Raw genomic sequence first — 57,671 nt, forward strand, 5'->3', positions numbered from 1 at the left:
CAGCGGGCGTCGCCGATACATTCCGACGCAATAAGAATGCGCTCCGCATTCATCCCTGTGAGTATATACTTAAATCCCTTGCCTTCTTCACCAATAAGGCTGCTGGCGGGAATACGCATATTATCGAAGAAGACTTCTGTCGTTGCATGATTGATCATTGTTCGAATGGGGCGAATGGTCATTCCCTTCCCCACGACTTCCCGCATATCGACAATAAAGACAGAGAGACCTTCTGATTTTTTGCGCACCTTGTCCTTGGCTGTCGTCCTCGCCAGCAGAATCATTAAATCAGAATGCTCCGCTCGGGATGTCCAAACCTTCTGTCCGTTAACAACATAATCGTCGCCATCCCGAACAGCAATCGTTGAAATGCTGGTCGTGTCCGTCCCAGCCGTTGGTTCGGTAACGCCAAATGCCTGAAGACGAAGCTCACCGCTAGCTATTCCCGGTAAATATTGGTGCCGTTGTTCCTCGCTGCCATGCCTGAGAAGAGTTCCCATGGTATACATTTGCGCGTGGCATGCCGCACCATTGCACCCATTGGCATGAATTTCCTCCAGAATCATCGAAGCTATTGCCAGCGATAGGCCTGCTCCGCCGTATTGTTCTGGAATCAAGGAAGAAAGAAGGCCCGCTTCTGTAAGCGCATTTACAAATTCCGACGGATAAGCCCTATCCCTATCTTTCTGCTGCCAATAGGAACCGGGATACTGCTGACAGAGCTGCTGAACAGTTTGCCGTATTTGAGCAGTAACCTCTTCATCCATAACCTTTATCCTTTTCTCAACTAGAAGCCATGCAGAGTGGCGAAATTTTCAAACTCTTCGCGCTCAGAAGTCAGTTTATTTATAATCGCTGTTTCATCGCTATATCCAAGCGCCATACCACAGAACAGCATTTCATGATCCGCAAGACCAAGATGTTCTTGCAACGTTTCAGGCCAGCGGGCCCAGGCTTCTTGCGCACAGGTATGTAATCCGTATTCGCGGGCAAGCAGCATGATATTTTGCATGAACATTCCCAAGTCTGCATACTGGCCTATCTCCATCTGGCGATGCATAACAAAAAATATTCCAACCGGGGCATCAAAAAACCGAAAATTTCGAGACAGTTGCTTGAGTTTTCCCGGCAAATCATCCCGCGGAACGCCTATTAGCTCGTAAAGCATCTGCCCGACAATCCGTCGCCTCGTTTTATATGGATCCACCAATTCAGGTGGATATACGTTATATTCGGGATCTTCTTCTATCCCCTTTTTTAGCTTCCCAGCAATGTCATCTACGAGTGCCTTCAAGGGGTCATCGACCAGAACATGAACGTTCCACGGTTGAAGATTGCCGCCCGAAGGGGCTCGTTTGGCAATCTCCAAAATTTCGCGGATTATCTTTTCGGGAACAGGTGTCGGCAAAAATTGACGTATTGTCACACGTGTCTCAATTGCTTTTGAAACTCTCACCTCATTCTCCTGTTACCCGGAATGTGTTAAATCGCTTCAGGCTATTACAGCGCGGCCATTATTCAAAACAACCAAGTCACGTTCTTTAACCCGGCATCGGAATGATGTAATATTGTCGTCATGCCACATTTCCGTAACGATTGTCTCTCCAGGATATACTGGCGCAGAAAATCTCAATTTCAAGGATTTAAGTTTAGCCGGGTCATATCCACAAGCCTGCTTTACTAAAGCATGACCTGCAACACCAAGGGACGCCAATCCGTGCAGAATTGGGGCTTCAAATCCTGCAGATTTTGCGACCCGTGGATCCGCATGCAGTGGATTAAAATCGCCGCTTAATCGATAGATAAGAGCGGCCTGATCCAACGTTGGAAGCTCAACGATACTATCCGGCGCTCGATCAGGCAGCGTATGAGGTTTGGGCGCTTCAACCGCCGGTCCGCCAAAACCGCCATCTCCACGGCAAAAAGTCGTAGAAGACAGCGTCGCCAATAAATCACCACTTGCCTTTTCCCGGACTTCCCGGGTCGAGAACATTAACGCCCCACGACCTTCTCCCTTGTCGATGATCTCGGTGATCTTTGTTGTCCCGATAACCGTTCCCTTGGCCGGAAGCGTCTTGTGGATCTCGATACCTTGTTCCCCATGCAAAACCTTGACCCAATCAACCCCGAATTCTGGCTCCTTGAGAAAAAAGCCTGGATAGGCAAGGACGACAGACATAGTAGGCAAAGCCAGCATGTCCTCTTCATACGTGAAGCGCAGCTGATCCATATCCAACGGATCCATGGAGACGCCGACGCCTAATGCATAAAGTATGCTGTCTTTTGTCGTATAAGTCTGCTCGATATCATCGAACTTCCAATTTATAAGCTTATCATAATCGATCGCCATAATTTCCTCCTTACACCGGATCCCAGCAGAACACATCGCCAGACCGCTCAAGAGGTACTAGAGAGGATTTTATAGCCGGCCCAAACCGCGATGCGACCGTCTCAGGTGTCCAGCCTTCAGACGCCTGCAAGTTTCGTATCGGACGGGGCTGGCTCATCAGACACATCTCATTGTTCCGGACAACAAAAATCTGGCCCGTAATATCCGCTGCCGCATCTGCCAAAAGATAAACGGCAAGCGGTGCAATTTTTTCCGGGGTCATTTGCTGAATTTTTGCAACGCGTTCACGCTCCGCGTCAGTTCCTTGTGGAATAGTGCCAATCAAGCGAGACCATGCAAAGGGTGAAATACAGTTCGAGCGTACGCCAAAACGAGACATATCCAAAGCAATGGATCGGGACAAACCGGCAATACCGAGTTTTGCAGCCGCATAGTTGGCCTGTCCAAAATTGCCAATCAAGCCGGACGTAGATGTCATATGAACGAATGAGCCAGTTTGTTGTTCCCTAAAATAAGGCGCAGCAGCCCGGCTAACGTTAAAAGTGCCTTTTAGATGGACCGCAATAACCGCATCAAATTCAGCTTCCGACATTTTATGAAAAATAACATCCCGAAGAATTCCTGCATTATTTACAATACAGTCAATACTTCCGAAGTTAGAACGTGCGTCTTCAATCATCTGACCGGCATCATCAGCATTAGCCACATTTCCGAAATTGGCAATCGCCTCTCCGCCCGCATCTGCAATAGTCTTAACAACTTCCATCGCAGGAATTTGATCGGCGCCATCGCCTTGCTCCGTTCCGCCGAGATCATTGACAACGACTTTCGCACCATGCTCAGCAGCCATAATCGCTATTCCACGGCCAATCCCACGACCTGCGCCGGTGACAACAACAACTTTACCTTGAAGCATTTTTTCTTCTGACATCTCAGTCCCTTTATTCTTGTTTTTTATAAATCCACGAGACACTAACATTCATGAATGAATGTTTCAATCGGCAAATCAGTGAGCCAGAAGTTTTCATGGCCTTATGTAGAATTATAAACAATGGCTTGCCGTCGTCGACAAAAATATTGGCGTCCGGTCAAAAGTTTAGTCACCGAAAAGGCAGACTACTTTTTCCCAGCTTTGGAAAGCGACTGTATAGAAGACGAGGCTACCACTTTTCTTTCGTTTGCGTAGGCTTCGTGATTCCGCTCAATGTCTTTCGAATTATAGTAGTAGTTTACTAGTAATCCTGCCGACTGAAACAGCCCGTTGGCGGATTTGTCTCCCATCCAATTAAGTTGTTCCAGTCGCGCACCGTTGCCAAGGTGAAAGCGAGCCACGGGATCAAGCGGCCGTTCCCGGCTTTTCTCGTTAACCAAATAATGCGCACACAATTTTTCCAAAGGTTCTTTTAACTGATCCGTGACGGATGAGCTTTTGAACCACTCTTTTTCCTTAAGCAAAGATTTAGCGGCTCCAATTTCTTTAAAAGGAATACCCCCAACTTTGCCCTTTACAGAATTGAGCCATTTCATAAACCCTGGAATTGGAGATAATGTCGCAAAATGCTTAAGGTTCGGCAGTTCCGTTGAGAGTTCAGCCACAACTTGTTTAATCAAGAAATTACCAAAACTTATACCTTTTAAACCATCCTGACAGTTACTAATGGAATAAAAAATAGCGGTATCTGCTTTACGCGGATCTCCCCTCTCCGCTTCCTGTTGCAATAAAGGTTGCACCGCATCGGCCAATCCTTTCACCAGGGCAACTTCAACAAAGATCAGCGGTTCATCGGGCAAGGCCGGATGAAAAAATGCAAAGCATCTCCTGTCACTGTCCAGACGCCGACGCAAATCTTCCCACCCATCAATTTCATGTACGGCTTCATACTCAATCAATTTTTCAAGAATAACTGCTGGTGTGCGCCAATCGATCCGTTCCAGAGACAGAAAACCGCGATTGAACCACGAGCTAAGGAGATGACGCAAGTCATTGTCGACGGACTTTAACTGTGGATATTCTTTTAGTTGGCTCACCAGAAATTTGCGCATCCCAACAATAGCGGCTGTTCCTCCAGGCGCAAAATTCACCCGGCGCATAAGTTCCTGTCGCGGCGCCTCGATGGCGGCACTCAAATATTGATAATTCTGCGGACTTTGGTCCATCTGATAGGCGGACACCGCTTTATCAATACGGGCCTGATCCGGTGACATTTCATTATCCAAAAACAATAAAAAGTCGAGTTGATCCTTTTCCGACAACCCTGCCCAAACCTCAACAACTTCTCTCGCAAGCGCCATCCCAGACGCCTCGCCTTTCTGCGTCAATAAATCCCGACAAAGACCCTCAATACTGTGATTTCGGGTTTTACCTGTTCCCAAATCCAGCAGGTCCCGCCCCGTGTCAGCAATCGAATTAAATATCTGTGAAACAAATGTCGGACTCATCGTCTATATTATCCCATTATTTTAGTTGGCAACCAAGTCGCAATTTCTGGAAATACGCATAAAATAACAATACCAAGAACCATGCACAGCATAAAAGGAAGTGCGCCTTTTAAAATTGTTGGCAGTGAAATTTCCGGGGCGATCCCATTAATCACATACAGATTTAATCCCACTGGCGGCGTTATCAAACCAATTTCCATATTTATAGTCAAAATAACAGCAAACCAATAGGGATCAAATCCCGCACTTATAATAATGGGGAGCAAAATGGGCGCTGTCATGACAATCACGGCAACCGGCGGTAAAAAGAAACCTGCAATTAATAAAAAGACATTGATCATACCCATCAACACCCATTTATTGACGTCCAAGGCTGCAATATACTCGGCAACGGACTGAGTAACGAACAAGCTTGATAAGGTATAAGCAAACAGCGCTGATGATCCGATGATCATCAAGATCATAACGCTTTCACGGGTTGAACTACTGAGTATAGCCCATATCTTTTTTGGTTGAAAGATTTTGTAGATTACCGCGACCAATATGAGACAGAATAAGGCGCCGACCCCCGCGGCTTCTGATGGTGTAGCGACACCGCCATAGAGGACAAATAAAATACCGACGACAATGGCTAAAAACGGGGCAACACGCGGAAGGATTTCGAATTTCTGACGCCAGGAAAAACTCCCTATTTTCTCGCGAAAATCGTACCCACTACGCCAAGCGTAGAAAATAGCCCAGGCCATAAATAAAACCGTCAGTAATAACCCAGGCAGTACACCTGCCAGGAAAAGCCGGCCGATCGAGGTTTCTGTAGCAATACCATAGACAATCATCGTGACTGAGGGTGGTATTAATATTCCCAATGTCCCACCCGCGGCGATAGCTCCGGTTGCCAGACTATCGGGATATCCCCGCTTTTGCATCTCCGGAATACCCATTTTGCCGATAGCAGCGCAAGTAGCTGGTGAAGATCCACTCAGCGCTGCAAAAACAGAACAAGCTCCGATGTTGGAAATAATTAACCCGCCGGGTACACGGGTCAACCACCGGTCAAGAGCTTCGAAGAGATCTTTACCCGCTGGAGACGACGCAACGGCGGCGCCCATAACAATGAACATGGGAATGGAGACAAGCGAGAATTCACCAATTCCTGCAAAAAAGGTTTCCGCAATAACAGTAAGACTATCCACTCCCTCAAAAAACGTTAGAAAAGCGATGGAAACAAGGCCCAGTCCGAAGGCAACAGGCATCCCGGTTGCCAAGAGAAGTATAACGACAACTGCAGCAAGCAGGCCGACAAGGAGCGGATCCATTTTATTCCCCCTCCATCAGATTATCAGGCTTTGCAAAAGGTTCTTGAAGATTAAAAGCAATAGCAAGAATCTCTGCAATGTATTGAATGCACAACAACATTAAACCCACAAACATGGGTAAATAGGGGATCCATAACGGTAATTCCCATATAGTATCTGTCCGCCACCCGTTCTCGTATGCTTCGAAGAAAAAATCATAAGATTGCCAGGTCAAAACGGCACAAAAAGTAAGCGCCAATGCAGCAGCAACGAGCGCAAGTACTTTTCGTCCTGTCCGCGGCAAATAATGTGGCAACAAATCTACATTTACATGCCCTTTGACCAATAAGACATAAGGACTGCCCAGAAAAGTCGCGGCCACGATCGCATAGGTGACATATTCCGTCTGCCAGGCCGTTGACGCGTTGAGAAAATAACGCAAGACGACCATTTGACAGACGACTAGAATGGCAGAGGTGACGAGCAACGCCGCCAATACACCAAACAGCCTTGAAAGAAATTGAATGAATTGGATAAAGCTAGACATATCTGTTCCCTGTCGAGGGTAAAACGAAAAACTCCCGGCATTGCCCCCTCGACAATACCGGGAGTTTTCGGCAATCGATTTAGTCGACAGCCAAGGCTTTCTTGATCAAAACATCGCCGCCCGGAACTTTTTCCGAGAACGATTTATAAGATGTTTCATTGGCAATATCACGCCACGCTTTCGCCTGTTCTGGCGTCATGGTCACGACTTCGACGCCCGCATCTGTATATGCTTTTACAAGCTTGTCATCGAGCCCTTTGGCTGCGCCAAAGAAAAACTCTTCCGCAACTTTACCTGCGGCCATCAAAGCGTCTTGCTGCTCTTTCGTTAGTTTGTCGTAACTTTTCTTGGACATCAAAAGTGGTTCATACATAAACCACAGGGCATTGTCTCCAGGTGCTGTTAGGCATTTTGCTTGCTCATAAATTCGATAGGAAACGAAACTGCCTGAGCTTGTATTAGCTGCATCCAGAACTCCTGTCTGCATCGCATTATAGATTTCAGAACTGGGCATGGAAGCAATGGAGGCACCGGCACCAACGAGCATTTGCTCAAAAGCTTTACCGGCTGCTCTCGTTACCTGCCCTTTCATTGTCTCAGGGCCTGTAATGCATGTTGTTTTGGAAGCGAAACCTCCAGCCAACCAGGCGTCCGCAAGCACGACAATCCCTGCATCATTGATGATTTTCTTAATATCATCCATGAAGGGTGAGCTATTTAGGCGCATGGCATGGTCGTGGTTCTTCACAAGACCAGGCATCAGTGTTGCGTCAAATTCCGGATGACGGCCGGCCGCATAGGCCAATGGAAAGGCAGAAATATCAAGTTGCCCCTTAACCATCGCACCCCATTGTTCTTTGGGCTTGTATAGACTCTTTCCGGGATAAACCTTCACGTCGATACCGACGTCAGCATTACCAACTTCTCGGGCAATTATTTGCACCATTTCATCGCGCACATCGCCTTTACCACCTGGCCATTGATGCGAGGCCTTAAGGGTTTCTGCCTGCGCGGAAAAGCCTGTTAGGGCGGCCATTCCGACGCCCATTGCCACTGCCAGCGGCACGCTCTTTAATAATAATTTTTTTGTTTTCATTTTGATGTTCCTCCCAGAACCGGAAACGCTTTGAAACTTTTCAACGCGATAGAATAAATTGCCGCCTGCCTTCTTTATCGGAGATCGACTAAGAAGAATTGTATGTGACAAATTACTTCTTGTATACAAAAATTAATTCCCTGCACACATAATTGATGATAGACTAATCGGAAATCAGAAATGGATGTATTATGTCAACTTCGAGAGCAAGTGAACTTTTACCTGTATTAGAGCAAGAAATAGTGACGGGCACCCTGTCGCCAGGAACAAGGTTGGACGAAACCCTTCTTGCCGAGCGATTTGGCGTATCACGAACACCAGTCCGTGAAGCTTTAAATCGTTTGTCAGCAACGGGATTGATTGAGATCAGACCAAGACGCGGGGCAATCGTCGCTGAAATTTCCGTTCAGGACCTCATGAACATGTTTGAAGTCATGGCAGAGCTCGAAGCCACGTGTGCTAAATTGGCGGCGAGACGTATTACGCCGGACGAGAAAAAAGCTCTGTTAGAAGCTCATGAAGAATGTGATTCACTTGCTGGTGGCGATCAACATGATATGTATTATGAGCGCAACACTCACATGCATAACTTGATCTATCAGGCGAGCCATAATAATTTCTTAGAAAAACAAACAAAAGAACTTCGTCAACGGTTATCCCCTCACCGCCGGTTACAGGTTCGAATTCCTGGACGAATGGTCTCATCTTCGAATGAACATGGCGCACTGGTAACTGCCATTCTGGACGGGAATTCAAAGCTTGCAGAAAAACTAACCCGCGACCATGTTGCCATACAAGGGGAGCGATTTACCGATTTCCTTGCTACGCTTCCAGCCCACTATCTTCGTAATTCCGCCTAGCGATTAAAAGTACCGATAACACATTATGACAAATAAAAATCTTTACACGCTTTTCGAAGATCATTTTCCATCTGACAAATCAGCGATAGCTTTCGAAGGACCAGATGTTCAAACTTTTAGTTTTGAACAAATCGTTATTCGGTCTGCACAGATGGCTAATTTTATGACGGATCTCGGCGCAAAGCCCGGCGACCGGGTGGCGGTCCAAGTTGGAAAGTCTGTGGAAGCTGTAATACTTTATCTCGCCTGCTTACGTGCCGGATTAGTGTATCTGCCACTGAATACAGCCTACAAGGCTGCGGAAATCGAATATTTTGTTGGCGACGCATCGCCTGCCCTCGTCATTTGCGACCCCTCCTCTTTATCTGAAATCTCCAAAATTTCTACAAAAGCAGGTGTATTGGAAGTCCTGACCCTCAATGCAGAAGGTAGAGGTAATCTGACCGAAGGCGCCGCAAATTGCTCCTTTGACTTTACTACTGTAAGCCGTGCCTCAGATGATCTGGCAGCAATCCTGTACACGTCTGGGACGACCGGCCGATCCAAGGGTGCCATGCTTACACATGACAATCTGGCTTCTAATGCCCTGTCCTTGCACAAAACCTGGCGTTTTGACGAAGACGATGTGCTGCTGCACGCGCTTCCCATATTTCACGTTCATGGGTTATTCGTCGCTCTGCATTGCGCACTTTTGAATGGTAGTAAAATAATCTTTTTGACGAAATTTGATGCTTTGACTGTTACTGAATATCTCCCAAGCTCAACGGTGTTTATGGGAGTTCCGACATTTTATGTTCGCCTTCTATCTGAGCTGGGATTGACAAGCGAAATCTGTCGTAATATGCGCTTGTTCACGGCGGGCTCCGCTCCTTTGCTTGAAGAAACCTTTAGTGCTTTTTCAGAAAAAACAGGCCACGTTATTCTTGAGCGCTATGGCATGACGGAAGCAGGAATGATTACCACGAACCCTTACGATGGCGAACGCAAAGCGGGCACAGTTGGATTCCCGTTGGATAACGACGTGCGCATAACGGATGATGACGGCAAAATTGTCCCCGATGGTGAAATTGGCATACTAGAAATCAAAGGCCCTAATGTTTTCAAAGGGTATTGGCAGATGCCGGATAAAACGGCAGCTGAATTCAGAAGTGACGGCTTTTTTATAACTGGAGATATGACGCGCAAAGGCGATGATGGGTACTATCGAATTGTCGGGCGCTCAAAAGACCTCATTATTTCGGGGGGATATAATGTTTATCCAAAAGAAATCGAAAGCTTCATCGATGAAATGCCGACTGTTGAAGAAAGCGCTGTAGTTGGGCGACCCCATGTTGATTTTGGAGAGGCTGTGGTTGCATTTGTTGTGCCGACTGCCAGTACATCTGGCTTGCAGGCCTCAGACGTCACAGCTTTCATTAAGGAGAAATTGGCAAATTTTAAAGTGCCAAAACAAGTTTATATTGTCGATACGCTACCGCGCAATACAATGGGAAAAGTACAGAAAAACGCTCTACGCGAACTCGCATTGAAAGACGCCTAAACTGGAATTTATCAGGCTTCCTGTCGTTTCAAATATGCATTGACTTTGGCACGGTTCCCGCAAGTGGACATGGAGCACCAACGTCGCCGCCCATTTCGGGACAAATTTACAAAATATAAACCGCAATCGTCATTTGCGCATATTTTCGTCTTATCCGGATGATCAGAAGCCAAGAAATCAGCTATGTCACGAACGATTGGAAAAAGAAGTTTTTCTGGTCCCTCTTCCGCGATAACCGTTTTTAGCTCCAGGCCATCTTCTGACGGCACAACTTTATGAAAGCTCTTAAAGACTACCAAATGGCTGTTGATTTCTTCGAAAAATCCAGGATCCGCCGGCCACCCTTGAGCCATTTGCGTCAATACGGATTTAAACATTGTCCGCAGCTTCGTCAAACTATCCACAACGGCCTGACACCGATCAGGATTTTGAAACAAAAACATATGCAAATCAGAGGCTTCATCTTCGTGAAGATGGCCGTGGGATTTCAAAAAGGTTAGAAGATCTTCAAACGTACTAAGGCCGTCAGCTTCTTGGCCAACACGCTCATGGCTATTGGCAAAATCAATTGCCAGGCGACCGCCCAATGTATAATACCCTTCTGTATTCACAACTCCTGCTTTCACAAGAGCACCTATCTTCGCCACACGTCTACTCCGATTATTCCGTACAAAAAAAATCGTTAATTCAACGATTAACTGAACTCTACACCATTAAATATGGTTATACTAGTTTAAATGCCAAAAAATTAACCATATTTTTGATATTCCCAATTATCTAAAAATTAAAGATAATCTTCTAAATACTTGTTTTACATACTATATATTGATTAATAGCTCTGAACCATATCTCGCTCGAGAACAAAGAACACCATTTTATCTTCGCAACGCTTTCTAAAAGAATGACATACTCGTGAAATCCGGCGAAATTATGGTAAGATCAAAAAGTACTTACCACGCTTCTGCAACAAGAGCGGACAAACAATTGTTTTTTAACAATGTTTCTTCCAATTTCGCCCTGCCACCTACTTTGCGTAATTTATCTTTCAGTGCATGATGTGACCGAGCTGAATATTTGACGGCTTGTTGATTAAATGCACCCTTTGGCAACTCGACGGTGAATTCTGAAGCCTCTTCAAACACTGCTTTGGAATTAGCGACACTCCATGGCAAGTATAAGTTCCCGATTTCTGCCTTTATCAGTGGTTCCAATGTGGGAGCAAGATGTTCCCACTCTTCCCACTCCCCCATATTTTTTGGATCCAGCATTCGTTCAATCCAGGAAACAATTTCGGGAAATTTCTTGATAATGAGGGACTTCGTTGTCGGCTGCAACATGCAGCTATACAACTGCCCCCAAATTCCAAAATCGGCAAAACTAGGTCGCCCCCCAAATATATAGGGTCTGCGCTTCAAATGGAGTTCAAGCAGCATCAGAAGTGTATCGAGGGAACTCTCAATGATTTCCTTTGTACCTTCATGGGAACCGACAAACCGTAACCGAGGGACCATCCTCGCGCGGATTTGCACTGCCAGTTGTTCCCTTGCATTAGCATCACCATTGGGTAACGCAGATTGCGCCAAGCCATCCGCCACGGCAATTTGATCAACATCATTCCACCAACGATAATGAAACATGGGTTTATTAACCCATTCGTCTCCATAATCTTCAAGAAGAAAGGATAAGAAAGACAATTCAGTATCATCTGGCCGAATGCTATTTTCAGGGAAACGCGTTTCCATCAACTCCATTATAGGCGTAGAATCTTGTAGAACTTCATTTTTTGGTCCAGCCACAAGAGGGATAAGCGGCAGTTTGGCTAGCGCTCTAAATTCCGCAAAATTTTCATGGGTTCTTGGGCGCCATTCATGCGGAATGTTCTTATATCTAAAATAGGATCTGACTTTAACTGAAAACGGTGAGTATTCAGAACCATAGAGTATGTAGCTTTTTTCGGACATTGTTCCCCACCACTATTTTAAGCTTCTCAAATTATTGCAATTTGCCGACCCTATACAACACTAGTGAATGTTCTCAAAAAACTCAAAAAAGTTCTTTGGGACTCAGTATTCTGTTATAAACAATGCATAAAAAACAAAAGGAAAAGAAGCTTAATTATGAATATTTCCAATTATTTCTCTCCGACCTATGCCGTTGCCCGCCAAAAATTTTTAGACGCCTGTAATGCTCTCGAAATTCCTGTTGAAAACCATTTGAACGATGAGGCGAAAGGGGCGGAAGGTGAAGAGTTATATATGGATGTTGCCAGAATTGGCCCTATTAATGCCAGTAAAGTTCTAATTATCTCATCAGGAACACATGGCGGAGAAGGGTTTTGTGGATCCGGTGTTCAAGTCGGGATGTTGCAAAACGACATGTTTACCAAATTGCCTCAGGATACAGCCGTTTTGCTTATCCATGCGATCAATCCCTATGGATTTTCGCATGTGCGTCGCGTGAACGAGAATAACATCGATCTTAATCGCAACTTCCTCGATTATTCGAAAGGTCTTCCCGAGAACCCGGCCTATGCTGACGTGCATCCCCTGATAATCCCGGATGATTGGGATGGTCCCGCGCGAGCAGCCGCGGATACAAAAATTGAAGACTACATCGCAGATAAAGGGCTTTCGACTTATCAAGCCGCTGTAAGTGGCGGACAGCATATTCACGAAGACGGAATCTTTTTTGGCGGCTTTGGACCTTCCTGGACGAACAAAACGTTGCGCAATGTAGTTTCCAAACACGCCGGCAGCAGCAAGCATCTGGCGCTGTTGGATTTTCATACAGGTTTGGGCCCCTATGGTCATGGAGAACCCATATATGTGGGTAATCCTGAAGGTTTATCCCGTGCTATGGAATGGTATGGGGACGACGTTACGTCGCCGGAAGCGGGCACTTCATCGTCCGCGGTTGTACGCGGTACGATCGATAACGGCGTCACTCAAATGGCACCTAACGCTTCGCATACATGCGTCGCTATTGAATACGGTACTCTTCCGGTGATAGAGGTGTTAAATGCACTACGTGCAGACAATTGGCTCTATGTTAAAGGCGATAAGGATAGTGAACAGGGAAAAGCCATCAAAAAACAAGTTCGCGATGCTTTTTACTGCGATGCGGATGACTGGAAGGAAATGATTTGGACCAGAGGTATTTCTATGATCCAAATGGCCTTAGTTGGACTAAATAAAGCCTGACGCGTATTAATTTTTAGGCCTAGATTATACGACTAATGTCGTAAAAGTCGCCTAAAATCTGCCAGTAGCTATAGGTGTTTCGTGTATATAAGTTATGCTCAATTTAGATCTGCCTCATACATCTTCAAGCTCAAGCCCCTTGTGAGACAATTTATCCAACCTAGGCATAAGGTCGAGTAATTCACGCGTATAAGCAGCCTGCGGATTTTCAAAAAGAGTTTCCGTCGCCGAGATTTCCACGAGTTTTCCCATCTTCATGACGCCAACCCGATCGCACATCTGGCGGATAACAGGCAAGTCATGGCTAATAAACAACATCGTCAAACCCAGCTCTTCCTGCAAGTCCTTGAGAAGATTTAAAATCTGCGCCTGAATAGAAACGTCCAGTGCTGAAGTAGGTTCGTCACATATCAAAAACCGGGGCCGCGTTGCCAAAGCCCTTGCAATAGAAATACGCTGCCTCTGCCCACCAGAAAACTCATGAGGAAACCGGACAGCGGCCTGCGCTCCCAATCCTACATGATCCAGCAAATCCATTACAATTTTCTCAACTTCCTGATTGCTGGACGCCAATTTATGAAATCTGATTGGTTCGGCAACAATATCAAGAACGCGCATCCGACCATTCAACGAAGAAAATGGATCCTGAAAAATCATCTGCATTTGTCTACGGAAATAGTCCAACTTGTCCGCTGTTTTGATTTTAGTCAGATCTGTACCGGCAAAATTAACTTCGCCTGCCGCTGGATTGTAAAGGCTACATACCATACGTGCGACTGTTGATTTTCCGCTACCGCTCTCGCCAACCAAGCCAAAAACTTCACCTTGTTCGATATCGAAGGACACGTCATCGACGGCATTAAACATGATGCGATTGCGCTTCAACAATGCTGGTTTAGTTACGAATGTCATAACCAAGTTTTTCAAGCTTAAAAGTGGACCATCTACATCGTCGAAATCTCTTACTTTCCCAAGCCAATGTGTGGAGAGATCAAGATCTTTAGTTCGCTCGCCCTCTTCCTCAATGTAATTTACCATTGGAAATCTTTTGAGGCGAATATCCGGGCGCGGAACAGCGCTAATCAAACTTCTTGTGTACGGGTGATCAGGATCACCCAGAATTTTCGCAGTTGTTCCTTCTTCCACCAATTTACCGTGATACATTACAGCCACACGATCTGTAATATCCGCAATAACGCCCATGTCATGGGTGATAATCAGCATACCAACTTGCTTGTCTTTACAAAGCCGGCGCATCAATTCCAGTATTTGAGCCTGGATAGATACATCAAGTGCTGTAGTAGGTTCGTCCGCTATAATAACTTCCGGTTCAGCGCATAAAGCGAGTGCGATAACAACGCGCTGCCGCATACCGCCCGAAAACTGATGCGGATAGTTTTTAATACGCATTTCCGGGTCAGGAATACCAACTTGCCGTAGTAAATCTACTGCTCGTTCCTGAGATTTTGCTTCGCCAAGCTTCAAATGCAATTCAATGGTTTCCACAAGCTGTTGCTCAACCGTTTGTAACGGGTCAAGCGACGTCAATGGGTCCTGAAAAATCATTCCGATGCGACGTCCGCGAATTTTTCGCTTATCTTCTGCGGATAACGTGTCGATTTGCTCTGTTTTCAATAGCACATGACCTTTGGTCATTTCGCCCGGCGGCTCTAACAAGCCAATAACGGCATTCCCTATTGTTGACTTGCCTGCGCCAGATTCACCAACCACTCCCAACACTTCGCCGGGTTGGACGGTCAAAGTAACATTATCCACCGCAACAACCGTACCATGACGGCTGGGAAATTCGATCCGGAGGTTATTGATATTAAGTAGATCCATAGTCGCCTCCTATCGTAATTTTGGATTAAGAGCGTCACGTAACCAGTCGCCCAAAAGATTAACAGCAAGCACCAAAATCACCAGGGCTGCGCCCGGAAAAATAGTGATCCACCAATCACCCGAAAACAGATATTCGTTACCAATTCGGATGAGAGTTCCCAAAGACGGCGTTGTTGGTGGCACACCAACACCCAAGAACGATAAAGTCGCCTCAGTGATAATAGCGAGAGCTAAATGGATCGTCGCGATAACCATTACGGGACCCATAACGTTTGGAAGGACGTGACGACGTAAAATAGTCATAGGTCGAATTCCAATCACGCGAGCGGCCTGAACATATTCTTTGTTCTTTTCGACAAGCGTTGACCCACGTACCGTACGCGCATACTGCACCCAGCCCGAGATTCCAATGGCGAAAATCAAGACATAAATGGATAAATCTGTGTGCATTTCTTTAGGGACAATGCCCCGCGCAACGCCGTCGATCAGCAACGCAATCAGGATTGCAGGGAACGAAAGCTGGATATCAGCAATACGCATGATAATGGCATCGGTACGGCCGCCAACATATCCGCTGATCAAACCGAGAGCAATGCCCACTACCATCGCGAAAACCACAGATGAGAAGCCGACGATTAGTGAAATGCGCGCACCATATAAAATAGTCGAGAGAATTCCCCGTCCCTGATCATCTGTTCCAAGTAAAAACCGGGCATCGCCAAAATCATTCCATGCCGGTGGCATGCTCGCATCCATAATATCAATAACGATCAGATCAAACGGATCCTGCGGTGCCAATAACGGTGCGAAGACAGCACCGAGGATCATAATCATTGTTACAACTAAGGACACAATTGCAACCGGGCTAGCCTTAAAACTAAACCAAACATCACTATTAAAGAAGCGCTGCAGGCGTGACTTTTCTATTGTTTGTTCCATGCAGCTCTCCTAGGTGTCACTATCCGCACGCAAGCGCGGATCGACAGCAAAATAAAGGATATCAACCACCATATTAATCACTACGAAAAAGAAAGCGATCAGGACGAGATACGCAGCCATTATCGGAATGTCCACGTCAGCAATAGCCTGAACAAAGAGCAGGCCCATGCCAGGCCACTGGAAGACACTTTCCGTAATAATGGCGAAAGCAATTAGCGATCCCAGTTGCAACCCTGTAATCGTAATAACCGGCACCAAGGTGTTTTTTAGCGCATGTTTAAAATGAACAGCGTGATCGGGCAGTCCACGCGCTCTTGCAAATTTTACGAAATCTGTACGCAGTACTTCAAGCATCTCTGCCCTCACAAGTCGCATTATTAAAGTCATCTGAAAGAGGGCCAGAGTTATGGACGGCAAAATAAGTGATTTTAGGCCCGAAATTGTCAGGAACCCTGTTGTCCACCAACCAAAGATATCAACAACATCCCCCCGTCCGAAAGTCGGCAGCCACCGAAGCACCACACCAAATAACAATATAAGAAGGATACCAATCAGAAAGGTCGGTAGCGACACACCTACTAATGAAAGGGCCATAATCGATTTAGAAAGCAACCCATTACGTCGCAAAGCCGTATAGACACCGCACGGAATACCGATACCAAGAGCAAGTATTGCGGATACAAAGGATAATTCCAATGTCGCAGACAGTCTTTCCAAAATAAGCCCGCTGACGGGCCGTCGATATTTGTAGGAAGTCCCAAAATCGCCCTGAATTGCGTTTAAAACAAAACGGCCATACTGAACAATAAATGGATCATTTAATCCCAATTGTTCTGTCAGTTCAGCGCGCTCTACGTCAGTGGTGTCCTGCCCCACCATGTTATTTACAGGATCTCCGACATAACGGAACATTGAAAACGCTATCAATGCGACGACCAACATGACAACTATTGACTGCAGCAATCGCTTAAAAATAAATGAAATCATTCTTTAAAACCAAATACAGGCGTAGAAAAGAAACAAGGCCTGCTCTTTGAAAAGCAGGCCTTGAATATAGCTAAGCTATTTTACGACGACGTACCGGTAATCCAGTACGTTGTCCGCACGTTGGTTTACAGTGACGCGATCGCTAACACCCCAAGACAAGGGCTGCTGGTGAATTGGCAAATAACCATATTCATTTTTGAGGATATCGAAAGCCTCAGAAATCATCGCATTCCGTTTATCTTGATCGGTTTCGCTGCCAACAGCAGCGGCAAGTTCATCAACTCTAGGATTACAATAGTTACCTAAGTTAAAGAGACCACGTTTGGTTTCTTTATTCTGACATGCGATCAGGGAAGACAATACGTTTTCGCTGTCCATTGTGCCTGGTGTCCAACCCAACAGATAAAAACTTGTATCATATCCGCCAGTTTCCAGAACTTTACCAAAATACTTGGATTTTGGTTGCGCTAGAACATTAACTTTAACACCAACTTTTGCCCACATTGATGCGGCTGCCTGACAGATTTTCTCGTCATTGACATACCGATTATTTGGGCAGTCAATCGTCACTTCAAATCCATCAGGATAACCAGCTTCGGCCAGCAATGCCTTCGCTTTTTCCGGATCATAAGCGTAAGGAAGGTTTAACGCTTCATTAAATCCATTGATCTGCGGTGCCACCATCAAACCGGCTGGCGTCGCTGCATTCCGCATCACTTTTTGCTTGATTGCATCAAGGTTTAACGCATGGGCCATCGCTTGGCGAACCTTGATATCCTTAAATGGATTTTTGCCTTTGATGTTGGAATATAGAAGCTCATCGCGTGACTGATCCATACCAAAGAAAATCGTCCGGGCTTCTGGACCCGCCAACGGTTTCACACCTTCGGATTCTTCCAGACGCTGCCAATCCTGAACTGGAACTGGATAAACCAAATCCAATTCACCTGAGACCAAAGCCGCCACACGTGTTGCGGCTTCTTTAATAGGCGTGAAATCGATTTGAGTTACATTTGAAGGAATTTCCTTCCAGTAGTTCTCATTACGAATCATAACCGTCTTAACGTCAGCCTGATTGCTTTTCACCATGAATGGCCCGGTTCCATTCGCATTCAAATTTGCGAAGTTACCCTTGTCGTCACCCGTGGCTGACGTGGCATTTGTCGTACCATTTGCCTCTGACCATTCTTTATCCATGATATAGAGGAAGTTTAGATCTCGTGTCAGAATTGGGTTCGGTGCTGGTGTTTCAACGAGAATTGTATAGTCATCTACTTTAGTGATGTTCTTAATTTTACCGGCGCGCGTTTTCTGGTCGGACCCTTTACTTCCAGCCCGTTGCCAAGTGAAAATCACATCATCAGCAGTGAAATCCTGTCCGCCATGAAACTTAACACCTTTGCGGAGTTTAAATTCCCATGTGGTCGGATTTACTGTTTTCCAGGATTCAGCCAATCCCGGAATAACCAACATATCGGCATCATAAAGAACCAAGCCTTCATATATATTGCCGAGCGTGCCGAGTAGGAAAGATTCATTAAGTGAATGCGGATCCAAAGAACTTAAGTCCCCCTGAAACGCAAATTTAAACTCTTTAGCCTGAACCGGTGCTGCAACTGCAATTGCAGCAGCGGCCACCGCGGCCAATAGTCCTGTTCGTAATTTCATGTTAACTCCCTGTCAGTTAAATAGTACTTGTTAGTGTGGCACCCAATTACGGGCTTTCTTTTAGCCGCATCATTAAAAATAACGTGCAGCCGTTAGAATTGAGACTAACCAATAGTTTTTTCTATGTCTATGGGCTTCCAAGCAAAATCATTACTTGCCTAATTGATCTATTAACTTGGTAATAAACCGTTCGGAGGCCTTCACTTGGCTAATTTCAATATACTCGTTCGGCTGGTGAGCGACGCCTATGGAACCTGGTCCGCAAATTACAGTCGAAAAACCGGCTTCCTGAAACTGACCCGCTTCTGCTGCATATGATACTGCACTCACATCATTCTGCCCGGTAATGGATTTACATAGCATTTCGGCCTCGCCATTATCTTCGGGCCGTAAAGCTGGAACAGTTGATGTTAGCTCAGTCACGATACTTGCTTCAGGTGCAATTTTTCTCATCTCCGGCAACAACTCAGTTTCGCAATAGTGATTAAATCTATCCACAAAACTCATAGGATTGTCTTCTGGAATGTGCCGAATATCCCAGAGAAATGTGCATTGTCGTGAAATAATATTCGCCGCTGTGCCACCATTAATTACGCCGCAGTGGATCGTCGTATAGGCTGGCGAAAACGGACTACTTGGAACTGCACGTTGCTTATTCTCTGCCATCATATCCGCAATAAAGCTAACTAGCCTCGCACCTGTCATCACCGCGCTAACACCATCCTCGACAAGACTACTATGCGCTTCACGTCCCGTGATCGTCGTTTTAAGCGTAATGATACCCTTATGTGCAGAGACAATATTCATCATTGTCGGTTCGCCAACGATAACAGCTCTTGGTTTTGGTATATTTTCGGCAATGCGTTCGATCATCAGCGGCGCGCCTATGCAGCCTACTTCCTCATCGAATGATAAAGCAAAATGAATAGGAGCCAACAATGGCTTTTCAAGCATTTTAGGCACAAGCGATAATGCTATTGCGGAAAAGCTTTTCATATCCGACGTCCCGCGTCCGTAAAGCTTTCCGTCTTTTTCAACAATAGTAAATGGATCGGTATCCCAAGGTTGACCATCAACTGGTACCACATCCGTATGCCCGGACAGCACGACGCCACCCTCAATATTCGGGCCTACAGTTGCATACAAATTTGCCTTTTGCCCCGTCTCATCAAACACCTTTTTTGACTCAACATTATGCCCTGCGAGATAGTCTGCGACAAAATCGATCAATTCTAAGTTGGAGTTTCTTGAAACCGTATCGAAGGACACGAGTTTTTCAATCATCTCCATCGCAGAGTAGATTTTTGTCACGAATTACTTTCCCCCATTATTGTTTGGCATCCACTTATATTCAAAACCATATACCAGCTTTTTGCAAAGAGATAGCCCGGATTTTTAAGTTAGATGGTCAATGATTACGCACAGTGGTTTTAATCAAGCAGCAAAACAAGTATTCCCAAAACGATCAGGGAAATACCAATCGCTTCAATCTTATTTGTCTTTTCTTTAAAATAAAAATATGAAACCAAAAAGGTGAAGACCAACTCTATTTGACCCAACGCGCGTACATACGCGGCATTTTGTAAAGTCATCGCAGTAAACCAACCAACAGATCCGAGCATTCCCGTCAAGCCAACAAAAATGGCGACGCGCCACGCTTTTATCACCTGCATGATCTGCCCGGGCTCTCGGATTGGTAAGTAAATAGTCATAACAATGGTTTGAAAGAAAAGAACGCAAACAAGCGTAAAAGCGGCCTGTATTATTGCCCCCTCCCCGCCGAGTGAAAGCGCAGCAGCGCGATATGAAACCGCAGAAATACCAAAAAAAGCGCCAGATAACAAACCGTAACCGGCGGCTTTACTGGTCCATCCTGTTAAAAACTCGCGAAACCCAAATGAACTGGTCGACATTGAAATGAGCAAAATGCCTACAAAACTAATTAGAATTGCCAAGCTTGCTCCATAACCCAAGCTTTCTCCCAGGATTACTGTACCGAAAATAGCCGCCTGTACGGTTTCGGTTTTTGAATATGTCGTTCCAACAGCGAAATTCTTTAAACTAAACAAAGAAACAAGGAGGGCTGTCGCGAGAATTTGAGCCAATCCGCCAACAGCTGCGAACATACCGAACTCAGTATTTAAAGACGGAATAGATAAATCCGTGAAGTAATCGAGACCGAGAATGTAAAGGAGTGCAAAAGGGGCTCCGAATATGAACCGGACATAGGTTGCGCCGCCTGTACTCAAGCGATCCTTAAGGTACTTTTGCATTGCTGTTCTAACATTTTGAAAGAACGCAGCAAAAATCGTAATGGGTATCCAGGCTTCCATCGGGGAGAATGTCTCGGTTTAGTTCTTAGTTTCCCTTATTGACGCAGATATTGTCTGGAAGTCAACTTTTCTAATAAATGCGTCAATTAAGACCATCAGACACGATCAAGATTATTACCTGAATAAAAATTAGTAATCACATTCCACATCGCCAAGTTCAACATAGACACTTTTAACTTGGGTAAAATGCTCCAGAGCACTGGCGGCATTTTCACGACCAATACCAGATTGTTTATACCCGCCGAAAGGAACTCCGATTGGCGTCAGATTGTAATTGTTAATCCAGCATGTTCCGGCTCTTAATTTGGCAACGACGCGATGCGCCCGCGCTAAATTTTGCGTAAAGACACCGGCAGACAGTCCCAACTCAGTATCATTTGCGCGGTTAATAACTTCATCTTCCTCGCGAAAACTCATAACCGACATAACGGGCCCAAATATTTCTTCTCGGCAAATTCGCATGTCATCTTGGCAAGCTGTAAAAATTGCAGGAGACATAAAGCTACCACCTGGAAGTTTCTTTACAGCGACCTCCTCACCGCCCGAGACCAAATATGCGCCTTCTTCAATGCCTAACCGGACATATTCAAGGACTTTTTCCAAATGGTTCTTGTTAATGAGCGAGCCCACTTGTGTTTTGCCATGCATTGGATCACCTATTGTCATTGCCTCAGTGCGTTCTTTTAAGGCGTCGATAAAATCGTCATGAATGTCTTCATGAACATATACTCTTGTACCGTTCGAACACACCTCACCTTGCGTATAAAAATTGGCATTCATCGCCGCGGAAACGGCGTTGTCCAGCTGGCTATCATCGAAAATTATAAGCGGCGACTTGCCGCCAAGTTCCATGGTGACATATTTAACTGTTTCAGCCGCATCTTTTAAAACTAGCTTCCCGGTCGGTACGGATCCAGTAAACGATATTTTATCTATATCTGGATGGCTAGCGAGAAGATGCCCGGTTTCACCCTTCCCATGAACAACGTTGTAGACACCATCAGGCAAACCAGCTTGCTTGAGCACTCCAGCTAACATAAACGCATTTGTCGGTGTCATTTCAGACGGTTTGAATATCATAGAATTGCCGCAGGCCAAGGCCGGTGCGGTTTTCCAACACGCAATCTGCATGGGGTAGTTCCACGCACCAATGCCTGCGCATATCCCCAATGGTTCCCGCCGTGTGTAGGCAAAGGCACTTGCGCCTAAATCATGATGATCGCCTTTAATATCAGCAGCCAATCCGCCGAAAAATTCCAACGCATCAGCACCGCTATCAATATCAACTACCATTGCTTCCGAAATTGGCTTGCCTGTATCCCGTACTTCTATCTCAGCCAATTCTTTACGGCGCTCACGAAGAATTTGCGAAGCCTTAATCAGGATACGACCTCTTTCCGTTCCACTCATAGCCGACCAAATGACAAATCCTTTCCGAGCCGCTACGACAGCTTTTTCGATATCACGTCGTCCCGCTTGTTCAACATCCGAAATCTTTTCTCCAGTTGCAGGGTTTGTATTTTCAAAATTTTTTCTAGAAATCGCCTTACAAGCTTTGCCGCCTATAAAAAGTGGTAAGTTCGTTTTGGTAGCCATTTCAATTCCTTAGTATTATTTGTTATACAGAGAACTATCTTTGTGAGTCTTGCCAGTTTTGAGATTTATAGACAGCCGCGTTACTTGCCGGTAGTGGCTCCGCGCCCTTTATCATGTCCGCAATTTTTTCGGCCATCATTATCGTTGGTGCGTTTAGATTGCCACTGACGATGCTCGGCATAATCGAACTATCGACTACCCTAAGATTTTCCGCACCATGGACCTTACCCGCATTATCGACAACTGACATTTTGTCCGTTCCCATTTTACAGGTACAGCTCGGATGATATGCCGTCTCTACTGTTTCTCGGACAAATGCATCAATTTCGTCATCAGTTTTAACATCTGCGCCTGGCGCCAACTCATTTCCGCGATATGGATCAAACCCAGCCTGTGCGAATATTTCTCTTGTAAGTTTAACGCCATCACGCAGCTCACGTCTGTCTTCTTCAGTAGAGTTGTAATTGGGCTCCAACAACGGCGCATCATCAATGTTTCCACTACGTAGAGCCATATACCCAATACTCTTGGAGCGCATGGGGCCAACATGTGCCTGATATCCATGCCTATCTGTCGGATTCCCCCCGTCGTATCGAACTGCCATCGGTAGAAAATGATACTGCAAATTAGGATGCTCAATTCCTGCTTTGCTCCGGATAAAGCCACCAGATTCAAAATGATTTGTCGCACCAAGGCCTTTTTTGAACAACATCCATTCCATGCCAACTTTCATTTTGGCCAATGGTGACATCACTTTGAAAAGCGTAATCGGCTGTGTGCATTCTTGCTGAACATAAAGTTCAAGATGATCCTGAAGATTCTGACCTACACCCGGAAGATCTATTTTTGGTGTAATCCCGAAATTGCGGAGTTGTTCTTCTGGTCCGATACCAGAAATCATCAATAGTTGTGGAGAGTTAATTGATCCGGCCGCACAAATTACCTCTCGGGTTGCCGTTACTGAATGTTTTTGACGGCCAGCGACATATTCAACACCTGTTGCCCTCACGCCTTCAAACAGAATTTGACGCGTTGATGCGCCTGTTCGTATCGTCAGATTGGATCGATGTTTAGCTGGATCAAGATAAGCGAGCGACGTACTCCATCGGCGACCCTTATGAACGGTCATGTCCATTCGGGCAACGCCTTCTTGCTGATGGCCATTCATATCTTCAGAAAACGGATACCCAGCCTGTTGCCCGGCTTCTATCCAAGCATGATATAAAGGATTATCACATGGACCGACGGATACGTTTAGAGGTCCATCCCCTCCCCGGTATTCATCGGCACCACGATCATATGTTTCGGCCTTTCTAAAATAGGGCAAACAGTTCGCATAGGACCAGTTCTCCAAACCTGGCATTTTAGCCCAGCTGTCGTAGTCTAGCGCATGCCCCCTTACATAGCACATGCCATTGATTGAGGACGATCCGCCAAGTGCTTTGCCGCGTGGCCAGTATATTTTCCGATTGTTCAGGTGTTTTTGCGGCTCAGTGTAATATTGCCAGGCAAGTGACGCGGTATGCATAGGATAACTCAGTGCCGACGGCATATGAACACGCCAATCCCACCAAGGTGCCCGGCCACCTGCCTCTAAAAGCAAGACCGTCACATCGCCGTCTTCGGAAAGCCTGTTCGCCAGCACAGCCCCGGCCGATCCTGCACCAATAATTACATAATCAAACGCGTCGATATTTGCCATTGTCTCTATCATAGGTATTAATGAATATGGGAGACTATAGCCTGCCAGTAATCCTGAACCTGTTTAAAGGGCGACATCGAATAAAACAAGGTCGCCATCAAGGTTTTTGAATATCTGAAAAACGCGTCTGGTTAATTTAGGAGATCCTTTAGGAGCGTCGCTGCTTCTTCCAATTGCCCATCCGTGTGTGCGGCAGAAACCTGGAACCTTAAACGAGCTTCTCCTTCTGGCACCACGGGAAAGCCAAAACCGGTGACGAAAATGCCGCGATCCAGAAGTTCAGATGCCAAATGGATCGCCGTTGCTGTTTCACCGACAATTACCGGTACAACTGCGCTGTCACCGGGAAGTGGGTTGAGGTTAAGTTCATTAAGACGTGCTCGAAACGCAGCGGCTTTCGTCTGTAACTTTGTAACACGCTCTGGGGATTGTTTTAGTAACTGTAGAGACTTTCTTCCAGCCGCCGCGACACTCGCAGGTAACGCATTCGAAAATAGATGTGGCCGGGATTTCTGGATAAGTGTTTCAGTCACAGGCTTTGGCCCTGCGACGAAGCCGCCAGTACCCGCGGCAAGCGCTTTTCCGAGTGTTCCGGTAAATATATCAATTTGATCCATCACACCGAAATGTTCAGCAGTACCCAATCCGGTGTGACCCATAACACCAAGGCCATGTGAATCATCGAGCACAACAATCGCATCGTATTTTTTTGCCAGCGCGACAATTTCATCAAGCCGTGCAATGTCTCCTTCCATCGAAAACACGCCGTCTGTTACGATCATCCTGGAGTCTGCATTTTGATGGGTCCGTAATTTTTCTTCCAAATCGCCCATATCGCTATGCTTGTAAACACCGCGAATTACTCCTTTTGCAGTCATTCGAATGCCGTCAATAAGGCTTGCATGGTTTAATTCATCGGACAGAATAACGTCACCAGGCCCTGTTATCGCGGAAAACAAGCCCGTATTCGCCGCCCAGCAGGAGGAATAGGTCAGGGCAGATTCCGTTCCATGAAAGGTCGCAAGTTCTTGCTCCAACTTTTGATGCACATCTTGAGTGCCACAAATAAAGCGAACGGATGCAGTGCTGGCTCCATATTCATCTAATGCTTTTTTCGCGGCCGCAATTATTTCGGGATGATTGGCGAACCCCAGATAATCATTTGACGAAAGAAGCGTTACTTCGCCCTTACCATGTAATTTTATTCGGGCGCCAATCGGGCTTACAATTGATTTGAGTCTTTTATAGTTCCCTGCCTCGTTTGCGGCATTTAGGTCTTTTTCTAATCTAGTAATCAAGGCTGAACTCATGCCGACAGCCTCTGTTCAACTTGCAGAAAATCCAAGACGACTTTCCCGCAAGCGCCCTCGTCCATCAAATCGAAACCGTATTGAAAATCCGTCGCCGGAATAACATGCGTAATCACCTTATCCAACAAATCTGGGTTTTTAAGCATAAAGGCCTCAACCTGATACCAAGTTTCATACATACGCCGCCCGGTCACCCCCAGAAGGCTGATGCCTTTCATCACCACTTTAGCACCAAGATCGAGCTCAACCGGGCCTCCAGGTATGCCCAAAAGCGCTACAATGGCACCCGGTGCCGCAAGATTTAGGGCCGCGTTGAGGGCCGCACCATTGCCGCTTACTTCAAGGACAACATCTGGACCGTGTCCGTTGGTTACATCGAGAATTTGATCATCACAATCTACCGAACGAGGATTAACAACCAAATCTATGTCCAAGCTTTGGGCAATGGCCGCGCGCGATTGATTTGGTTCCTGTACGATAACAGTACGAGCCCCATGCGCCGTGGCAATCGCTGCGGCGAATAATCCAATTGGGCCTCCACCAACAATCAAGACGTCCCGCGCAGTAACTTTAGCCGTAACGACCATATGCATTGCGTTCCCAACTGGATCATAAACCGCTGCATGACGATCTGGAATAGCATCCGGGACCCGCCAAAGATTTGAAGCAGGAATTTCTACCTGTTGGGCAAAAGCACCCGGCCGATCAACGCCGATAATGCAGGTATTTTCGCAAATATGTGCGTTGCCGGTCCGACAGAAATGGCATTCCCCACAGGCTATGTGGCATTCTGCGGAAACACGCTCACCAACATTATACCCGGTTACGCCTTCACCAAGAGCGCTGATAATACCAACAAATTCGTGACCGATTGTCATTGGTGTTATTATTCTGCTCGATGACCAGCTATCCCAGTTGTAAATATGATAATCAGTTCCGCATATTCCCGCCGCAATTACGTCTACCATGACCATGCCGCGCCCCGGTCCTTCTGGGAAGTCTCGGTCCGTTGACCAGATGCCGCGTGTGGCTTCGGTTTTAGCAATTGTAAACATGGCGCACCTATTTTCTAGACGTTGGATAAAAATCCGTTATACTGTATTTGTACACTATATTGGATTTAATTCCTGTCAATAGGAAAACCATGTCAGAGCAAAAAAATACTCCTCCTGCTGTCGGGCAAAACATAAATCGCCTGCGGAAAGAAAAACAGCTAACCCTTGATCAGCTGGCGGCTGTCTGTGGTGTTTCAAAATCTATGTTATCTCAGATAGAACGAAATGAGACAAATCCAACACTTGCTATCGTCTGGCGATTGGCGGAAGCGCTTGGTGAATCTATTGATGATCTCATAAAAGGGTCTGAGGATCAGCACAGTCTTACTGTCATCAATAATTCCTCGGTTCCGGTTCTAAACGATACCAAAGAACAATATAGCTTGAGAGTTCTAGGCCCTGCGAGCTTGGTCAATGACATGGAGTGGTATGAGCTAACCCTCAAACCGGGAGGGCAATTGACATCGGCGGCCCATACCGCAAGAACAACGGAACATCTCACAGTTCTTAGCGGCGAACTTGAAATTACTGCAGGCGCCGAAAAAGATCGTGTCCTTGAAGGTGAAACCGCACGATATGCGGCAGATCAGCCGCACTCGATTGGAAATCCATCAGATCAAGACGCCAGAGCATTACTTGTTGTGCTTATGGGAAAGCAAATTTGATCAAATAATAAGGATTGCCCGAAAGTCATTTACATTCGTTCGTGTCGGGCCTGTTTTTATCAAATCACCAAGGCTCTCAAAAAAGGAATAGGAGTCGTGACGCCCCAGATACTCTCGGGCGTCCAGAGATTGTGAGGAAGCTCTTAATCCGGAGGTTGGTGTAATGACGGCACCGGCATTATCCTCTGTCCCGTCAATGCCGTCTGTATCACACGCCAAGGCGAACACATTTTGCATTCCTTCGAGTGACACAAGCAAGCTTAGAAGAAATTCGCAATTTCGCCCACCCCGACCGGGCTTACCATCACTCTCTCTCACCGTTACCGTCGTTTCACCCCCTGAAAGCAGTACACAGGGCTTAGCTGCTGGTTGACCATGACTACTGACTTGCCGCGCAATGGACGCGAACACCTGCGCGACATCCCGGGCTTCTCCTTCGACACTATCACCCAGAATAATCGGTGTAACTCCCTGCGCTCGTGCGGCCTCTGCCGCAGCTTGTAGCGACACCTGAGGTGTAGTGATCATAATCGATTTGTTATTCAAAAAAATCGGATGATCAAGGCCTGGCGTGGATGAGCCTGTTGATTCCAAAAAAGACAAAACTGATTGAGGCGCCGAAATCCGATATTTGCTCAAAACGGCAAGAGCGTCTGCAGAGGAGGAAAGATCTGGAACCGTAGGCCCGGAAGCGATAATCGCAGGATCATCTCCAGGTACATCCGATATCATAAATGTAACGAGCTGCGCAGGCGCTGCTGCAATAGCTAAGCGCCCTCCTTTAATAGATGAAAGGTGCTTACGCAGTATATTCATTTCAGTGATGTTAGCACCGCAGGCCAGCAACTCTTTAGTCACCTGTTTCTTTTCATCTAAAGAAATGGAGCCTCCCGGTTTCGCCAATAAAGAGGACCCGCCGCCAGAAACAAGGCACAGAACAAGATCATCTTCTGTGAGATCTGTTAATAATCCCAAGATTTCATCCGCGGCCTTGGCACCTTCGGCATCAGGCATTGGATGCCCTGCTTCGATGACTTTTATGTATTCTAACGGCAATCCGTGAGCATATCTTGTAACCACTGTCCCCATCAGCGGTCCACGCCAATTATCCTCAACGGCCTTAGCCATTGAAGCGGCAGCCTTCCCTGCCCCAATCACGATGGTTCGACCCTTCGGTGGCGTTGGCAGATGTGCGGGCAGGCAATCCAATGGATCAGCAGCCAGGACCGCTACATTGAATAGAGATTTGAGAAATTCTTCTGGATGTTGCATCTCTACCTCTTTTTGGAGTTAGAGATGTCTATCCTATGCCCCTATGAATTGGCTAGCGTTTATTTAAGTACTTGTCAGCACATCATCTGCGTGGCGATCTGCTTTGCGCTGTGGCAAGCCATCTTTAATTTCATAATAGTCGCCCGCGTATTCTGTAAAAATATGAATACCTGAGGTTAACCCCGTGGGTTCATCCAGAGAGCCTGCCGCAATGCCCATGTTTCCACCTTTTTTCTCCGTCCAGAAAACACTGGATCCACAGCAATCGCAGAATCCCCGCTTTGCAAATTCGGAGGATTCATACCATTTCAATCCTTCGTCCTCCAAAAAAACAAGATTCTCCGGGTCACAAACTGTAAAGCCTGCTAGATATCCAGCGCTTTGCCGGCATTGTTTACAGTGGCAAATCGAAACCTGGCGCAAGGGTTGATATATTTCAAAACGTATCTTTCCGCATAAACAGCCGCCGGATGCGCGCACCAATTTTTCTTCAGCCATATACTTTCCTATTGCGATTTAGGCGACGACAACTTCAACTTTACAGTCATTAAAACAAGCGCCCTGTGACAAATCCGCCTTGGTAGTTGGCGCCAAAGCAGAAACGGTTTGGTCATTTGGAGTTGTCCTGAACCAGGAACCCTTTGGCGAATATAACACACCTTCGCGAACATTATCAGTTACTTTCAATGGCAAGAACACAGTACCGAGGTCATTATAAACCCGAACTTGCGCGCCATCTTCCAATCCACGGAATTTTGCATCTTCCGGATGCATTTCCAGCGAAGGCGTATCATCATTCGCCTTCACACCCCCAAATGTTGAGGTAATCATCTTACTTGAAGATGGTGTGACCAAGTAGAGCGGAAAACTATCTTCCAGCTTTGTATAAGTGGGAATGCCTTGACCAAAAGCTTCTGCCAGATACGTAGATTTTATTTCTATTTTACCACTCGGCGTTGACGGCATAACATTGTCAAACATAATAGTCTCACCAAGTGTAATTTCCATCGAAAGAGCAGTCCCCAGAGGTATTTCGCTAGGTTTGTGCTCCATCAAGCGCGGATCCGATGCATCAAGGGCATCATCGATAAGCTCTTTATCCGTGGCTTTAAAAATATCTTCGTTAAAACCAAATTTCGCAGCCAATCGCCGAAATATTTCCGTATTGGGAAGAGAATCGCCAACTGGATCAATTACGGCCTCTGCCCTTTGCACGTAAGGCTGGCCATAAGCACAAAATATATCTTCATGTTCAAAATGGGTGCACGCGGGAAGGATAATATCTGCGTATTTCATGCTGTCCGTCATAGCGACTTCACAGCCGACGATAAAGACGTCCTCTCTTTCAAGTCCCTTTTTGAGGAGATTTTGATCGGGGCATACAATGACAGGGTTATGGTTGTATATGAACAAACCCTTCAACGGAATATCCAGATCTTCTTCGACCAAATGCTGTCCAATATCCAAAATATTTAATGTCCGTGTGCCTTCTGGCACAAGATCTGGTCTCTGCAATTTGGCAGGCGTTTTTGGAAACAAACTTCCTGAACCGCCAATTAAACCACCGCCAGCTATCCCGAATTTTCCACATAGGGAAGGCAACGCAAAAATGGCCCGAATACCGTTCCCACCATTCTTGTTCCGCTCAAGACCGTTTCCGACGGAAAGTGCGGCCGGATTACTGTCATTGTAAAGTTGTGCAAATGCCCGGATATCTTCTACGGAAATCCCGCAGAGCTCCGAAGATTCCTCTATACTGTACGCACGTGCTTCTTGCATAAATTCTTCAGAGCCTTGAACATGCTGGTCAATAAAGTTTTGATCAAAGCCGCCAATGCGCTCCAATTCCACTGCAATAGCCCACGCGAGAATGAGATCCATACCAGGGCGCACAGCAAGATACATATCGGCTTGTTCCGCGATTTTAATACGTTTTGGGTCAATCACGACCAATTTCGCGCCATTTGCTTTCGCTATTTTTATGATTGGAGCTAAATGGAGATTGGAATAGGTAACGTTGTTGCCCCAAACCACAATCAATTTAGCTTTTGCAGCCTGCTCCGGTTGCATGGACGGTGTATCGCCGAAAGTCCCTTTATAGGCTTCTGATTTAATGCCACCGCATAACGACCGGCGATGCAATAAAGTTGCGCCCAACCGGTAAAAAAACCGAAGATCCATGGAGCCGCCGGCCAACAATCCATGGGGGCCTGAATAATTGAAAGGCATAATCGCTTGAGGCCCATGCTCTTCAATAATTTTGGAAAAATTTTCATAGACTGTATCAAGCGCTTCATCCCAGGAGATTGCCTGAAATTCGCCGGTCCCTTTTTTTCCAGTCCTTTTCAAGGGTGTGGTCAGGCGGTTTTCACCATGCACGAACTCTGGGTAATATCGCGCAACTTTGTTGCACACGACGCCACCAGTTAGCGGGTTTGCATTCGAACCACGTACTTTTTCCACTCTACCATCGTCTACGGTAACTGTGAAACTACAGGTATCGGGGCAATCTAACGGGCACACACTTGGAAGTTCAAGAGACATAATAAGATCCTCGTCAATCTTCAAAACAAAATTCTACAGCTTCATAGTGCTCCAATATTGGTCGATAAAAAAGGACCAATTCATCACAAATGAAGGTACCAATCGAAAACTCGCGAGAATCCGAAATTCGATAGATGACGCCGTCGAACAATGTGGGCTATATTGAGCGGACCGGCTTTGAAATTTTACTGAGTTTTATGGCAAAAACAATAGCACCAGCAGAATATAAGACTGACGATTTTTTGGAGCGCCCGATAACACTTCGCGCCTTCGACATGGAAGCTGGAGATAATGTTGCGCCACACCGACATAAATGGGGCCAGCTAGCTTACGCATCAACGGGTGTAATGACTGTGACCACCGAAGATGGTCGCTGGATGGTTCCGCAGGAACGGGCTGTCTGGATTCCCCCCGATATTTCCCACAGTGTCCAGACAAATGCTCAGCTTGAATTTAGAAGCGTCCACATTGCAGCGTCTCATTCGAATAGACTAACAAGCCAATGCAGGGTTATAAAAGTCAGTCCATTACTGAAAGCACTTATATTCAGAGCCGTCGATATCCCTAAAAACTATGAATCTGATACTGCAAATAGCAGAATAATGGAGGTCATCCTCGACCAAATTGAAGAAGCTGAAGATGCCCCGCTTCATCTTCCCATGCCAACTGACAGTCGATTACTCCGCATTGCAGAAATTCTTTTATCAAATCCAGCAAATGTCGAGTCATTGGAAAAATTGGCTAAGAGCAGTGGAGCCAGTGAACGAACACTGGCGCGCCTGTTTAAAAAAGAAACCGGTCTTACATTTGGAAAATGGCGTCAGCAAAGACGATTGTTGGCCGGCATTAGTCTTTTGACTGAAGGACAACCAGTAACCAATGTCGCCCTCGATTTGGGATATGAAAGCGTCAGTGCTTTCATCGCCATGTTTAAATCAGCACTGGGAACAACGCCATCTCGCTACCTCACTAAAAACAATTCCTTGCAGGAGTAAATACTAAATGCCTGAGCTGTTAAAGATTGGTGTCGCCGGTTGCGGTGAGATGGGTTTCCCTATGGCAAAAAATCTGTTGCAGAATGGATTTGATGTCAAAGGCTACGATATCAGGCATGACAGTAAGTTTCCCGGTTTCGAAAATCGCATGTGCAAATCCGCAGGACAGCTTGCGTCATTTTGCCCCATCGTCATTTCAGTAGTTCGCAATTGGCAACAGACACAAGATCTTTGCTTCGGCAAAAATGGTCTATTTACCGATGATGGAGCCCCAAATATTCTTATTATCAGCTCAACTTTATCTCCTAACATGATATTTGAGCTAAAGAATAGCCTTCCTAACTCCACTCAACTGATTGATGCTCCTATGTCCGGCGCCCCTTATAGCGCAGTAGATGGATCGCTGACTTTTATGGTGGGAGGAGATGAAAAGACCGTATCTGAATTAACGCCTGTATTGAAAGCCATGGGAAATGAAATAAATCATCTGGGACCAGTTGGTGCTGGCATGACCTGTAAAGTACTCAACAATATGTTGGCTGCAACATCTGTGGTAGCGGTCCGCGAAGTGATGGAAGCTGCAAAAAAGCTCGATTTCTCCATTGAAACTCTCCTTAATGTTGCAAGATCCAGTTCTGGAAGTACATGGTTTGGAAACAACATAGAGAAGATATCCTGGGCAAATGAGGGATATACTCCGGACAATACTATTGGGATATTGGAGAAGGATGTAAATTCTCTCCTTGATGCGACGCAGGGTCATTCTGAGCTTAGGATAAATAATTTTGCCCGTAGTATCATTGAAGAGCTCAGGCAATTATCTCCGATTGAAAAATCTTAAAAAACCGCTCCTCATATCATCGAATTTAGTGCATAATTTCGCTCACCAAACAATCATAGATAGCCATGCGAGTGAAGGCAAATGTACGACTATATTGTAATCGGTAGTGGCTCTGGCGGATCCGTAATCGCTAGCCGACTCACAGAAGATCCAAACATCAGTGTTTGTTTGTTAGAAGCCGGTAAACCGGACAAAAGTATCCTGATACATGCACCAATTGGGGTCGCCGCCATACTTCCGCGAAAGCTTTATAACTGGGGATTTCAAACGACACCTCAGCCGCACTTAAATAATCGGATGGGATACCAACCGCGCGGAAAAACGCTGGGTGGTTCTAGCTCCATAAACGCCATGCTTTATGTTCGCGGACATCGATCCGATTATGATGATTGGGCTTCAATGGGCAATAAGGGTTGGTCTTTCGAGGATGTCCTCCCCTATTTCAAAAAAGCGGAAAATAATGAACGGGGATCTGATAATTTACATGGAACAGGAGGGCCGTTGAACGTTGCCGATATTCGTTCAGCAATGCCTATCAGCGATGTTTTCCTCGATGCCGCCATGCAGGTCCAATATCCCTCAAACAAAGATTTCAATGGCCCCAATCAAGAAGGTGTCGGAAGCTATCAGGTTACCCAGAAGAACGGGGAGCGATGGAGCGCAGCGAAAGGGTACTTAACACCAAATCTTTCCCGCCCCAATCTTCATATTATCACCGACGCGCATGCAACGAAGTTATTATTTGAAAATAAGAAGGCAACGGGTCTGGCCTATATCAAAGGCAAAAAACCCCACACAATTACTGCCCGACGTGAAATCATATTATGTGGCGGTGCGTTTGCGACCCCGCAGCTATTGCTGCTTTCCGGTATTGGCCCGGCAGAAGATTTAGCTAAGCATGGCATCGAAATTGTCCATGAGCTAGCTGGTGTTGGTCAAAATCTTCAAGATCATATCGATTATGTGTCAGCTTATAGGTCATCCTCCCGCGACACTATGGGTATATCCCTTGGCGGCGGCATCGATTTAGTAAAAGCTATATATCAATGGCGCCATAACCGGACGGGCATTATTAGCACTCCTATGGCAGAGCGCGGTGCCTTTTTGCGCACCGACCCAGAACTAGCCCGGCCTGACATTCAACTTCATTTTGTCGTTGGCCCATTGGATGATCATGCAAGAAAGACTCATTTCGGACATGGCTATAGCTGCCACGCCTGCGTCCTTCGCCCCAAAAGTAGAGGGCATGTGGGCTTGCAAAGCAAAGATCCGTTGGCGGATCCACTGATCGATCCAAATTTTCTGTCCGAACAGGAAGACTTGGATACATTGGTGAAAGGCGTAAAACTAATGCACAAAATTCTTGAGGCTCCAGCTTTTGATAATTATCGAGGAAAGCCTCTCTATAGAGTTGATATCACTTCTGATGAAGCTATCCAGAATGCAATTCGCAGCCGTGCCGACACTGTCTATCATCCGGTCGGCACATGCAAAATGGGGACTGATCCACTGTCTGTAGTAAGCCCAGAGCTCAAGGTACACGGTATCGTTGGACTACGTATTATGGATGCCTCTATCATGCCAACACTGATTGGCGGCAACACGAGTGCCCCAACAATAATGATAGCTGAAAAAGGTGCGGACATGATAAAAGCTGATACCGCGTAAAAATTCTAGAGACGCGGATATCAGAGGAGTGAGTCTCATGTTTCTGCAGCTGACGGTCGGTACTGGCTTAATTATCACATGTGTTGTTATTCATGCAGTTTGCCTTGAGCTACTGATGCGGCGGTTAAAATTTGTCGGACCAAAATGGGACCGCAGATTACCAACATATGGCCATATTATTATAATGATAATTGTTGTATTGGGATTATTTGGTGCGCATACAATTGAGGCTTGGGTATGGGCAATCTTCTATTGGGTAACAGGGGACGTTTCCAGCTTCGCCAATGGAATTTATTTTTCAACTGTTACGTACACCACGCTCGGGTACGGCGACATAACGCTCAGTCCGGATTGGCAAATTACCTCTTCATTACAAGCTGTAAGCGGCATCATTCTTTTCGGTTGGAGCACGGCATTTCTTGTAAATGTCCGAACATTTTTCTGGAAAAAATGGGGAATTGATCAGTATAAAAACTAGCATTGTGCCGTTCCAAACTACTTCGTTTGGAACGGCTTTTGATATACTTAGTCGCTCGTGACGCGATGAACAACAGATTGCGGGAAAGGAATACTGATGCCTTCCTTATCGAAGGTCTGTTTAATGGCTTTTGTCAACGCGAATTTAAGCGGGAAATAGTCTCCATTATCGCACCAAACGCGAACAGTGAAATTAACGGAACTATCTGCGAGTTCGACAACTTCAATGACAGGGCCTGGATCTTTATGGGATTTTTCATCCGCAAGAATGACTTTTTCGATGACAGCTTGTGCCTTATCAATATCATCCTCGTAAGCAATGCCGATTACCAGGTCCATGCGTCTCGTCGGGTGGAAACTATAGTTACTGACTGCACTTCCCCAAACTGACCCATTTGGAATAATAATCTGAATATTATCCGGCGTCGCCATTTCAGTCGTAAACAAACCAATGGTTTTAATAGTCCCGGCGTAGCCCGCCGTTTCGACAAAATCTCCAACTTTCATTGGCCGGAAAATCAATAACATGACGCCACCAGCAACATTACTGAGCGTGCCTTGTAGTGCCAAACCAATTGCCAAACCCGCCGCACCGAAGATTGCTACAAGACTGGCAGTTTGCACCCCAAACTGTGATAAAACGAATATTATCGTCATCGCGAGGATCGTAAATCGAGCTAGACTTCCCACGAAATTGCTAACTGTCGGATCAATTCCCTTCTTGTTCATTATTTTGATTAAGGTAATAGGCACCCGTTTCGACAAAATATAGCCAACAAGTAAAATGATAATCGCACCAATCACATCCAATCCATACTGGGTTATGATCAGTACCAGTTCGTCTACTACATCTTCCATTTACACCCCCGAAGCCATTCCAATTTTTTATTGGCGACTTACACACTATTGATTACAAACTACAATATACCGCTGGATAACAATTAATTCGCCAACGGCAATTACTTGGCCACAACATACTCATATAGTCGAAACATGAAAAGTAGGAAATCAACAAATGCGTCACTAGTTGCGGGTTTACCACTTGACATTCGGTTGCGAACAGATCATATGGCGGGTATCAGCGCCAACCCGCTGCATTTGGTGCCAACGAGTTTTTTTCATCGTTGCAACCAATTGTCAGGTTTTGAACGGTATTTCCCCAGTATTCATTACTGGTGACGGTCAGATTTTCCAATGGATAATCCGAGCCAGGTCGAGGAGAAACGGTTCCTCACCTTACTTGGATTTTAAGATTGCTTTGCACCATTGAGCAATCCCTCTATTGTGGCTACCTGAGGAAACAGGATTATAATGACCGAATTTACAGAGCTCAACTTAGTTGGGCCGCTTCTACATGCGATCGAAAAACAAGGCTTCGACGCACCAACTGCTATTCAATCTGCTGCGATACCGGAACTCCTCGAGGGCAGAGATCTAATGGGCGTGGCCGAGACAGGTGGTGGTAAAACCGCGGCCTTCGTACTTCCCTTACTTCAGCGTTTACAACATGAACGCATTCGCCCTAAATCAGGCAAACCAACAGCAATTATTCTCGCACCAACTCGCGAACTCGCCAGCCAAATTGGCTTATGCATTCGCGTTTTTACTCGCGGCATGAAGTTGTTTCATACTGTTGTTTATGGCGGGGCACCTTATGGCCCGCAATTACAACAGTTATCGCGGGGCGTAGATGTTCTAGTGGCAACACCCGGGCGGCTTATGGATCATATGAAACGCGGCACTGTGCAGCTTGACATGGTACAGACATTAATTTTGGACGAAGCAGATCGCATGCTTGATATGGGCTTTATCGATGATGTAAATTTGATTGTCGGTAAGCTTCCGGAAGACCACCAAACAGTGATGTTTTCCGCAACAATGAGCCCGGCTATCAAAAGACTGTCCCAGAAACTTTTAAATGATCCCAAATTTGTAGAAGCCAAGCGAAAAACAGCAGTGGCATCGACAATTGATCATTCTGTTCACATGGTACGGCAACCAGACAAAAAAGATCTATTAATGCACCTTCTCGCAAAAGGCGATAAGGAACGTGTGCTTGTTTTTGTTAGAACAAAAGCGACGGCCGATGTTTTGGCGCAAGAAATTGAAAAAGAAGTCGAGAACATAAAAACTGCGGCAATCCATGGTGACCTTCATCAAAGAGCGCGGGAAAGAACACTTCGTTCTTTTAAAACTGGAAAATTTTCCGTATTAGTGGCAACGGATGTGGCCGCGCGCGGCATCGATGTCAACGGGATCACCCATGTAATCAATTATGATTTGCCCATGGAGCCGGAAAATTATATTCATCGTGTCGGCCGAACCGGTCGCGCTGGTGCAACAGGTATTGCTATTTCAATTTGCGAACCACGTGAGCGCAATCTTCTTCGCAATATCGAACAAATAATCAAGCAAAAGGTACGTGTAGATGACGATCACCCCTTCCCCGCACCGGCTTCAGTTCAGGAAAAGAAAAAGCATCGTCCAGGACGTTCAGGACGCCCTTCTCGCAAACCGGGCGAAAAAAATACTACGGCAGAGGTCAAACCATTACGTAAACACCCAAAGAAAACCGTCAGTAAAAATAAAGGCAAGCCGGGATTTAAGTCTGGTTACTCCGAAAACAAGAATGCAAATTCGAACTCTAAACATTCAAATGCTAAACGGCAGAAATTTAAGCGCGCCAGTTAGTAAAGTACGACAGTAAGATAAAAAAGGGTCAGCATAACGCTGGCCTTTTTTATGCTTCAGTGGCGCCGTAGTAAAGATTTACGGTATGTTTTGCTTCAGCAAAAAACAACCATCGTTCAACGAGAATTCCAATTCCCATTGAAATTACTGCAAAACCGGCTGCAAATGCAGCACCGATGCCCTCTAGCAGTAGCGAAAGTACCAACAGAAGGATCGGAGCAAAAAAAGCACTGAAATAGACCAACTGTCGAAGTCGGACGGAATGCCGCCGAGCCACAACAAACCCCATTTCCTTGACCAAGTAATTATCTTCGGTGTGAGGGGCTTCAAATTGACGGACAGCGCCAAATTCCCCCAATCCAGTAGCAGATTCTGGGGATGAAGCGCTTTTTGATCCATCCAAGAACTGCCAGTACGATTTCTTCCAGATCCCAGAAATAAGCAGCAGGACAATCGCCAAAGCGCTTATGAAGTCAGCCTGGTATCCCCAGATCAACATCAGAGCGCTTAAAAATACGCATCCAGTTGTCAAAGACAACAGAAGATAGCCCAAAGGTACTCGCCAATTCGACCAAGCATGAACTGTCTTTAGACTCGCATATATCATCGCGGTGCAATATACGGTCGAAACGCAACAAATTATCGCAATAATTCCAATTATTTCTACAGAAATGAAATATTCTTCTGAAAAGAAAATGAGATATGAAGCATAAATACCCGCAGGTATAAAGGTTATTAGTGCGAGCACACCTTCGCGGCTCAACCACGATGACCGCCATTGGCTCAGCGCACGCCAGGCTCTTTCTGGATGTCCTAGGTGAAACGTGGACGACAACAGGCCACTTCCAATCAAAACAAAAGAAAAAGCATATCCAGATAGAAGAAAATAGGAATATGTCGGCAAAATGCTAAAAATATTGCCAAATATAAGTGCAAAGAGGAGCCCGTACCCCGCTCCTGACGATGTCGTGAAAAATATTACAGATTTTGCCGGATGCATTTACATATACTTCCTAAGGAACAGCCTAATTGCGAAACGAAACTATGAGTTTAACGGTATCCGCCCCAGACTAATAGTAGCCACCTGCAAAAAATTGAAAATCGTCTCTGATCCTGCCCGTCAAATGGGAAGACACTTGTGCTCTTCATCGCAGGCCAGCCCGTGTCAAATCATCCCGACCATACATGTAGGAGTTTTCTCCGCAAAGCACTTCGCCCCTGTTGCACCCGTTTCCGCGCGTTATCATTCGTAATCAATAGCAATTTCGCGATATCGGTATACTCCTCGCCCTGAACTAGCCGCAATATTACCGGCTTTTGCAGACGATCCGGCAATTCACGGATCGCGCAGAGAAGTATTTCACTTAATTGGTCATTAATTAGCGATCCTTCCGGGGATAAATTTGTTGTTTCAAAAATAGAAAAGTCCACAGAGTTTATTTCTCTGACGCGTTCACATAATGTTTTAAGTCGTTTGTTCGAACGGTGTTTATCGATACAAATATTGTGTAATAGTCTGGCAAACCATGCGCGTTCATTACTAATTTGGTCGGCATGGAATTCATATTTTTCGTATGCCCGGATGGTTGCTTCACTAAATGCGTCTTCGGCATCCGCAGCACTCACATTCATCCAAATCATGCTGAGCCGCTTGAGGTATTCTCTATGGGCATTCCACGCAGGCCAAAAATCTTGAGCTTTAGAATGCTGCTGTTGTGCAAATCCCCGATCTTTTTTTACGGAAGCAGTATCCGTTATGTACGGTGCAGGCGACGCTGTACAAATGCCAAGTTGCGTTGGTGTACCCAATTTTTCAGAAATATCGTTTTCTACACTGGCCCCGTCGACCCTTAATGTTTGGCCTGTCAATTCCACATTCCCCCCCTATAAATTTTGAATCCAATAGATCGGCCTGAACCTGGAAATGGTTCATCGCTCTATTATTACTTGGCTTCAAAAATACTCTTTTAAAGGGTAATTTTAATTTTTAATTATTATATTACGGGTGTATGTAGCATAAGATTTTTTGCCATTAATATAAAAATTAATATTTAGGTACTTACCATACTATCTATTGTTTTATATTTATTCAAAACTATATATCACTAAATAATACTGAACTTAAGATAGGAATACTTATAATGTCTGGAAAAGATGATCAAATTATTGATTCTATATTATCTGTAAACGAATTAGTACTAGGAAGTTCTGCGTCAAAATCTATGTCGACAATGTATCTTAACCTCGCCCAATCTACAGGAATGGCCACGCAGAACGCCGTATCCAATCAACAACATTTGAATATTATTAGTATGGCGGCGGCGGCGGCGAGTGTAAGTGGAATTTTACGTACTAGTTCTTCTGATCAGGTCGAGAAACTCACTCTTGAAGAAAGAGCAGCCTATCTTAAGAGCCTTTTGTCATTGGCTGGCAATACATCAGAACAAGCCAATACGTCACCGACACAAAAGGAAGTAGATCCTGCAGTAACGGCATCAACCAATGACTCTGGTGCAAATCCGTCAGTTCCTAGCGAAACCAATGAGACCGAAAAATAGATTTCACATATCGAATGTCACCCAGTCAAATTATAGGATAATTAATGCCCTCTACCACAGAGTCCTCAGAGACAGCCCCGGACACCACATCACAAAACGCAAAAATACAAAATTCTGCATCTTTCGCTATGAGTTTGCTTTATCAGTTTGCAGCACATTCTTCTGGATTATCGTTGGAAAACGCGACAATCAATTCCAATTTATTGAACAGCGTCAGTAGTTCGGGAGCAGCCGCCCTAGTGGCCCTTAAAAATGCAGAAGCCATCGCTATCAGCGCTCAAAGATCCACGATCAATGAATCCTACAACGCTCAAACTGCCACGATAACTCAAGCACTAAATGCCCAAACAGAAGCCGCGGTTACCAGCCTAAACGCCGTTACTAGTGCAGGTGGAACGGCCCTAGCTGCACAAACCAGCCAAGAAATTGCAGGTATCACAGCCGATGCTGTTGCTGCAACTGCCGTGGCGATGGATAAAATTGTGAAACAAATGGGTGGTTAATAGCGTTCCCTATAACGCACTAAAAGCCGGCACGCCGATCCCTAAACTTTCTTACCTCAGCTGACTTTCAGCTGAGAGTTTTCGCATGCCTGATAAGAATTTCTTACTTTCGCGTCACAATTTCTCAAAATCGGTCGTCTTGTCCTCATTGGAAGAGGATAAAGCTTTTTAACCGGAATAGTAATTGAGAAAAGGGACCTGAGGATGTCAAACGATACGCCGGTCAATAGTATGATTACCGACGCCGTAACACAATCAAACCTTACAGTTTTGGGTGGTGCACCGGCGCAATCCATGGCGACTGCCTATCAAATGATGGCTCAGGCAGTTGGTGTTTCCATGCAAAACGCTGTCGCAAATCAACACAGCATGAATACCATAGATAATGCGATTGTCAGCCAAGGCATCGCAATGCTGTACAGCATTGATTTAGCATCTGAAACTAAAGCATCCCAGGAAATCATGTCCGGAAACGCAAATGCCGAAATAGTCTCCGCGCTCAGGGCTATTATTCTTGAATTGAAAAAAGCGCAATCACCGCAGAAGTCAGATACCAATTAATACTTAACATAAATCAATATTTTAGGAGAAGAAACCATGGCAGAACCCACACCAATGAATGCAATGATCACCGATGCAATCACACAAACAAATGTAAGTTTAATCGGTGACGCCCCGTCAATCGCAATGGCAAATGCATACCAAGTCCTGGCGCAAGTTGTTGGCGCAGGCATGCAAAATGCTGTCTCAAATCAACAAGGTGCAAATAGCATTGATCTGGCAGTCACGACACAAGGCACCAATGTCCTCTATGCCATGTCCATGGCCGCGGACGCAAAATCAACCTCCGAAATGCTGGGCGGCAATCCAGTTGCGGAAGCACTTGTAGCTTTGAAGAGTGCCGCCAAATCATTCTAATTCCAACACATCAAATTAAAGGTAAAGGAAACTAAAGATGGCAGACAAAACTTGGGTAAACGATCAGATTACAGATGCAATTTCTCAAACGAATGTAAAGGTACTTGGTGATGCTCCGGCGGAATCAATGGGAATGCTCTATCAAATGATGGCGCAGTCAACTGGTATGTCAATGCAGAATATGGTCTCCAATCAACAGCATAAGAATACAATCGACTCTGCGGTCGTCACAGGGGCGGTCACACTCCTTTACACTCTGGATGTTGCCGCAGAAGGTAAAGCAACGCAAGAAATTCTAAGTGGTAATCCGGTCGCTGAAACCATTGCGGCGTTGAAAGGTGTCTTGTCTAGTTTTGAGAAGCCTGACAATTCACCAAGATACAACACGGCATAAACAGATTAATAGTGGAGTGGATTCTCCGGCACGATTTTGAACATTACGTACACAAAGGAGAAAAGTACGTAATGTTCAAAATACCGGGACTAACAAATCACAAGGAATAACCATGACCGAAAAGCAAAAGGTGTCCGCTCAAGCAGTGGCGGTAAATAGCCAGATTACCGATGCCATCACGCAGGCCAATACAATTAATATAGGGCTCGCGCCGGCCCAAGCTATCGCGACACTATTTCAAACGACGTCGCAGTCGATTGGGGCGTCAATGCAAAACTCTGTGTCAAATCAACAACATATGTACAGCCTTGGAATTGCCTCTTTAACTCAAAATCTGCAATCCTTGATGACTCAAACAGCAAATATTTCTGCACGTCGATCGGAACCTCCCGCATTTTATAGTCAGCGAGCTTATGGATCTTTTGACTCCCAGGAACCCGTCATTAAAACGCATGCAACAAAAAGAAATACCGACATTTAGGAACATTTTTCTGCTGGTCTACTTACGCCAGAAAACTGCTTTGCAGGCCAAGTAACGGAGACAAAAAATGACAACAGAGTCATATGTGAATAGCCAAATTACGGGCTCGATAGCACAAGTAAACCTTAGCGTATTGGGTGACGCACCTGCCGAGGCCATGGGAATACTTTACCAGCAGATGGCCCATAGCATAGGCCTCGCATTGCAAAATGTGATTGCCCAGCAACAACATAGTTTCTCTATTCATAATGCAATTACTATTGCAGCGTCGAAGCAATTACTTATGACAGATCCAGCGGCCGCGGCTCAAGCTTCGCAAGATTTAATTTCGGGAAGCGCAATACCTGAAAATCTCGCAGCACTACAAGCCGTAGTAAACGAAATTGGCAAGAAATAGACATACCTGAATTGCGATTTACTCCCTCATAGCCCGCAATCACGATAGGTGCCCTCACTCTTGAAAGCTGAAATACGATGCAAAACTGTAACGCCTCTCACGAAGGCCATTCAACCCAATGGAACGTAAAAACTATTCTCAAAAGGAGATTGCGTTGATACTAAAGGAACTATCTCATAACTTAACCGTCGATGAAGCTACGCAAAAATACCAAATATCGAAAGCTACGATTTACCGGTGGCGAAAGTAAAGTCAGAAAATAGAATCTCAGGAAGTTTCTCGCCGTAAATTAGTTGACGAAGAAAACACCCGATTAAAGCATTTTCTGGCAGAGGCTGCATTGGAGATACAATCTCTAAAGCAGCGCCTCACGTAACCGCGCATTATTTGCCTTATTGAGTAGCTAATTAGGCCAAAAATTAATTTCTGCTGTTGCTTGAAAAAAGTATATCTCTATAACTTATTCCATGTCGCTTAAACCGTTAGACGCCCTTACAAATATATTTGGATACCCCGCATTTCGCGGTCAACAAGACAAGGTAATCGACCATGTCCTGGCTAAACGAGATGCTTTGGTTCTGATGCCTACAGGGGGTGGTAAATCTCTTTGCTACCAAATACCCGCTCTATGTATGGATGGCCTCGCAGTTGTTATCTCACCTCTAATAGCTTTAATGCAAAATCAGGTTGAAGCCCTGCAACAATTAGGCATTGCAGCGGCAGCACTGAATTCTTCACATACGCGAGAAGAACAGGATGCCGTAAAAGCGGCTTTACTAAAAAGCGAACTAAAACTTTTATATATTGCACCAGAAAGATTATTTGCGGCGGGTTTCATGAATCTATTAGACAAATGCAGTATTTCTCTATTTGCCATTGATGAAGCACATTGCGTCTCACAATGGGGCCATGATTTTCGCCCAGAATATTTGAAGCTAGATGTTTTAGCAGAAAAGTTCCCAAATGTTCCTAGACTGGCATTAACCGCGACAGCAGATACCCCAACAGAAAATGATATTGTTGAACGGCTCGGCCTTCAATACGGGCATATTTTCCGAGATGGCTTTGACCGCCCTAATATCTGCTATCGCCTGGTTAGTAAAACGGGGGGAACTGCGCAATTGCAATCTTTTATCGATACTGAGCACTCCACAAACGCCGGAATCGTATATTGCATGTCACGCAAAAAAGTCGAACAAATTGCAAGCAAAATCGCGCAATCGGGTCGCATAGCCCTGCCCTACCATGCAGGCCTTTCTGCTGACGTCCGAAAAGAAACACAATCTCGATTTTTGAAAGAAGATGCTGTAATCATCGTTGCGACAATCGCATTTGGCATGGGTATTGATAAGCCTGACGTCCGATTTGTGGCGCATCTGGATCTTCCGAAAAACATGGAATCCTATTATCAAGAAACGGGCCGTGCCGGCCGCGACGGTTTACCGGCAGATGCATGGCTTGCCTACGGTTTGCAGGATGTTGCAAAGCTGAAAGCCCTCATGCAAAATCCGGATAAAAGCCAGCAACAACAGAATCTAGATCACCGCAAACTGGATTCACTCTTGCAATTTTGTGAAAGTGCCTTGTGTCGACGTCTAATGATATTGAACTATTTCGGGGAAGAAGCCCCTACGAGCTGCGGAAATTGCGATAATTGTTTAACCCCACCGGTACAATTCGACGCGACAGAAGCAGCGCAAATGGCATTTTCCTGCATATATCGTACGGGTGAAATGTTTGGCGCCGGCCATATTACAGATATATTGTTGGGATCCGAAACAGATAAAATTAAGAAATTTGGCCATGACTCACTAAAAATTTATGGTCTTGGCAAAAACTGGAGCCGGCCTGATTGGCAATCAATACTCCGACAGTTACTCGCCTTGGGAATGCTAAGTATAGATCTGGAAGGATATGGAGGATTATCCCTCCATGAAACATGTAGACCCGTTCTAAAAGGCGAAAAAACTCTTCAGCTTAAAAAGATGAGCACTCCAATAAAAGGGAAAAGCAGGTCTGGAAAGTCGCAAAAAGTTTTTACTTCAAAAGAAGAAGAGGCCCTGTTTACCCTCCTTAAAACTGTGCGTCTTGCGCTAGCAAAAGAACAGAATGTACCGCCTTATGTAATTTTTCATGATAAAACACTGCTTGAAATGGCGCAGTTCAAACCCCGAACATTAACAGCTTTCGGGGAATTGTCGGGTGTTGGAGCCAGCAAGAAAACTAAATACGGAAATCAGTTTCTAAAGGCAATCGACGAAAACTTCCCTTAAAATTGATATTTGGCCATGTTATGTTCGTCGATGAAAATTTAATACGTGTTCAGCCAAGCCCAATCCCTGTTGATATGGTTTCCATCGAAAGGTTTTCCCTAAATGTTTGAAATATCTGTAAACGGCAAAACAACAACCGCGGATGTAGAACCTGACACTCCATTGTTATGGGTTTTACGAGATACACTTCATCTTACAGGTACAAAGTTTGGGTGTGGCGTATCAGCTTGCGGTGCTTGCACGGTTCATATTGATGGTGATCCTGTCAGATCCTGCTCGATTGCGATTGAAGACGTTGTCGGTTCGGACATAACAACCATTGAAGGGCTGGCAGAAAACACACTCACAGCCGTTCAATTGGCGTGGATTGAAGAGCAAGTCCCACAATGCGGGTATTGCCAGTCAGGCATGATTATGTCTGTCTCAGCCTTTCTCAAAGAGAATCCAAACCCCACTGACGATGATATAGATGCCTCAATCACAAATATCTGTCGCTGCGGAACATATCCACGGATAAGAAAAGCCATCCACAATGCGGCCAAAAAGCAAGGAGGGCAGTAAAATGGGTAAGTTTAAACTAACACGCCGGAAATTCCTCGTTGCTGGTGCTTTGGCCGGCGGCGGACTTGCTATTGGGTATGGTTTTAAAACAGACGACCCCGATAATGCCGCCCTTTCAGCCTCAACTTCAGAGGGGGAAATTGCATTAAATGCTTGGATTAAAATAGATACCAAAGGAATTGTGACTGTTGCAATTCCCCGATCCGAGATGGGCCAAGGAATTTACACGGCACTCGCAATGCTTGTTGCTGAGGAACTCGACGCTGATTTTGAGACTATTCGGGTCGAGCAAGCACCTATTGACGACGTTTATGCAAATGTAACTGTCCTACAAGACGCCTTACCTTTTTCAGATAAATTTCATGATGGCGAAGATACAATTGGTGCCGCCGGAATGGCTAATGTAGCAGGTCTGCTTGGTGTTCAGGCGACCGGGGGTAGCACAAGTGTACGAGATGCTTGGATCCCTATGCGCCAGGCTGGTGCAACCGCCAAAAGCATGCTGGTTACAGCGGCGGCAAGAACCTGGAAGGTATCACCCGACGAATGCTCTGTTGAGAATGGTGTTATTTCTCATTCCCGAACCAATAAAAGCGGTGGTTTTGGAGAATTTGTCATTAAAGCGGCATCAGAAACTGTCCCACTGTCCAATAATCTTAAAAACCAAGATAATTACAAACTCATCGGAAAACCTGTTTACCGACTAGACATACCAGAAAAAGTAAATGGCGCCGCTGTATTCGGTATAGATATCACCCTTCCAGATATGGCCTATGCTGCCGTCAAGTTGTGTCCTGTCTTTGGCGGAAAAGTAGCCTCATATGAAGAAAAGGCTGTGGTGGAGTTACCAGGGGTCTTGAAGGTGGTTGCCTTTGAAACCGGTGTCGCCGTTATTGCCGATAGCTTCTGGCGCGCCAAAACAGCTGTTGAAAACTTACCCGTCATTTTTGAAAGCGGCGAGGCTGTTTCAACATCTTCTGATCAAATAATAGATTTATTGACCCAGAGCGTCGGCAACGACGACGCACGCACTTACTCAGAAATTGGTGATGCGACTTCAGCACTCTCATCAGCCCCCAACAAAATTACTGCCACATATACAGTACCATATCTTGCTCATGCGTGTTTGGAACCAATGAACTGTACGGCAAAAGTGACGGAGACAGGCGTAGAAGTCTGGATGCCGAACCAGGCCCCCACGTTAGTAAAATGGTTTGCCGAAAAAATTGCCGATGTGCCGGCAGAGAACATTAAAGTTCATACTACCTTGCTCGGTGGCGGTTTCGGACGACGTGCTGAAATTGATCTCGTTTTAATGGCTGTAACAATAGCTAAGTCCCTGAAAAACAGACCTGTCAAACTAGTATGGACGCGCGAAAACGATATTCAACACGATATGTACCGACCAGCTGCTGTGTCACAGTTTCACGCGGCTTTGGGGGCGGATGGGAAAATTGAGGCCTGGAAAAATAGAATTGTCAGTCAATCTGTTTCCGGCTCCTTCACCGCTCGACTTATTCCATGGGCGACAATGGATGTCCCAGACAATACTACATCCGAGGGAGCTGCCGATATACCTTATGAATTCACCAATCGGCTTGTCGATCATGTTCCCGTAACACTGCCAATTCCCGTTGGATTTTGGCGGAGTGTTGGCCATTCCTATAATGGGTTCTTTACAGAGAGTTTTATGGATGAAGCCGCTTTTGCAGCCAAGCAAGATCCCATTGAATTTCGACTTGCTCATTTACGTGACAATCAAGATTTCACCGCTGTTTTACAAAAAGCCAAAGAAGTCAGTAATTGGTCTTCGCCCTTGCCTGCCGGTAAAGGTCGGGGCGTGGCTCTTCATGAAAGTTTTGGTTCCATTGTCGCCCAGGTGGCAGAAGTATCGGTAGATGATGAAAAAGTGGTGACAATTGATAAAGTGTATTGCGTGATCGATTGCGGGACGGTTGTCAATCCTGATACAGTCGTAGCCCAAATGGAAGGCGGAATTATATTTGGCCTATCCGCCGCATTATTTGGCGAAATTACGATCGAAAATGGTCAAGTGGTCAACGAAAATTTTCCGGATTACGATATGATCCGACTCGCAAACGCGCCAGAAATCGAAACTTTTCTGGCCCCAAGCGGTCGACGCCTTGGCGGTGTAGGAGAGCCTGGAACGCCTCCAATTGCGCCGGCCGTGACAAATGCGATATTCGCGGCAACCGGCGATCGCGTTCGCACGCTTCCGCTAACTAAGTCTGGCTATTCTGCGTGATGGAAATTACGGTGGGATAAATTTCCGCCAAAAGTTGTTCTGAGGTCACATGATATCGTTCACAGAAATACAGAAAAAAGCAGAAGCTAACAGCGGCGGAAAAAAAGAATTAGCGGAGAGAATGCCTGAAATCTTGCCAAACGATAAACTACGTCAAATTGCGACAACCGATTACTTTTCGACCATGACATTCCGTGTATTTTCGGCAGGCCTGAACCAAAAAATGGTACGCAATAAATGGCCAGCTTTTGAAGAGATGTTTCTTGGCTTTGAGCCCAACAAAGTAGCTTTCTTCTCTGAAGATGATATTGAACGATTAATGACTGATACCCGTATCATACGCCACTTAGGCAAAATTCGAGCAACACATCATAACGCTCAAGCTATGATTGCACTTGAAAAGGAATATGGATCATTTGGGAATTATTTGGCGGACTGGCAGGAAACAGATGCCATAGGATTATGGGAAGACCTCAAGAAAAGATTTACGCAACTCGGCGGCAACTCTGGTCCCTATTTCTTACGAATGATGGGCAAAGACAGTTTTATGCTCACACCAGATGTCATACGGGCCCTGAACAAACTGAAAATAGCTGCGGGCAAGATTACCGCGAAGCGGGATCGCGCTAACGTACAGGCCGCATTCAATGAATGGCACAAGGAAACCGGATTGAATTACGCATCGCTTAGTAGAACTCTAGCGATTTGGATTGGATAATACCATTCTCCTTGAGTCGTCTTGAAAATAAGTTCATAGATAGAAAAAGAACAATTAAAATATAGAAGAAGATCCTTATGACCGGTCCCCTTGACGGCATTCTCGTGGTTTCACTGGAGCAAGCGGTAGCCGCTCCCTATCTCTCTTGCCAACTTGCTGATGCAGGAGCACGTGTCATTAAGATAGAACGACCAGAAGGCGATTTTGCCCGCAACTACGATACCGTCGTCAAAGGTCAAAGCGCCTATTTCGTTTGGCTTAACCGCGGCAAAGAGTCTGTTCAACTCGATGCAAAGAACGACGAGGATCTAAAGCTACTAAAGAGAATGATTTCGAAAGCAGATGTTTTTATCCAAAATCTTGCCCCGGGTGCCGCTGCGCGTCTTGGCGTTGGAAGTGAACAACTTCGTTTGGCTCATCCCCAACTAATTACCGTTGATATTTCGGGGTATGGCGAAGAAGGGCCTTATGCGACGATGAAAGCGTATGACATGCTCGTTCAGTCTGAAACAGGACTGGCAGCGGTTACAGGCTCTCCCAGTGAGCCCGGACGGGTCGGTGTCTCTGTTTGCGATATCGCTGCCGGCATGCATGGTTTGATCGGTGTTTTGGAAGCGCTGTACGAGCGCGAAAAAACAGGTCAGGGAAAATCCATTAAATCCACTTTATTCGGCGGCATGGCAGATTGGATGACGGTCCCTCTCCTGCATCAAGAATACGGAGGCAAGGCGCCGGGACGCGGCGGGCTCAGCCATCCTTCAATCGCACCATATGAAGCTTATGAAACAAAAGAAGGCGGACCAATCGTCATTTCCATTCAAAACCAAACTGAATGGAAAAACCTTTGCGACCAGGCTCTCCGAAAACCCGAGCTCGTTGACGACCCGCGATTTGTTACCAATGAAAACAGAGTAAAAAATAGAACGGAGCTCAATAAAGAGGTTAGTGCCGTATTCGGGGCTCACACTAGAAACGAGATGACCACACGCCTTTCTGATGCTCGGATCGCTTTTAGTTCGCTGAATAGCGTTGCTGACTTATCCTCCCATCCTCAAATCGAAAGAATGTCCGTAGACAGTCCTTCGGGCCCTGTAAACCTTGTGGCATCTCCCGTTCAGTTTGCCGGTGCGTCCCCAACGTATAAACCAATCCCCGGGTTAGGAGAGCATTCCCAAAAAATTCGGAACGAATTCTCCGAATAAGCGGTTTTTCCCGATACCTTCCTTTAGTTTCAGGTTACTTTTCGATGATCAGCCGCAATCAAATGCTGGAAGAAAAATACGGCGCCAAATTTAAATGGTTCGCTGTTCTTGCGGTAATTATCGGTCTGATGGCGTCGATCTTATCCTCGACGATGATCAATGTCGCCCTGACGGACATCATGGCAGAATACCGTATCACTCAAGCTTCTGCCCAATGGATGTCGACTGGATTTCTTAGCGCGACAACCATCTGTATGCTGTCCACTGCGTGGTTATTGCAAAATTATGGCGCTCGCGCTGCCTTCATGTTAGCGATCACATTGTTTTTTAGTGGATGTATGTTGGGCCAGTTCGCCCCAAATTTCAATTTGCTGATTTTCTCAAGATTGCTTCAAGGTGCTGGCGCCGGGATACTACAACCCCTGTCTATGGCTCTCGTATTTCTTTTGTTTCCAGCAAACCGACGAGGTACGGCGATCGGATTCTTCAGTATGGTCGTTGTCCTTGGTCCGGCAATTGGACCAACGGTTGGCGGCGTAATAACCGATAGTTTGGATTGGCACTATACTTTTACCGCCGGCCTTCCCTTAACTGTTTTCGCCGGTATTCTGGGATGGAAATTCCTGCCCAATAGATCAGAAATTGGATCGCGATCCCGCTTCAATTTTATCAGCTTTGGGTTTATTTCCGTTGCAGTCTCTTGTTTCCTCGTCGGACTATCCAACAGTCAATTTTATGATATTGACAATATCCTCGTGGGACCATTTCTCGCTATATCCGTCGTAGCTCTAACGATATTTATTATACGTGATGCACGTAGTCAGGCTCCTTTACTCCGATTACAGATGTTTCGAAATCTGTATTTTACGTCAACCGTTTTGATTGGTGCTATTACAAGTGCAGGAATGTTCTCCAGTATTTACATGGTCCCGTTATTCGCCCGAACCGTTCTCAATGCAAGTGCAACAGATGCTGGGTTGATGCTTCTCCCCGGCGGGCTCGCACTTGCCACTGTCTCACCTTTGGTGGGCCGAATGGTCGACAGAATGCCGCCTCACCGACTTCTGCTCACTGGCATCGTCTTGTTCTTTATTTCATCAATTGGTATTAGCTATTCAGACCAATATAGCGGTTTTTGGCTGGTTGCTGGCTGGATTATCCTGAGCAGAACAGCGCTGGGATTTATTCTGCCATCCAACAGTACATTATCACTTTCCAGCATACCCTCAGAGCATGTCCCCCAAGCTTCTGGGGCATTGAATTTTTGTAGAATGCTGGGCGGCACTGCAGGCGTCAACATTATTGCGGTCCTCATTACAGCCCGCTCCAATCACTACGAAACTGATTTAATGGAACTCCATTCAGCTGACGTGATTACATATAACGAATATCTTACGGCGACCAGTAGCACTTTTCAGGATTGTTTTCTTATTGCCGGAATTTTCTTCGCACTTGCGCTGATACCAGCATGTTATATTTCATGGAAATCAGACACAAAAAAAGGCCTCGCCGGATGACGAGGCCTTAATTCTAAGAAAAAAGCTTATAGGTCTTTAAACCCTTTACCTTCTTTCGCAAGTTTTTCTAATAAAGGAGCCGGTGTCCATTCGTCGCCGAACTCTTCCTTGAACTTCAACATATCATTATAGATATTGTCTAAACCAATATGATCGGCATAACGCATCGGCCCCCCGCGATATACCGGCCAGCCGTAGCCATAGACCCAAATAACATCAATGTCGCTGGCGCGAGAGGCAATGCCTTCTTCCAGGATTTTTGCCGCTTCATTGATCATTGGATAAACGCATCGTTTGAGGATCTCTTCATCTGATACCTGACGACGGTTGATATCGGCATCTCTCGCAGCATTGATAATAATATCTTCAACGATGGGATCGGGCTGAGGTGTCCGGTTTCCTTTTTCGTAATGATAGTAGCCATCACCAGTTTTTTGACCAAACCGGCCGAGCTCGCAAATAGCATCCGCAACTGGGCTCGTGACACCTTTGCCTTGTCGAATGCGCCAGCCCACGTCGTTGCCGGCCAAATCTGACATAGCAAATGGGCCCATTGGTAATCCAAAATCAAACAATACACGGTCAACGTCTTCAAGCTTTGCACCTTCCAAAATCAACTTGTTCGCCTGTTCACCGCGTTGGGCCAGGATCCGATTGCCAACAAACCCCTCGCAGACACCAACCATTGCTGGAACTTTTCCAATCCGTTTAGCAAGTGCCATGCAGGTTGCCATAACAGTAGCATTTGTCTTCTTGGTTCGAACTTCTTCCAACAATTTCATAACATTGGCAGGGCTGAAGAAATGTAACCCAATGACGTATTCGGGTCGAGTTGTCGCTTCACCGATCTCGTCAATATCCAAAGTGGAAGTATTCGTGGCAAGGATCGCCCCTTGCTTGCAGATTTTATCCAGCTTGCCAAATATGTCCTTTTTCACGTCCATATTTTCAAAAACGGCCTCAATGACAATATCCACATCACACAAGTCTTCGAGGTTAATACTCCCGGTCAGCAAGGATAAGCATTTTTCCATCGCATCTTGAGACATCCGGCCTTTTGAGACGGTCGCGGCATAGTTTGATTTTATTATATCCATACCTTTATCGAGAAACTCCTGCTTTGTTTCAACGATAGTTACCGGGATTCCGGCTTGCAGGAAATTCATGGCGATACCACCGCCCATGGTTCCGGCGCCGATAATACCTGCCGTATTTATATCAATCACAGGTGTTTCTTTCGGAACATCCGGGATTTTGTTTGCGAGACGTTCAGCAAAAAATAAATATTGCTGTGCGCCCGATTGCTCACCTTGCATCAACTCCATAAAGAGTTCGCGTTCTCGTTTAAGACCTTCGGTGAAAGGAAGATTTACAGCCCCCTCTACAGCCTTGATACAATTTTCCGGTGCCTCAAAATTACGGGCTTTACGGGCAATAGATTTACGAAAATCGTCGAATAAAGAAGGATTTCTCTTGGCTTCTTCCAATTTATCATTCTGGTCACTGATCTTGACGAGAGGACGTCCCTCAGCGACGACTTTTTTCGCGAACTCGATGGCACCTTCAGTCAGATCGCCATCGACTATCTCATCAATAAGGCCTACTTCAAGAGCCTTCCTGGCACCGATTGGTGCGCCGCCAGCAATCATGGTCAATGCCATTGGAACGCCGACAACCCGCGGAAGCCGTTGCGTTCCGCCAGCACCTGGCAGCAATCCCAGTTTCACTTCTGGCAGGCCAACCTTGGCACTGGCAACAGCAACGCGATAATGACAGCCAAGAGCTGTTTCCAAGCCACCCCCAAGGGCCGTTCCATGAATCGCGGCAACAACAGGTTTAGTGGAAGATTCAATCGTACCAATCACCTCGTGTAAACCAGGTTCAGTTGGAGGTTTTCCAAATTCCGTAATATCGGCACCGGCAATAAAAGTACGGCCATCGCAGGCAAGAACGATTGACGTAATCGAGGCATCGGCCATCGCAGCTTCGATACCGCCTTTGATCCCTTCCCGAACACCTTGGCTCAATGCGTTAACCGGCGGATTGTTTACCGTGACAACGCCGACAGTTCCATGCGCTTCATATTTGACAAAATTAGTTATGGCAGTCATTTTTCTTTTTCCTCTCTTAAGGTTTTTACTGACTGATTAGTTTCTTGTTGGATCATCGGAAACACGAACAAGCAGTTTCCCAAAATTTGCTCCTTTAAGAAGGCCGATAAAAGCCTCAGGCGCATTTTCAATTCCTTCAACAATATCTTCGCGATATTTTAACTGGCCGGTTGCAATCCATCCTCCCATATCCCGAAGGAAATCTGGCAAATGTTCGTAATGGTCAGAGATGATAAAACCTCTCAATGTCATACGCTTAGTCAACATATCCCGCATTAGTGCCGGTAAGAAGTTGGTCCCAGTGGGTAGAGATGTTGCATTGTACTGTGAGATCAATCCGCAAAGCGGGATACGCGCGAAATCATTAAGCAACGGCATGACGGCATCGAAGACCTTCCCGCCTACATTTTCAAAATACACATCAATCCCATCCGGGCAAGCCGCGGCCAGCTGTTCAGCGAAATCCGCGTCCTTATAATTGATACAAGCATCAAAACCGAGTTCTTCGACGACAAAAGCGCATTTATCCGCTGAGCCTGCAATTCCGACAGCGCGAGTACCTTTAATTCTGGCGACTTGGCCCACCACGCTTCCGACGGCGCCAGACGCGGCCGCAACAACAACGGTTTCGCCTTCTTTAGGCTGGCCAATTTTCAGTAATCCGAAATAAGCAGTCAAACCTGGCATACCGAGCACACCAACGGCTGTTGAGATCGGTGCCAAACTCGGATCCAGCTTCATGACACCTGTGCCGTCAGTAAGGCTATACCCCTGCCAACCTGTCCCTGTCATCACATAATCGCCGACGCTGAATCTCGAATTATTAGATTGCTCCACGACACCTACACCGCCACCCATCATTGGATCACCGAGTTGGGCACTTGCTGAGTAACTTTTCGCCTGGCTCATACGGCCTCGCATATAGGGATCCAAGGACATATAAATAGTTTTAACCAGAACTTGTCCTTCGCTCGCGGTCGGAACCGCTGTTTCAACTAATTCGAAATTTGCGGCCGTAGGCTCACCTTCCGGATAGGATTTAAGCAGTATTTGCTTATTTAAATTCGACATTAATAACGCCTTTCATTCTTTAGATTTTATTAAAACTTTAATACTGATTTATTTGCTGAGTTCGCATAGAGCTGTTGAACGAGATCTGCCCGGTTCGATAACACAGCTGACTGATTGATATATTGTTTGTCGGTGATTTCATTTTTATCGATCGACAGGGGCGCAGCCATTACAACTGCGCGGCCAGCCCGACGACTCGGCGCCCTATTTTCCTCATTATATTTTTCTAGCTTCATTCTTACCTGCTGAAGAAAATCACTGTCGACTATCGCTTCACCATCGACAGAAATGGCATCGGGGTTTCCCTCTACCTGTCGAAGGACAGATTCTGTTGGAAGTAATAGCAAGCCAACGTCATCTTTGTCATGTCCGGCTATCACGATGTCCCTTACAATCGGATCCAAGGCGTCGATAAGAGACAAACGAAGTGACCCTGTGCTCACCCATGTTCCATTCGCCAGCTTGAAGTCTTCCGCGACACGTCCGTTGAAAACTAATCCCGTTTGCTTTTCCGATGGGTCTTCCCATTTTACAGCATCGCCGATGCAATAGAAGCCGTCCTCATCAAAATATTTGGCTGTTAGATCTGGGCGCTTGTAGTAGCCAGTATGCACATTGGCACCCTTAATGCGAATTTCAAGCTTATCGCCTACCGGAACGACTTTTAAATCCACACCAGGAGTCGGAACGCCAATAAGGCCTACTTTTTCGGTTTCCCAATAGACAGCGGTGCCAGTTCCCGTGGTTTCCGTCGCCCCCCAACCGGTGCCAAACGGCATACGCAGACCGGTATACTTTATGGCAAGCACTTGCATTCTTTCAAACATTTCTTGGGATAGCGCGGCGCCACCATATTGGCAAATCGCGACATTTTTAAAAAAGGCTTTTGCAAGTTCATCATCTTTCTCAAGCTGATCGGCTAAAAACCCGTATGCTGCCGGAACACTGCTGAACCGCGTCGGCGACACGCGTTTTAAATTTTCCAATGTCCTTTGAAACAAACCAGGCGCCGGCTTGCCGTCATCCATGTAAATGGTGCCCGAGATCCGGGCGATAGCAAAGAAATTTACGTTCCCACCATATGTATGATGCCAAGGGAGCCAATCCAGAATATAGGTAGGCGTATTTACTGGGTCTCGGGGTTCAGAAACCAGCTCTAAAGTTTTCTGGGCCGCACACAACATTCCTTGTGTATTCGGCACAGCTTTCGGCATCCCAGTTGAGCCAGATGTAAAAAGTATTTTGGCAAGAGTACCGGCGTCTACTGATGCATAAGCCGTTTCCACCGCCGTTTCATCTAATGTTCCCAACAAATCACTAAAACGCAAACCACCGTATTCCGAACCTTGTGCCGTAAGAATTTCTATGTTTTCGGAATTGACGGCTGCCAGTGCATTACCGAATACGTCACCGTCTTCAGCAAAAATTAGGCCCGGCTCAGTTAATTTGACAGCATAAGCTAATTTTTCGAAATCGGTACCCAACAGCGAATAAGAAGGAGAAACCGGCGTGACGGGTACGCCAACCTGAATTGCGCCCATAGTAAGAATCGCATGCGCAAAACTATTGCCCGACAGAATCATTACGGATTTTTCCGGACCGAATCCTTGTTGCAACAGCCAAGTACTTACTTCATCCGCTTGCCTTTTAGCTTGTGCATATGACAATTCCGGCCAGTCTTCTTGGGGACCGCACTTAACTAAAAATGGCTTCTCAGGATACTCTTCAGCTGAACGGCGCCAGTAAAACGCGACGTTTTTTTCAACTTTCCCGATCGGAGTATTGCTTGTAAGGAGATATGAACCATCCTCGTTTTCTGCCACGTTAATATCTGGTGACGGACGATTGAGTTCCCTAAAAGGTACGTAGGACGACATGCCGGCAGCGAGCTCCTCTATTTTTTTTGTTCTATTTTTGTCGGCTGACTGTTATTGTGCAGCATACTGACAAAATGTCACAACAATTGCCAGCGGCAGTCAAAAAAAAGAACAAAAAAATATCAAAGGTAGAGTACCAATGACGGGACCGGCAGGAGTTGTCCTGGCAACAGATAGAGCCAGCAAACGAAAAGAAGAAAAACGCAACAGACTTTTGGAAGCTGCTCGCAAACTTTTTGTCGACAAAGGCTATCACGAAACACGCCCACAGGATATTGCGCGGGAAGCCGACGTCGCTCACGGAACTTTTTATTCCCATTACACGGATAAACGAGAAATTTTTCTGGCTTTCGCCAGTTCCGCGCAAGAAGATCTACACGCTTTTGTCCAGTCGAATATTCCAGAGGTAAATAGTTTTGAGGAATATATTCGATACAGTCTTACAGCCATTCAAGAATTCGCCGAGCAAAATCCTGGGCTACTGAGATCGGCGATGGTCGATACGAAGGTCTTTGATCCGACGGATTCCACCTCAAAAGAGGTTCGGAGCAAGTTTGCGTCTGGTTTTATTATTAGATTGAAGAATGCCTGTGATACGGGTGAACTCTACGATGATGTCGATCCGGACCTTATTGGTCATGCCATGGTAGGGTTGATTCAATTCTCCGCGCCACATGCTTATCGTAAAGGTCAGAGTCGCCAGGAATTTGTTGATCATATGACGCGTTTTCTCACTCGCGCTCTCGTAAAGAACCCACAGAATCTTAGCTGATCCAAAACTTCTATCCCCACGGACCTTTCTTATCGTCAGGATCTCCCGACTTGGCTTTTGTGTACGGGGTTGATCCTCCGCCAGATGGCTTCAAAGACGGCTCAACATTAACATAGCGAGAATTGGGCGGTCGATAATTG

The 57,671-nt window shown here is 45.9% G+C and carries 53 protein-coding genes (1 of these 53 running past the window's edge); 23 read left to right on the plus strand and 30 right to left on the minus strand.

Annotation, left to right across the window (positions count from 1 at the left end; translation table 11 throughout):
- The 8 genes from V7723_RS13525 to dctP all read right to left on the minus strand — a co-directional run.
- The coding region (locus V7723_RS13525) for an acyl-CoA dehydrogenase family protein (protein WP_335685016.1) at window positions 1-767 on the minus strand (767 nt) is incomplete at its 3' end.
- Between the two features lie 20 nt (window positions 768-787).
- The gene (locus V7723_RS13530; RefSeq protein ID WP_335685017.1) at window positions 788-1,456 is read right to left on the minus strand and encodes a nitroreductase; all 669 of its coding nucleotides are present in this window, start codon (window positions 1,454-1,456) and stop codon (window positions 788-790) included.
- A gap of 36 nt (window positions 1,457-1,492) precedes the next feature.
- Window positions 1,493-2,350: a MaoC/PaaZ C-terminal domain-containing protein gene (locus tag V7723_RS13535; RefSeq protein ID WP_335685018.1), complete on the minus strand. Its 858-nt coding sequence runs from the start codon at window positions 2,348-2,350 to the stop codon at window positions 1,493-1,495.
- Between the two features lie 10 nt (window positions 2,351-2,360).
- A complete protein-coding gene (locus V7723_RS13540; protein ID WP_335685019.1) occupies window positions 2,361-3,281 on the minus strand; it encodes an SDR family oxidoreductase in 921 nt (306 codons plus the stop codon).
- Window positions 3,282-3,466: 185 nt separating this feature from the next.
- Window positions 3,467-4,789: a malonyl-CoA decarboxylase gene (locus V7723_RS13545; protein WP_335685020.1), complete on the minus strand. Its 1,323-nt coding sequence runs from the start codon at window positions 4,787-4,789 to the stop codon at window positions 3,467-3,469.
- An 8-nt stretch (window positions 4,790-4,797) separates the two neighbouring features.
- Window positions 4,798-6,105 (minus strand): TRAP transporter large permease, encoded by a 1,308-nt coding sequence (locus tag V7723_RS13550; RefSeq protein ID WP_335685021.1) that lies wholly within the window; start codon window positions 6,103-6,105, stop codon window positions 4,798-4,800.
- Between the two features lies 1 nt (window position 6,106).
- Entirely contained in the window at window positions 6,107-6,631 is a 525-nt protein-coding gene (locus V7723_RS13555; RefSeq protein WP_335685022.1) for a TRAP transporter small permease subunit, read from the minus strand.
- Between the two features lie 79 nt (window positions 6,632-6,710).
- Complete coding sequence (gene dctP / locus V7723_RS13560) at window positions 6,711-7,727, minus strand: TRAP transporter substrate-binding protein DctP (protein ID WP_335685023.1); 1,017 nt, start codon at window positions 7,725-7,727, stop codon at window positions 6,711-6,713.
- Window positions 7,728-7,918: 191 nt separating this feature from the next.
- Between dctP and V7723_RS13565 the strand changes: the two genes are divergently transcribed.
- Window positions 7,919-8,587 (plus strand): GntR family transcriptional regulator, encoded by a 669-nt coding sequence (locus V7723_RS13565; RefSeq protein ID WP_335685024.1) that lies wholly within the window; start codon window positions 7,919-7,921, stop codon window positions 8,585-8,587.
- Window positions 8,588-8,612: 25 nt separating this feature from the next.
- On the plus strand, window positions 8,613-10,127 hold the full coding sequence (locus V7723_RS13570) for a malonate--CoA ligase (protein ID WP_335685025.1): 1,515 nt from the start codon (window positions 8,613-8,615) through the stop codon (window positions 10,125-10,127).
- Between the two features lie 11 nt (window positions 10,128-10,138).
- Here the strand turns inward: V7723_RS13570 and V7723_RS13575 are convergent, their stop codons facing one another.
- Both V7723_RS13575 and V7723_RS13580 read right to left on the minus strand, forming a co-directional pair.
- The gene (locus V7723_RS13575) at window positions 10,139-10,774 is read right to left on the minus strand and encodes a CGNR zinc finger domain-containing protein (RefSeq protein ID WP_335685026.1); all 636 of its coding nucleotides are present in this window, start codon (window positions 10,772-10,774) and stop codon (window positions 10,139-10,141) included.
- Window positions 10,775-11,077: 303 nt separating this feature from the next.
- On the minus strand, window positions 11,078-12,088 hold the full coding sequence (locus V7723_RS13580; RefSeq protein WP_335685027.1) for a glutathione S-transferase family protein: 1,011 nt from the start codon (window positions 12,086-12,088) through the stop codon (window positions 11,078-11,080).
- Between the two features lie 156 nt (window positions 12,089-12,244).
- Between V7723_RS13580 and V7723_RS13585 the strand changes: the two genes are divergently transcribed.
- Complete coding sequence (locus V7723_RS13585; RefSeq protein ID WP_335685028.1) at window positions 12,245-13,327, plus strand: M14 family metallopeptidase; 1,083 nt, start codon at window positions 12,245-12,247, stop codon at window positions 13,325-13,327.
- 114 nt (window positions 13,328-13,441) lie between these two features.
- Here V7723_RS13585 and V7723_RS13590 read toward each other — a convergent pair whose 3' ends face one another.
- The 10 genes from V7723_RS13590 to tdh all read right to left on the minus strand — a co-directional run bounded on the left by V7723_RS13590 (window position 13,442) and on the right by tdh (window position 26,759).
- On the minus strand, window positions 13,442-15,169 hold the full coding sequence (locus V7723_RS13590) for an ABC transporter ATP-binding protein (protein WP_335685029.1): 1,728 nt from the start codon (window positions 15,167-15,169) through the stop codon (window positions 13,442-13,444).
- A gap of 9 nt (window positions 15,170-15,178) precedes the next feature.
- Complete coding sequence (locus V7723_RS13595) at window positions 15,179-16,108, minus strand: ABC transporter permease (protein WP_335685030.1); 930 nt, start codon at window positions 16,106-16,108, stop codon at window positions 15,179-15,181.
- A 9-nt stretch (window positions 16,109-16,117) separates the two neighbouring features.
- Window positions 16,118-17,095: an ABC transporter permease gene (locus tag V7723_RS13600; RefSeq protein ID WP_335685031.1), complete on the minus strand. Its 978-nt coding sequence runs from the start codon at window positions 17,093-17,095 to the stop codon at window positions 16,118-16,120.
- 75 nt (window positions 17,096-17,170) lie between these two features.
- Window positions 17,171-18,763, minus strand: a complete 1,593-nt coding sequence (locus V7723_RS13605) for an ABC transporter substrate-binding protein (RefSeq protein WP_335685032.1) — start codon at window positions 18,761-18,763, stop codon at window positions 17,171-17,173.
- Between the two features lie 150 nt (window positions 18,764-18,913).
- On the minus strand, window positions 18,914-20,074 hold the full coding sequence (gene argE / locus V7723_RS13610) for an acetylornithine deacetylase (protein ID WP_335685033.1): 1,161 nt from the start codon (window positions 20,072-20,074) through the stop codon (window positions 18,914-18,916).
- 119 nt (window positions 20,075-20,193) lie between these two features.
- Complete coding sequence (locus V7723_RS13615) at window positions 20,194-21,096, minus strand: EamA family transporter (RefSeq protein ID WP_335685034.1); 903 nt, start codon at window positions 21,094-21,096, stop codon at window positions 20,194-20,196.
- 129 nt (window positions 21,097-21,225) lie between these two features.
- Window positions 21,226-22,692 carry a betaine-aldehyde dehydrogenase gene (gene betB, locus V7723_RS13620; protein WP_335685035.1) on the minus strand — a complete coding sequence of 489 codons (1,467 nt, stop codon included), beginning with the start codon at window positions 22,690-22,692 and terminating at the stop codon, window positions 21,226-21,228.
- A gap of 34 nt (window positions 22,693-22,726) precedes the next feature.
- Complete coding sequence (gene betA, locus V7723_RS13625; RefSeq protein WP_335685036.1) at window positions 22,727-24,394, minus strand: choline dehydrogenase; 1,668 nt, start codon at window positions 24,392-24,394, stop codon at window positions 22,727-22,729.
- Window positions 24,395-24,525: 131 nt separating this feature from the next.
- Window positions 24,526-25,704, minus strand: coding sequence for a glycine C-acetyltransferase (locus tag V7723_RS13630; protein WP_335685037.1), 1,179 nt, complete (start codon window positions 25,702-25,704; stop codon window positions 24,526-24,528).
- Window positions 25,701-26,759 carry an L-threonine 3-dehydrogenase gene (gene tdh, locus V7723_RS13635; protein WP_335685038.1) on the minus strand — a complete coding sequence of 353 codons (1,059 nt, stop codon included), beginning with the start codon at window positions 26,757-26,759 and terminating at the stop codon, window positions 25,701-25,703. The genes V7723_RS13630 and tdh overlap by 4 nt, the downstream gene beginning before the upstream one ends.
- 89 nt (window positions 26,760-26,848) lie before the next feature.
- On the opposite strand from tdh, the gene V7723_RS13640 reads away from it, so the two are divergent.
- Window positions 26,849-27,424, plus strand: a complete 576-nt coding sequence (locus tag V7723_RS13640; protein ID WP_335685039.1) for a helix-turn-helix domain-containing protein — start codon at window positions 26,849-26,851, stop codon at window positions 27,422-27,424.
- Here V7723_RS13640 and V7723_RS13645 read toward each other — a convergent pair whose 3' ends face one another.
- The 3 genes from V7723_RS13645 to V7723_RS13655 form a co-directional block, all read right to left on the minus strand.
- Window positions 27,425-28,696, minus strand: a complete 1,272-nt coding sequence (locus V7723_RS13645; protein ID WP_335685040.1) for a glycerate kinase type-2 family protein — start codon at window positions 28,694-28,696, stop codon at window positions 27,425-27,427.
- A 63-nt stretch (window positions 28,697-28,759) separates the two neighbouring features.
- The gene (locus tag V7723_RS13650; protein WP_335685041.1) at window positions 28,760-29,194 is read right to left on the minus strand and encodes a GFA family protein; all 435 of its coding nucleotides are present in this window, start codon (window positions 29,192-29,194) and stop codon (window positions 28,760-28,762) included.
- Between the two features lie 18 nt (window positions 29,195-29,212).
- Complete coding sequence (locus V7723_RS13655; protein ID WP_335685042.1) at window positions 29,213-31,240, minus strand: molybdopterin-containing oxidoreductase family protein; 2,028 nt, start codon at window positions 31,238-31,240, stop codon at window positions 29,213-29,215.
- Window positions 31,241-31,374: 134 nt separating this feature from the next.
- On the opposite strand from V7723_RS13655, the gene V7723_RS13660 reads away from it, so the two are divergent.
- The 4 genes from V7723_RS13660 (at window position 31,375) to V7723_RS13675 (ending at window position 35,222) form a co-directional block, all read left to right on the plus strand.
- A complete protein-coding gene (locus V7723_RS13660; protein WP_335685043.1) occupies window positions 31,375-32,235 on the plus strand; it encodes an AraC family transcriptional regulator in 861 nt (286 codons plus the stop codon).
- Between the two features lie 7 nt (window positions 32,236-32,242).
- Window positions 32,243-33,076 carry an NAD(P)-dependent oxidoreductase gene (locus V7723_RS13665; protein ID WP_335685044.1) on the plus strand — a complete coding sequence of 278 codons (834 nt, stop codon included), beginning with the start codon at window positions 32,243-32,245 and terminating at the stop codon, window positions 33,074-33,076.
- Window positions 33,077-33,157: 81 nt separating this feature from the next.
- Window positions 33,158-34,744 (plus strand): GMC family oxidoreductase, encoded by a 1,587-nt coding sequence (locus V7723_RS13670; RefSeq protein ID WP_335685045.1) that lies wholly within the window; start codon window positions 33,158-33,160, stop codon window positions 34,742-34,744.
- A 37-nt stretch (window positions 34,745-34,781) separates the two neighbouring features.
- Complete coding sequence (locus tag V7723_RS13675) at window positions 34,782-35,222, plus strand: potassium channel family protein (RefSeq protein ID WP_335685046.1); 441 nt, start codon at window positions 34,782-34,784, stop codon at window positions 35,220-35,222.
- 47 nt (window positions 35,223-35,269) lie between these two features.
- Here V7723_RS13675 and V7723_RS13680 read toward each other — a convergent pair whose 3' ends face one another.
- A complete protein-coding gene (locus tag V7723_RS13680; RefSeq protein ID WP_335685047.1) occupies window positions 35,270-36,079 on the minus strand; it encodes a mechanosensitive ion channel family protein in 810 nt (269 codons plus the stop codon).
- 453 nt (window positions 36,080-36,532) lie between these two features.
- Between V7723_RS13680 and V7723_RS13685 the strand changes: the two genes are divergently transcribed.
- Window positions 36,533-37,912, plus strand: a complete 1,380-nt coding sequence (locus V7723_RS13685) for a DEAD/DEAH box helicase (RefSeq protein WP_335685048.1) — start codon at window positions 36,533-36,535, stop codon at window positions 37,910-37,912.
- Between the two features lie 49 nt (window positions 37,913-37,961).
- Here the strand turns inward: V7723_RS13685 and V7723_RS13690 are convergent, their stop codons facing one another.
- Together V7723_RS13690 and V7723_RS13695 are read right to left on the minus strand one after the other, a co-directional pair.
- Window positions 37,962-38,912, minus strand: a complete 951-nt coding sequence (locus V7723_RS13690; RefSeq protein ID WP_335685049.1) for a dimethyl sulfoxide reductase anchor subunit family protein — start codon at window positions 38,910-38,912, stop codon at window positions 37,962-37,964.
- Between the two features lie 170 nt (window positions 38,913-39,082).
- Complete coding sequence (locus V7723_RS13695; RefSeq protein WP_335685050.1) at window positions 39,083-39,787, minus strand: RNA polymerase sigma factor; 705 nt, start codon at window positions 39,785-39,787, stop codon at window positions 39,083-39,085.
- Window positions 39,788-40,053: 266 nt separating this feature from the next.
- Between V7723_RS13695 and V7723_RS13700 the strand changes: the two genes are divergently transcribed.
- The 13 genes from V7723_RS13700 (at window position 40,054) to V7723_RS13760 (ending at window position 51,700) form a co-directional block, all read left to right on the plus strand.
- Complete coding sequence (locus V7723_RS13700) at window positions 40,054-40,470, plus strand: RebB family R body protein (protein ID WP_335685051.1); 417 nt, start codon at window positions 40,054-40,056, stop codon at window positions 40,468-40,470.
- Window positions 40,471-40,514: 44 nt separating this feature from the next.
- The gene (locus tag V7723_RS13705; protein WP_335685052.1) at window positions 40,515-40,973 is read left to right on the plus strand and encodes a hypothetical protein; all 459 of its coding nucleotides are present in this window, start codon (window positions 40,515-40,517) and stop codon (window positions 40,971-40,973) included.
- Between the two features lie 204 nt (window positions 40,974-41,177).
- Window positions 41,178-41,534 carry a RebB family R body protein gene (locus tag V7723_RS13710; RefSeq protein WP_335685053.1) on the plus strand — a complete coding sequence of 119 codons (357 nt, stop codon included), beginning with the start codon at window positions 41,178-41,180 and terminating at the stop codon, window positions 41,532-41,534.
- A gap of 36 nt (window positions 41,535-41,570) precedes the next feature.
- A complete protein-coding gene (locus V7723_RS13715; RefSeq protein ID WP_335685054.1) occupies window positions 41,571-41,891 on the plus strand; it encodes a RebB family R body protein in 321 nt (106 codons plus the stop codon).
- Window positions 41,892-41,928: 37 nt separating this feature from the next.
- Window positions 41,929-42,285 carry a RebB family R body protein gene (locus V7723_RS13720; protein WP_335685055.1) on the plus strand — a complete coding sequence of 119 codons (357 nt, stop codon included), beginning with the start codon at window positions 41,929-41,931 and terminating at the stop codon, window positions 42,283-42,285.
- 112 nt (window positions 42,286-42,397) lie between these two features.
- On the plus strand, window positions 42,398-42,766 hold the full coding sequence (locus tag V7723_RS13725; RefSeq protein ID WP_335685056.1) for a RebB family R body protein: 369 nt from the start codon (window positions 42,398-42,400) through the stop codon (window positions 42,764-42,766).
- Between the two features lie 67 nt (window positions 42,767-42,833).
- Complete coding sequence (locus tag V7723_RS13730) at window positions 42,834-43,163, plus strand: RebB family R body protein (protein ID WP_335685057.1); 330 nt, start codon at window positions 42,834-42,836, stop codon at window positions 43,161-43,163.
- 467 nt (window positions 43,164-43,630) lie between these two features.
- Window positions 43,631-45,436: a DNA helicase RecQ gene (gene recQ / locus V7723_RS13735; RefSeq protein WP_335685058.1), complete on the plus strand. Its 1,806-nt coding sequence runs from the start codon at window positions 43,631-43,633 to the stop codon at window positions 45,434-45,436.
- A 102-nt stretch (window positions 45,437-45,538) separates the two neighbouring features.
- Complete coding sequence (locus V7723_RS13740) at window positions 45,539-45,997, plus strand: (2Fe-2S)-binding protein (RefSeq protein WP_335685059.1); 459 nt, start codon at window positions 45,539-45,541, stop codon at window positions 45,995-45,997.
- A 1-nt stretch (window position 45,998) separates the two neighbouring features.
- Window positions 45,999-48,263, plus strand: a complete 2,265-nt coding sequence (locus V7723_RS13745) for a xanthine dehydrogenase family protein molybdopterin-binding subunit (protein WP_335685060.1) — start codon at window positions 45,999-46,001, stop codon at window positions 48,261-48,263.
- 49 nt (window positions 48,264-48,312) lie between these two features.
- Complete coding sequence (locus V7723_RS13750) at window positions 48,313-48,981, plus strand: DNA-3-methyladenine glycosylase I (RefSeq protein ID WP_335685061.1); 669 nt, start codon at window positions 48,313-48,315, stop codon at window positions 48,979-48,981.
- A gap of 77 nt (window positions 48,982-49,058) precedes the next feature.
- Window positions 49,059-50,183 carry a CaiB/BaiF CoA transferase family protein gene (locus V7723_RS13755; protein ID WP_335685062.1) on the plus strand — a complete coding sequence of 375 codons (1,125 nt, stop codon included), beginning with the start codon at window positions 49,059-49,061 and terminating at the stop codon, window positions 50,181-50,183.
- Between the two features lie 44 nt (window positions 50,184-50,227).
- Window positions 50,228-51,700, plus strand: coding sequence for a DHA2 family efflux MFS transporter permease subunit (locus V7723_RS13760; RefSeq protein WP_335685063.1), 1,473 nt, complete (start codon window positions 50,228-50,230; stop codon window positions 51,698-51,700).
- Window positions 51,701-51,726: 26 nt separating this feature from the next.
- Here V7723_RS13760 and V7723_RS13765 read toward each other — a convergent pair whose 3' ends face one another.
- Genes V7723_RS13765 through V7723_RS13775 form a run of 3 tightly spaced genes read right to left on the minus strand, consistent with a single transcriptional unit; the run spans window position 51,727 to window position 56,759 of the window.
- Window positions 51,727-53,811, minus strand: coding sequence for a 3-hydroxyacyl-CoA dehydrogenase NAD-binding domain-containing protein (locus V7723_RS13765; protein ID WP_335685064.1), 2,085 nt, complete (start codon window positions 53,809-53,811; stop codon window positions 51,727-51,729).
- 36 nt (window positions 53,812-53,847) lie between these two features.
- Window positions 53,848-54,882: an NADP-dependent oxidoreductase gene (locus V7723_RS13770; RefSeq protein WP_335685065.1), complete on the minus strand. Its 1,035-nt coding sequence runs from the start codon at window positions 54,880-54,882 to the stop codon at window positions 53,848-53,850.
- A gap of 29 nt (window positions 54,883-54,911) precedes the next feature.
- Window positions 54,912-56,759, minus strand: coding sequence for an AMP-binding protein (locus tag V7723_RS13775; RefSeq protein WP_335685066.1), 1,848 nt, complete (start codon window positions 56,757-56,759; stop codon window positions 54,912-54,914).
- Window positions 56,760-56,898: 139 nt separating this feature from the next.
- Here V7723_RS13775 and V7723_RS13780 point away from each other — a divergent pair, with 139 nt between their 5' ends.
- Entirely contained in the window at window positions 56,899-57,531 is a 633-nt protein-coding gene (locus V7723_RS13780; protein ID WP_335685067.1) for a TetR/AcrR family transcriptional regulator, read from the plus strand.
- Between the two features lie 10 nt (window positions 57,532-57,541).
- Here V7723_RS13780 and htpX read toward each other — a convergent pair whose 3' ends face one another.
- On the minus strand, window positions 57,542-57,671 hold the 3' end of the coding sequence (gene htpX, locus V7723_RS13785; RefSeq protein ID WP_335685068.1) for a zinc metalloprotease HtpX. The gene runs 854 nt beyond the window's last position; 130 of the gene's 984 nt are visible here — the last part of the coding sequence; its start codon lies off the right edge, out of view; its stop codon occupies window positions 57,542-57,544.

The organism is Sneathiella sp., from assembly GCF_036960985.1.
In the GTDB taxonomy this organism is placed as follows: domain Bacteria; phylum Pseudomonadota; class Alphaproteobacteria; order Sneathiellales; family Sneathiellaceae; genus Sneathiella.

Coding starts and splice junctions, on each gene's coding strand:
- V7723_RS13690 (WP_335685049.1), bottom strand. CDS start 38,912: ATGCATCCGGCAAAATCTGTAATATTTTTCACGACATCGTCAGGAGCG.
- V7723_RS13765 (WP_335685064.1), bottom strand. CDS start 53,811: ATGACTGCCATAACTAATTTTGTCAAATATGAAGCGCATGGAACTGTC.
- V7723_RS13555 (WP_335685022.1), bottom strand. CDS start 6,631: ATGTCTAGCTTTATCCAATTCATTCAATTTCTTTCAAGGCTGTTTGGT.
- V7723_RS13665 (WP_335685044.1), top strand. CDS start 32,243: ATGCCTGAGCTGTTAAAGATTGGTGTCGCCGGTTGCGGTGAGATGGGT.
- V7723_RS13710 (WP_335685053.1), top strand. CDS start 41,178: ATGTCAAACGATACGCCGGTCAATAGTATGATTACCGACGCCGTAACA.
- V7723_RS13750 (WP_335685061.1), top strand. CDS start 48,313: ATGATATCGTTCACAGAAATACAGAAAAAAGCAGAAGCTAACAGCGGC.
- V7723_RS13725 (WP_335685056.1), top strand. CDS start 42,398: ATGACCGAAAAGCAAAAGGTGTCCGCTCAAGCAGTGGCGGTAAATAGC.
- V7723_RS13775 (WP_335685066.1), bottom strand. CDS start 56,759: ATGTCGTCCTACGTACCTTTTAGGGAACTCAATCGTCCGTCACCAGAT.
- V7723_RS13700 (WP_335685051.1), top strand. CDS start 40,054: ATGTCTGGAAAAGATGATCAAATTATTGATTCTATATTATCTGTAAAC.
- V7723_RS13605 (WP_335685032.1), bottom strand. CDS start 18,763: ATGAAATTACGAACAGGACTATTGGCCGCGGTGGCCGCTGCTGCAATT.
- V7723_RS13770 (WP_335685065.1), bottom strand. CDS start 54,882: ATGTCGAATTTAAATAAGCAAATACTGCTTAAATCCTATCCGGAAGGT.
- V7723_RS13590 (WP_335685029.1), bottom strand. CDS start 15,169: ATGGATCTACTTAATATCAATAACCTCCGGATCGAATTTCCCAGCCGT.
- V7723_RS13740 (WP_335685059.1), top strand. CDS start 45,539: ATGTTTGAAATATCTGTAAACGGCAAAACAACAACCGCGGATGTAGAA.
- V7723_RS13630 (WP_335685037.1), bottom strand. CDS start 25,704: ATGAGTTCAGCCTTGATTACTAGATTAGAAAAAGACCTAAATGCCGCA.
- V7723_RS13645 (WP_335685040.1), bottom strand. CDS start 28,696: ATGCAACATCCAGAAGAATTTCTCAAATCTCTATTCAATGTAGCGGTC.
- V7723_RS13720 (WP_335685055.1), top strand. CDS start 41,929: ATGGCAGACAAAACTTGGGTAAACGATCAGATTACAGATGCAATTTCT.
- V7723_RS13730 (WP_335685057.1), top strand. CDS start 42,834: ATGACAACAGAGTCATATGTGAATAGCCAAATTACGGGCTCGATAGCA.
- betB (WP_335685035.1), bottom strand. CDS start 22,692: ATGGCTACCAAAACGAACTTACCACTTTTTATAGGCGGCAAAGCTTGT.
- V7723_RS13535 (WP_335685018.1), bottom strand. CDS start 2,350: ATGGCGATCGATTATGATAAGCTTATAAATTGGAAGTTCGATGATATC.
- V7723_RS13615 (WP_335685034.1), bottom strand. CDS start 21,096: ATGGAAGCCTGGATACCCATTACGATTTTTGCTGCGTTCTTTCAAAAT.
- V7723_RS13685 (WP_335685048.1), top strand. CDS start 36,533: ATGACCGAATTTACAGAGCTCAACTTAGTTGGGCCGCTTCTACATGCG.
- tdh (WP_335685038.1), bottom strand. CDS start 26,759: ATGTTTACAATTGCTAAAACCGAAGCCACACGCGGCATCTGGTCAACG.
- V7723_RS13540 (WP_335685019.1), bottom strand. CDS start 3,281: ATGTCAGAAGAAAAAATGCTTCAAGGTAAAGTTGTTGTTGTCACCGGC.
- V7723_RS13680 (WP_335685047.1), bottom strand. CDS start 36,079: ATGGAAGATGTAGTAGACGAACTGGTACTGATCATAACCCAGTATGGA.
- V7723_RS13715 (WP_335685054.1), top strand. CDS start 41,571: ATGGCAGAACCCACACCAATGAATGCAATGATCACCGATGCAATCACA.
- V7723_RS13550 (WP_335685021.1), bottom strand. CDS start 6,105: ATGGATCCGCTCCTTGTCGGCCTGCTTGCTGCAGTTGTCGTTATACTT.
- V7723_RS13640 (WP_335685039.1), top strand. CDS start 26,849: ATGTCAGAGCAAAAAAATACTCCTCCTGCTGTCGGGCAAAACATAAAT.
- V7723_RS13580 (WP_335685027.1), bottom strand. CDS start 12,088: ATGTCCGAAAAAAGCTACATACTCTATGGTTCTGAATACTCACCGTTT.
- V7723_RS13600 (WP_335685031.1), bottom strand. CDS start 17,095: ATGATTTCATTTATTTTTAAGCGATTGCTGCAGTCAATAGTTGTCATG.
- V7723_RS13585 (WP_335685028.1), top strand. CDS start 12,245: ATGAATATTTCCAATTATTTCTCTCCGACCTATGCCGTTGCCCGCCAA.
- V7723_RS13660 (WP_335685043.1), top strand. CDS start 31,375: ATGACGCCGTCGAACAATGTGGGCTATATTGAGCGGACCGGCTTTGAA.
- betA (WP_335685036.1), bottom strand. CDS start 24,394: ATGGCAAATATCGACGCGTTTGATTATGTAATTATTGGTGCAGGATCG.
- V7723_RS13760 (WP_335685063.1), top strand. CDS start 50,228: ATGATCAGCCGCAATCAAATGCTGGAAGAAAAATACGGCGCCAAATTT.
- V7723_RS13755 (WP_335685062.1), top strand. CDS start 49,059: ATGACCGGTCCCCTTGACGGCATTCTCGTGGTTTCACTGGAGCAAGCG.
- V7723_RS13675 (WP_335685046.1), top strand. CDS start 34,782: ATGTTTCTGCAGCTGACGGTCGGTACTGGCTTAATTATCACATGTGTT.
- V7723_RS13705 (WP_335685052.1), top strand. CDS start 40,515: ATGCCCTCTACCACAGAGTCCTCAGAGACAGCCCCGGACACCACATCA.
- V7723_RS13595 (WP_335685030.1), bottom strand. CDS start 16,108: ATGGAACAAACAATAGAAAAGTCACGCCTGCAGCGCTTCTTTAATAGT.
- V7723_RS13780 (WP_335685067.1), top strand. CDS start 56,899: ATGACGGGACCGGCAGGAGTTGTCCTGGCAACAGATAGAGCCAGCAAA.
- V7723_RS13745 (WP_335685060.1), top strand. CDS start 45,999: ATGGGTAAGTTTAAACTAACACGCCGGAAATTCCTCGTTGCTGGTGCT.
- V7723_RS13565 (WP_335685024.1), top strand. CDS start 7,919: ATGTCAACTTCGAGAGCAAGTGAACTTTTACCTGTATTAGAGCAAGAA.
- V7723_RS13655 (WP_335685042.1), bottom strand. CDS start 31,240: ATGTCTCTTGAACTTCCAAGTGTGTGCCCGTTAGATTGCCCCGATACC.
- V7723_RS13570 (WP_335685025.1), top strand. CDS start 8,613: ATGACAAATAAAAATCTTTACACGCTTTTCGAAGATCATTTTCCATCT.
- recQ (WP_335685058.1), top strand. CDS start 43,631: ATGTCGCTTAAACCGTTAGACGCCCTTACAAATATATTTGGATACCCC.
- V7723_RS13670 (WP_335685045.1), top strand. CDS start 33,158: ATGTACGACTATATTGTAATCGGTAGTGGCTCTGGCGGATCCGTAATC.
- V7723_RS13545 (WP_335685020.1), bottom strand. CDS start 4,789: ATGAGTCCGACATTTGTTTCACAGATATTTAATTCGATTGCTGACACG.
- V7723_RS13650 (WP_335685041.1), bottom strand. CDS start 29,194: ATGGCTGAAGAAAAATTGGTGCGCGCATCCGGCGGCTGTTTATGCGGA.
- dctP (WP_335685023.1), bottom strand. CDS start 7,727: ATGAAAACAAAAAAATTATTATTAAAGAGCGTGCCGCTGGCAGTGGCA.